Genomic DNA, 55343 nt, shown 5'->3' on the forward strand with positions numbered 1-55343 from the left:
ACCCGCCGAACACGAGACCAACTACTACCTCACCAGCAAAAAAAACCCAGGTCACAACCACAAGCTGAGATCTCTACCGAACCCGGAACGGCTCATCTCGATCCAGCCCGCCCGGCTGCGCATTGGCCGGTACAAGGGCCCTGTGGAGAGGTTCTTCCGCACCTTGCGCGAGGGTCTGCTGGAGGTGCTGCCCGGCTACAAGGGTCCTGACATCCACTCCCGCGGCGAGCACCCGGAGGGCGAGGCATTCTTCTTCCTCGACGAATTGGAAGCGATCATCCGGGAGTGGACGGCGACGGTCTACCACTGCCGCCCTCACGCCGGTCTGGTCGATCCGGGAGTGCCGGGGCTTCGGATGTCTCCGGCGCAGATGTTCGAGCACGGCATCGCCCGCGCCGGTTACATCGAGGTCCCCCGGGATCCGGACCTGGCCTTTGAGTTCCTGAAGACGAATTGGCGCACGGTCCAGCACTACGGAGTCGAGATCGGTCGCCGACGCTATCGCGGCCCCGGTCTGCCTGCTCCCGGGATCCGCAGCCCGTACGACGGCCCGGTCAAGAACAGCTGGCCGTTTCAGGTTGACCGGACGACTGCCCGCCGCCGCACCCTGTTCACCGACTGGCAACGCTTCATCGACCTGCGGGCCTGGCGAGAACTGCAGAAACGGCTGCGCTCAAATCCAGCCCCGGACGACCAGCACGCCCAGCGCTGGCTCTTCCACACCCTGACCGGCTCACCACCGCGCCTCGCACACCCCGACATCGCGCCCACTACCGCCTCCCAACGCGCGCAGTACCAGCGCTTCCGCTGGCGGATCCTGCCCGCCGAGCACGAACTGCTCCAGCACACCGCCCGCGCCCTGCTCGACGGGCACGGCATCGACGAACCCCTGCAATGGTCCCCATGCCCGGACGCCGCCGGTGTGCGCAACCTGGAACTGCCGGGCCCTGCCCCGGACAGCATCACGGTCGCCCGGCTCCATCAGGCCGTACCTGGCGGCGATTTCTCCATCGCTCGCCTCGCCCAGGCTCTGGACACCACCACGGCACATGTCATCTACCTGCTGTCCCGGTACCCGGTCGACTGGAGCCCGCCGCGGTTTCGCCGCACCCAGCACACCGCCACCCGTGTCCGGCAGTGGCGCACTTGGTACGAGCAAGACCATCTCTCGCTCCAGGACATCGCTGAGCGCGAAGGAACGAGCCTTGCCACCGTGCGCCTGGCGCTGCTTAAGAACGAGATCCCGCTCCGCCCGGCTGGCTCCTATCCGGGCCGCCCAAGAAGACGATGACCCGCACGCGACACGCCCGCCGCACTCTCAGCGCAGGACGTCTAAAGCCGGGTGCATCCACCACGGACACCCGGCGGTGGTGGATGCTGCCGAGGCCGGCACTCCGCCCCCAAGGCGCTCCCCCAGACCGAAGTCATGGGCAGAGCCCGATGTTTTGATGCCTGGCGTCACGCGCGGGTCGGCACTACTTGTCACGGAAAGAGCACGAGCTTGCCGCTGGTTGTCCGAGACTCGATGTCACGGTGAGCCTGGGCTGCATCCTTGAGCGGGTAGCGTCGGCCGATGTCCGGGATCAGGATGTTGCGCCGCGTCAGGTCGAAGAGGTCCGCGCTGTGGCGCAACAGCGCCTCGCGGGTGGGGATGTGGTCGCGGAAGACCGGGTAGGAGATTTTGATGCTGTTGGGCAGTTCGCGCATGTTCACCACGGGTACCGCGCCGATGACCGCGCCGTAGTACAGCAGCAGCCCATGCCGGCGCAGGACCTCCATCGAGGCTCGGAAGGTGGTCTCCCCTCCACCGTCGAAGACGACGTCTACACCCTCACCCTTGGTCTCCAGTACGGGGCCGACGAAGGCGTCGCCGGTGGACACTACGGTGTGGTCGGCGCCGCTGTTGCGGGCAGTCTCGGCCTTCTGCTCGCTGGAGACGATGCCGATGACCTTGCCGCCTCGCGCCTTGATGAGCTGGGTCAGCCTCTGGCCCAGTCCGCCGGCCGCGGCGTGCACCACGGCGACCTGGCCGGGCTGCACGTCGGCGGCCTCGGTGACGAAGTGGTGGGCGGTGATGCCTTGCATCATCAGGCTCGCGGCGACCTCGTCTGAGATGTCGTCCGGTACCGGCACCGCGTCGGTGGCGGACAGCACGATCTGTTCCGCGTACGAGCCGTAGGCGTACACCCAGGCGACCCGGTCACCGACGGCGAACTCGGTCACCCCCTCGCCCAGCGCACTCACCCGGCCGGCGCCCTCCACTCCGGGTACGAAGGGCAGGTCGCCGGTGGCGGCGCCGAGCCGACGCGCGCCGGTGTCCATGAAATTCACCCCGGCCGCGGCGATGTCCACACGGATCTGGCCTGGTCCGGGCTCGGGGACAGGCCGGTTGGTGATTCGCAGTTGTTCCGGTCCGCCCAGTTCTTCCACGAGGATCGCTTGCATCTCGCGCACCTTTCTCATCGTTCTGTTTCCTCGACTCTCTCTCGCATAAAATGGACCAGCAAGTCCATAAACTGTGGTGGAGGATCAATGTCCGTCGGAGGAACGAGTGCGCCACGACTGACCGCAAAGGGCCAGGCAACCCGGCGTCGCATCGTGGAAGGCGCAGCCGAGGAGATCCGCGAGCGGGGCATCGCGGGGACGACTCTCGACGACATCCGTGCACGCACCGCGACCAGCAAGAGCCAGATTTTCCACTACTTCCCCGGTGGGAAGGAGGAGTTGCTCCTCGCGGTGGCTGCCCGTGAGGCCGAGCGCGTCCTCGAGGACCAGGAACCGCACCTGAGCGACCTGGGCACGTGGTCGGCATGGCAGGGCTGGCGGGACGCGGTCGTGGCACGGTACGAGCGGCAGGGCGTCAACTGCCCGCTCGGCATGCTGATCACCGAGCTGGGCCGCGCCACGCCCGCCGCCCAGGCACTCACGAGCCAGCTGATCCGCCAGTGGCAGGCGGCCCTGCGCACCGGCATCCGGCGCCTGCAGGACAACGGCGAGGTCGACCGGCAACTGGACGCCGACCGCACCGCCGCTGCCCTCGTCGCCGCGGTCCAGGGCGGGGTGACCATCCTCATGTCCACCGGCGACCTCACACACCTGGAGGCGGCCCTCGACACGACCCTGGCACTCCTGCAGACCGCCGCCCCGGCCCCGCGGTGACACACGGGCCGACACTTACTTTTTTGTCCGTACTTACGAACCTGCAGACGCCGAACTAGCGTGAAGGACATGACACACCACGCACCCCCCGTCGCCGTCGGACACACCCCTGACCAGCGCCTGCAGTACCTCGCGGACCGAATTGAGATCCAGGACCTCATGGTGCGGTACGCACTCGGCCAGGACCTGCACGAAGACGGTGACAACGATGTCCTCGACCAGTGGGACACCGTTTTCGCCCCAGAGGCCACCGTCGACTACTCCGCGGCCGGCGGCGCCGCACTGAAGGACATTCCCTATCGCACGCTCGTGAACGTGATGCGCGGCACCGACGGGTCCATGAGCGGACTGCTGAAGTGGCAGCACTTTCAAGGGTTCTCGACCGTCGACATCGATGGCGACACCGCCCTCGCCCGCACTCAGCACCTGCACACGCACAAGGGCGGTGCCGACGGGCAAGGCTGGAATCTCATCCAGACCGGCTTCTTCGTCGACCGGCTCGTACGGCGCCCTGAGGGGTGGCGCATCGCCCACCGCACCTTGGAGATCATCTGGATGGACACCTTCCCGACCGCCTGACCGGCCCGCGGTCCTCGCGACCAGGCCCCGGGCTCCCGCTACGCGTCGATGTGGCGCGCCTGGACCGACCAGTCGTGCAGGGCGTCGAGCGCCGTCGCGAGCGCGCGTCCGGCCGCGGTCAGTTCGTACTCGACGTGCGGGGGCACCTCGGGATAGACGATGCGGCGCACGACTTTGTCGGCCTCCAGTGCGCGCAGCTGCTGGATCAGCATCTTCTGGGTCACCTGCCCGATCGCCCGTTCCAGGTCGGAGAACCGGCGCGGCTGGCGGACGAGGAGATGATGGATGATCAGCAGTTTCCACCGGCCCCGGAGGACGCCAAGGGCGTGCTCGACGCGGCTGATGGAGCAGTCCGGGGCCGATGTTCCGGTGGATGTCTCCCGTTGTTCCATGTCACTGACTTCCATCCTCAAAACGGCACGAGGGTGCCGGCCCGGCGGGGTGGGCGGTGAGTGCTGCCACCAGTCGGCGGTTGGCCTCCTGCGCCGTCATGCCCCAGTCCCACTCGGCCTTGTGCAGGCGCAGGGAGACCACTCCGTGCCAGGCCGACCACAGCAGGAGGGCTGCGGCGAAGGGGGCGTCAGGGTCGGCCCGCCGGGCCAGGTCCACGATCCGCCGCTGCAGACGCGGGCCGTGCTCGGCTCTGGTGGCCGGGAGTTCGTCGCCGCTCTCGAAGAGGAGCTGGTAGGCGCCGGGGTGCTCCAGTGCCCAGGCAATGTAGGCGTCACCGGCGACCACCAGCCGGTCGGCACCTTCCGCCGCGTCGTCCAGCGCCGCTTCAACGGCCTCGATCAGGGAGGTGTACTCGGCGTCGAGGACCGCGGATCGCAGGTCGGCCTCGGAGGGGAAGTGCCAGTAGACCGCCGACGGTGCGACCCGGCACGCCCGCGCGATGGAGCGCAGGGACGGCACCGCGACGGGCTGTGGCTGCGCCAGCATGGCCACAGCCGCGGCGACGAGTTCGGCACGAAGATCCCGGCCGCTCCTGACTTCTTCCGTACGCCCCATCCGATCATTGAACACCTGTTCATTGTAAGCTGCAATGAACAGGTGTTCAGCAGGCGATCGGAGACGGTGATGCTCACGCTCATGACGGTGATACGCAAGCGGCCCGAGGTGTCGACGGAGGACTTCCGCCACTTCATGGAGCACGAGTACGGCCCGACGTACGCGACGCTGCCCCAGGTGCGGGAGTACGTGCAGTACTACCTGTCGGACTCCGGACAGGACGACGCGGAGGAGCCCATCGACGCCATCGTCCGGATCGGCTTCGATTCGGAGGCGACGATGCGCGAGGCACTCGGCACGCAGGAGTACCGCCGGGCGCACGAGCTGCGGAAGGCGTACATGCGCGATACGTCCGTCGGTATTCACTCGGCCGTACTGGAGAGGCAGGTGCGGTTGGTCTAGGAACGCGGAGGAGGGGCGCTTCAGATCGCCTGGGCGAGCAGGCTCTCCGACAGATTCCACAGGCGCCGGGCATTGTCCGCGTCGACGGCGTACCGGGCGACGCCGTGCAGGGTGCCGGTGCGCCGGTCGACGACCTCGGTCTCGTTGCAGTCGACGAAGTAGCGGCCGCCGATGCCTTCGAGGAGGGGCGAGGTCGCGAGGAGGACGGAGGTCGCGGCGCCCTGTTCGACCGTCTTGATCAGCTCGGCGGGCACCCTGCCGCTGCCCCGGCCGCCGGTGTGGCGCTGCAGGTTGGTGTAAATGGCGCCGGGCATCAGGGCGTTGGCGGTGATGTTGTCGTTGGCCCAGCGGCGGGTGGCTTCCACCGCGAAGAGGACGTTAGCGGTCTTGGACTGCCCGTAGGCCAGCCAGGGATGGTAGGGGCGGAAGGCGAAGTTGACGTCGTCCCAGACGATGGGGGACTGCTGGTGGCCGGTGGAACTCACCGCGACGATGCGGGCGTTGCCGTCGGCGGCCAGCGCGTCGTGCAGCCCGGTGGTGAGCGCGAAGTGGCCCAGGTGGTTGGTGGCGAACTGCCACTCCCAGCCCTGTTCGGTGTACTGCTCCGGGCTGGCCATGACGCCGGCGTTGTTCACCAGGACGTGCAGTGGGCCCTGCCAGGCTGTGGTGAAGGCGGTGACGGACTGGGGATCGGCGAGGTCGAGGTGTGCGAGCTGAACGTCCTGGTTGCCGGTTGAGGCAGTGATGTCCATGGCGACGCGTTCTCCCGCCGCCATGTCCCGCACGGCGAGCGTGACGCTTGCTCCGGTGCCGGCCAGGACGCGGGCGGTCTCGGCGCCGAGGCCGGACGAGGCGCCGGTGACCACGGCGCGGCGGCCGGTGAGGTCGATCCCCTTCGCCACCTCGGCGGCTGTGCTGGAGAATCCGAAGGGAGTGGTGATGGTGCTCATGGGTGAGTCCTTGCTGTGTGCTGCATCGCGTACTGGGATGTGGGGCGTTCCTGTGGGGTCAGGGCGTGACCATGCGGTCCTGCTCCACCGGGGGCGTGCCGTCGTGCCAGTCCAGAGCCTTGCCGTAGCGGACCAGTTCGCCGTAGAGGGTGGGGTCGACGTGTTCGGTGAAGACCAGGTCGAGTACGGCTTCGGCGGCCTGGGCCGGCGTCTGGGCCTGGCTGTAGTCGCTGAACCAGGGGCGCGAGGTGGCGGTGTCCACCATGCCGGGGCACACCGACGCGATCAGCGTGCCCGCGGCGAGGTCATGGGCGCGGCGCTCGGCGGCGACCGCACGGACGGCCGCGACCTGAGCCACCTTCGAGGGCACGTTCAGCCAGAGGGGCCAGCCCGCCTCCTGCGTGGTCCGGTGGTGGATGGCACTGCGCCACGACTCCACGGCGTACTCGACCTGGTCCAGGTCCGCGCCGTCGAAGAGGTGGTGCAGGCGGGGGTCGAGATGGCCGAGAGTGCCCAGGCTGCTGGCCACAACGAGCAGTCGTCCACCCGGCCGCAGGATGGGGCCGAGGGCGCGCAGGATCGTGTGCGTGGCCGTGTTCGATACGTCGATGAACTCGTCGGCCCGCTCGGCCTGCGACTCCTCCGGCAGCAGGCGGGCGACGGCGTTGGAGATGACGACGTCGACTCCTCCGTGCCGGGCGCGGAGGTCATCGGCGAGGGCGGCGACGGCGTCGCTATCGGTGACGTCCAGGACACGGCCCTCGACGCGGGCCCGGGTGCCGGGCAGCAGGCTGACCTCGTGGGCGGCCTTCGTCACACGCTGGTGGTTCCGGCCGGTGAGCAGGACCAGGTCGTCCAGATGCATGCGGGCCGCCAGCCCTTCGGCAAGGGCGCGGCCGAGTCCTTGGTTGGCGCCCGTGACGAGGGCGATACGTGAACCGTTCATGCATCCCACGCTAGGAACGCCGTGTTCATGAGTCCAACGAAAGTTCAGCACGGCTAGTATGCGTAAACGTCATGGACTTCACTGATGTGTCGCTCACCGCGCTGCGCGTCTTCCGTGCCGTCGCCGAGCAGGGGACCTTCACCGCGGCCGCCGCGTCGCTGGGTTACACGCAGTCGGCGGTGTCCCGGCAGATCGCGGCGATCGAGCGGGCTGCGGGCGCGGAACTGATCGAGCGGCGGCGCGAGGGCGTACGGCTCACTGCGGCCGGGCAACTCGTCATGCGCCGCGCGACGGTCGTACTCGACGAGATCGACGCGACCGCACGCGAACTGTCCGGCCTACCCGGGCAGGCCGCGACGGTTCGGCTGGGCTGGCTGCCCAGCGCCGGTGCCGCCCTCGTGCCCCGCGCCCTGGCCGCCCTGCGCCACACGGACCCCGGCATTCAGGTCGTCGGCCGGGAGGGCGGCACTCCCGCGCTGGTGCGCGCCCTGCGCGCCGGCAGCCTCGACCTGGCCCTGCTCGCCTCGGCCCCGCCGTTCCGCCCGCCGGACGACGAGTCGCCCCCGCTCGCCCTGCAGACGCTCACCGAACGCGCCCTGTGTCTGGCGGTGCCCGCGGCGCATCCGCTGGCCCGCGGCGACTTCGTCGACGTGGCCGACCTGCGCGGGCAGCGCTGGATCGCGAGCTCCGCCTCGGGCGAGGACCGTCTGATGGGAGTGTGGCCGGGACTCGACGAACGGCCAGAGATTGTCCACACCGCCCGCGACTGGCTCGCCAAGCTCCAACTCGTCGCCGCGGGCTGCGGATTGACCACGGTGCCCGCAGCGCTGGTTTCCGCCGCACCGCCAGGCGTCCGCATCCTGCCGGTCCGCGGCGGCCCCCAGGAACAGCGACGCCTACTTCTCGCCCGCCCTCCTCAGGCGCCGAACGAGCCGGTGACTCGTGTGGCGACGGCCCTGCGTACGGCAGCCCTCAGCTCCGGTACGCCTGATTCCTCTTGATGCCGGTCAACCCTGTTCCGTTTCGATCAGCTCGAGGAGGTTGCCTTCCGGGTCAGCAACGTAGGCGTACCGCATCCCTTCGGTCGCTCCGGGTGCGGGCGGTGACACCGCCCCGGCACCGCACGCTGTGGTCAGGCGCGCAAACGCCGCGTCAAGGTCTGGCACTTGAAGCGCGAGGTGCGTGAAGGTCTGCGCGGAGGTGGCCGCGAACGGATCGGTGTGCGCGACCGGGCTCGAACCGGAACGTTCGACGAACTCCACACGCAGCCCGGCCCCGTCACTCAGCACGACGGTGCGGACACCCGCCTCCGGCATCTCGATTCGCTCCTCTGCTTCGGTGAGCCCGAAGGCATCGCCATACCAAGCTTCCTGAGCGGCGAGGTCGGCGACCGAGAGGCTGACGTGATGGAAACAAACAGCGGTCATGACAACTCCCACGGTTAATACCATTTACCTGGTAAGTGATGTTAACCTTAGCCCCATGAGCTCTCCTGTCAAGCGCCGCCCCACCGGCCATCACCACGGGGACCTGCGCAACGCCCTGCTGCGAGCAGCCCTGGAACTGGTCGCCGAACGAGGTCCGCACGGCTTCACCCTGGCCGAGACCAGCCGCCGCGCAGGGGTGAGTGTCGCGGCGCCGTACAAACACTTCGCCGACCGCGAAACGCTGCTTGCGGAACTCGCCACGCAGGGCTACCGCCAGCAACGGGATAGATTCGCTGCAGCCCTGGCCAGCAGCGAAGACCCGGTGGAGCAGCTCGCGGCCTTCGCGTCCGCCTACGTCCGCTTCGCCGCACAGGAACCGGCCCTGTTCGACATCACGTTCCACGCGGGTTTGGACAAGTCCCGGTTCAACGACCTGGCCGCCGCCGGCGACGAGGTTGCCAACCTCCTTCTCCCCACATCCCGCCGCCTTGCCCCCGACAAGGACCACGCATTCGACTTGCTGCTCCGCGTCGCCAGCGCCGCCCACGGGCTTGCCGTGTTCCTTCGTCAGGGCCTGTTCGGCATGGATGGCGAGGCTCTCGCCGCCACGGAGGAGAAGGCTGCCCGCACGGCCCGGGACATCGCGCGGCAGAACGACACCTGATCTCTTCCTACGCCGGCACTCTCCACGCCGATCATCCTGATCGCTGGCTGCGACGCGGAGGGTGCTTGCCGGCCGCGATGGCTGAACCCGCGTCAGGCCGCTGATCAGGTCGCCGTCACCTTGGTTGGGCGCCGATCCAAGGATTCGGACACTCCCGTGGAACTCCACGTCCGGGACACGGAGTGAGACATCAGCTCAGGCCGCAGGTCGCGGCGGCGCAGTGTGACACCACCGCTGAGATCCCACAATTCAGCCTACGAGCGACTCCGCGCACCGGCACGCGCACCGCCACCCCCTGCCGGGGGCGATCCCCGGCAGGTGCGGCTCTGTGCGTGACCGGCCAGGCGCTGGGGACGTTGCGCAGGCTATGGACGACGACTCGCTTGACCTTGATTCCGCCGGCTTTGCCCCCGGGGAGGACACCGCGGAGCGGCTGGCTCTGCTGACCCTGGATGAGTCGCACGACTTGCTCCGTCTGCTGCAGACGGTTGCCCAGGAGGAGGGGCCACTCTCGCTGGACGTGGACCGGTGGGCGCGGGAGATCGCCGGCCGTATTCCGTCGGAGAACTGAGCGCAGTCGCCTTCCCTGATGCCGATCCCCGAAGACGGCCACTTTGTAAGACGGCCACTCTGTACTCGGCGTTGGCCGGACCTGCTCACGTGGGCTCCTCGCCTGCGGGTCGTTGGGCGGGGGGATCCCTCGCCACCGGGGCCGTCCGGGCGATTGGGGCGGGCCTTTGCGGAGTCGGCGGCGTGTGGTTGATCTTGAACGGTGGAGGGCGTGGCTTGCTTCCTGGGGGCTGATCGCCCCCTTGACGAAGGAGCAGCATGTTGCCCAGGCCGTTCGCAGCCCCCGTCCGTGCGCGCTGATTCCGCCTCTTCTCCCTCCCGGCGCCGTGGTCTTCGGGCTGCTGCGGTGGCGCTGGCCCTGACCGGTTCGCTGATGCCGCTGGGCACGGGCACTCCGGCCCGGGCGGCGGAGAGCAAGAAGGAGTACCTGACCCCGGGTACGTACAACTGGCAGGTGCCGGGTGGGGTGACGAAGGTCGTCGTCAACATCTACGGGGCCGGTGGCGGTGGAGGCGGCGGTGGCGGTGGGGCCGCCGGAGCGGGCGGTGGCGGTGGCAGGTCTGCCCTGTTCAAGAACGCGGGCGGCGGCGGAGGCGGTGGCGGGGGCGGTGCGGGCGGCGGAGCAGGGGGTGGTGGCGGGGGCGGTGCCCACCTGGAGTGCCTGCTCCAGAAGGACGCCGCCTTCTTCCTGACCGTCGTCGTCGGGAAGGGCGGCGCCGGTGCGGCCGGAGGAGCAGGTGGCATGACGGGGGAGACCTGGGGCGAGGGCGGCAGCGGGAAGCCCCTGATTCCTGGTGGCGGCAGCAACGGGAAGAGCGGCGAAGCGGGACGGCCTGCCACCGACACGCAGTCCACCGGGGAGTCCTCCTTCGTGAACGGGCTTGAGGCCAGAGGTGGCTCGGTCGGCAAGCCCGGCACCGGTGGGCGCAGTGGCAGCGGTGGTGGAGGTGGCTACGGCGGAGAGAAAGAGCGGGGGCGCCGGCGGCGGTGGCGGCGGTGCGACCGGCACCGGGCAGGGCGGCGACGGCGGGAAGGGGCGCAACGCCAGCTACAACTACTTCGACTGCAAGAGCGCGTGGACGAACAAGAACGGCCCCAACGGCAGCACCGGTGGTGTGGGGAAGGCGGGGGAGGCCGGGGGTGCCGGGCAGCGGGGGCAGGGATCCAGAACGGTACGACGACTGGCGGCAAGGGCGGCGGCGGGGGTGCAGGCGGGGCGCCCGGCAAGGGCGCGGTGGCAGCGTACGGCGCGGGCGGTGCCGGTGGCGCCGGTGGCCGCGGCGGCTACGGCGGTTCTGGCGGAAAGGGCGGCTGCTTCGACAACAACCTGGGAACGGCGGCCGGTGACTGCGTGGGCGGCTCCACCGGCATCTACGGTGCTGCCGGCGACAAGGGCGGCACAGGTGCCCAGGGCGCCGGCGGAGCCGTCATCATCACCTGGTCCTGAAAACTGACCGGCACCATCGACCGGGGCCGGCCGGGCCGGACACTTCAACGGACCGGCGGCGCCGCGATCCTCGCTCGCTGAACCGCCCCACTCGCTTCAAGGCCCCATGACGCGCCGGCGCTCGCAGAAGTACTCCGCTCCGGGCCGCTTCACCCGACCGTGTGGAGGCCGGGCACGCAGGCCCCGCCGGTCACCCCGCCTGTGCGCGGGTGTTGTTGAAGCGGACGCCAGTACCCCAGCTCTCCCGGGCGGTGGCCATGCACCAGTGGCACAGGGGCAGGCCTCCGCCGCTGTATTTGTGGGTGCTGCGCTGGCAGCCGGAGCAGGGTCCGACCATGCTGCTGGAGCAGGTGAAGGTGGATGGGTCCGGCTCGCTGATCGGCGGCGGGAGAGTACTGGTCATCAGGGGCAGCCTGTTCTGGGGGAGGGGCGGGTGCAGTGCAGTGAACGGGACCGGAGGGGGCAGGGCCGGTCAGCGCGCTGTAGCGGCGAGGGCCGGGCGGGCGGGTAAGCCGAGGATGTCCAGAGCGGTGTCGGGCTGGCAATGGCTGCAGGCCCGCACTCCTGACGCGAGGAGCCGGCGGGCTTCGTCGCGGCCCACCGGGCGCCGTCGTTTGCCTGCGGCGTAGCAGCCGCCCATGTGGACCTCGGCGGGCGGCCGTCCGTCGCCGATGCCGAGTTCGACGATCCACTCCGGCTCCGCGGGCCGGACCCGCCGCCCGTGCTGCTGCTCGGCTTCCCGCTGCCGGAGAGCGGCGATCTTGTCGTCGATGCGCTGCAGCCACATGGCATGCCAGATCCTTAGTGCATGTAGTCGGCCCAGGTCAGGGGGCAGGTCGTCAAGCATGGTCCGTCCCGGGGATCTTCGGCTGCGGGGCTGCATCTCTCGCGTGTTCGAATGCCAGTTCTATATGGTGAGTGTAGTGGAGGTGGGTGCCATGGCGGTGGAAGCGGTGTCGGGAGATCAGCGGGTGTCGAGCGTGATGCATGTGCGCTGCCCCGACGGGCTGGCGGAAGAGACGTACCGGCAGGTCCTGGAACTGCTCGCGGACCTGTCCCCGGTCGTCCAGGCTCTGCCACCCTCCGCAGCTCTGGTGGAGCTGAAGGGTGGCCTGCGCTACCACGGCACCGATACCCGCCGGCTGGGAGAGGTACTGCGGGTAAGGACCCTCTCCCGCCTTGGCATCGACGTGCGAGTGGGCGTCGGGCCGACGATCACGGTCGCGGCCACCGCCTCCGGCCAGATCGACGCCCCCGGCGGCGTCCTCGCCATCGACCCCGACCACGTCGTCGACTGGCTCGGTCCGCTGCCCGTCGAAGCCCTGCACGGCATCGGCCCGAAACAGGCGGCGGCGCTGCACGACTACGGCGTGCACTGTGTCGGGCTGCTGGCCGCGGTCCCGCCGGCCACCGTGCAGCGCCTGCTCGGCGGCCGCGCCGGACGGATGGCCGCCGACCGGGCCCGCGGCATCGACCCCCGCCCCGTGGCCCCACGCGCCCTGCCCGCCACCCTGACCGTGCGCCACACCTTCGCCCAACACACCCTGGACGGCGCGCTGGTCCGTGCGGCCCTGCTGGACCTGGTCGTGCAGCTCGCCCACCAGCTGCGCGGCCGCGGGCAGGTGGCCCGCGGCCTGACGTTGGTACTGCGGTTCGCCGGCGGGACCTCGTGGGAGAAGACGCGCCGTCTGCCGGAGGCCTCCGCGCACGACGACGACCTGCGCACCCTGGCCTACCGGCTCATCGATGCCGCGGGCCTGCAGCGCGGCCGCCTGACCGGGCTGGTCCTCAAGGGCGAGGACCTGGTCGCTGCCGATCAGGTTGCCCAGCAGATCAGCCTCGATCAAGCGCGCGAGGTTCGGCTGGTCGCTGAGACGGTCAGCGATCGGATCCGCGCGAAGTTCGGGCCCGGCGCGATCGGCCCGGCCTCCACGTTCCTGCGCGTCTCATGACCGGGCATCCGGCCCGCAGGTGGAGGTGAGAGGGATGCTGCTGGATCCGCCCGGCTGGCCGGGCTGTGCTCAGGGCCTGCCGCACTGGCCCTACCTCCAGGCCGTCGACCAGGCGCTCACCGGCCGCGGGATCCCGCCCGGAGCGGTCTGCATCGATCGGGCCGGCCGCGCGCACGGTGACATCATGTCCATGGAGCTGAGCTGGGACGTCAGCCGCACCGCCGGTCCGGGAGGCGTCCGGTTCCACTGGGATGAGGACACCGGCTGGTCCTACGCCACGGTCCGCCTCATCCGCGACAGCGCGCTCCCACGCCGCCCTCTGGCCCTGCTCCACCGGGTGTTCGCGGTGCCTGAGGCGGTGGCGGAGGCTGCGGAGAGCCTGGTGCGGTCCTGGCGTACGCCCACCGGCGAGTACGGCGCTGAGTGGGACCAGGCCCGCGAGGTGCGCGCAGCGATCGACGCGTTTCGCCAGTCGGTCCGTTAGCCGGCGCCGCTGACGTCCTTCTACTCGCGGTGGTGTTTCAGGGCCCGCTTGTGAAGTCGCTGAGCGGATCTGTCAGCTGGTCCTAGCCGGGTGGCGTGGCCGCGATCCGCAGCGGCGCCGTTTCAGTCGTCAGCGGCTCGTCGCTTTGCGCTGCGAGGGCTGACCACCAGTCGGAGCCGTCTTCGATGGAGCGCAGGAGGATGCCTTCCCGGATGGCCCAGGGGCAGACCGTGGCGGTGTCGATTCCGGTCAGTTTCATGACGGTATGGCCGACGATTGCTCCGGCCAGGCTCTGGCCGGAGCGCGGCTCGGAGATCCCCGGGAGCTGCGCGCGTTCGGCGGCGGGCAGCGTCGCGAGGGTGTCGATGCAGCCGCGCAGGTCGGAGCACGTCACGTGGCGGGGCACGAAGGGGCCCTGGCGTCCGGGGGCGGCGCCGGCCAGTCGCGCCAGCTGCTGGATGGTACGCGAGGTGGCCACTGCCGTGCGCGGGCCTTCCCAGCGGATCCGCGCGGCGACATCGCGCAGCTGGTGGCGGACCGTGCGGCGCAGCGCCTTCATGCTCCGCGCATTGGGCGGGTCCTCGGATTTGAAGAATTCCCGGGTCAGCCGGTTCGCACCGAGCGGCAGCGAGGCCACGAAGTCCGGCAGCCGGCCGCGCCCGAAGGCCACCTCCAGCGAGCCGCCGCCGATGTCGAAGAGCGCGAGCGGGCCCGCCTGCCAGCCCATCCAGCGCCGCGCTCCGAGGAAGGTCAGTTCGGCTTCCACCTCGCCCGGCAGGGTGCAGATCTGCACACCGGTCTTACTGCTGATGGTGCGCAGCACCTCCAGACGGTTCGGCGCGTTGCGCACCACGGCTGTGGCGAAGGCCAGTGGCGCGATGGCACCCCACTGCTGCGCAGTCCTGTCCGCCGCGGCGACCGCCGTGACCAGCTGTTTCACGGACTCATCGGGGAGGTGTCCGTCTGCGGCGACCAGTTGCGAAAGACGCAGCTTCCACTTGGTGGTGTGCACGGGTAGCGGCACCCCGCCGTCCGCGTCCGCAATCACCAGCCGGACCGTGTTCGAGCCCACATCCACCACGCTCATCCGCATGGCGTGAAGGTACCTGCCCAAGACACGGCCAGTCGATGAGCCCTCCTGGCCAGTGCCCCCGCACCCCGGTCCCGCGAAAGGCGGACCAGGTGCCGTACGTTCATGCTCGTCGCCCGGCGGCCAGTGCTGTTGCCAGATGCTGCTGGAACTTCTTGGGCAGCGGTTCCTGCCGGGCCGTCGTGGCGACCACCGCTTCGGCCACCTCGTGCAGTTTGGTGTTGCTGTTCTGCGAGACCGCCACCAAGAGCTCCCACGCGTCGTCGGGACCGCAGGAACAGGCCGTCATCAGGATGCCGCGCGCCATGTCGATGGTCGGACGGCTCTCCATGGCCCTTCTGAGCTGCTGGGCTTCCCTGCGCCACAGCTCCACGCTCTCGCCCGCAGCAAAGTCGGCGTCATCGTCCAGGTGTGAGTGCTGGAAGCCGTGACAGGCACTGGCATTCACCGGAGCGCCTACGCCGGATCGACCACGCGGGGGACCGGCGCGTCGGGGGGATCGCATAATCCACGCCTGCCCTTCTTCCGGCCCGCAACACCCCATCGCAGATGACCTCGACAGGCTGGGGAGCCAGCCATGGCGCAGGGCTCCGGCCGCATCAGAACGCAGCGCGATCAACGCGTTCCGGCAGTCGGTCCGATAGCCAGTCCTCCGGAGCGCCTGCGGCGTTCGTCCCGGAAGCGGGAAAATCGGGCCGGGTGTCCGGCCGTCTGACGTCGTCTTTACTTGGTACGGAGGAGTCCGCTAGCCAGTCGGACGCTGGGGCCTGTGCAGGAATCCGGGATTGTTGCCTTGAGCACGCAAGAGAGCTTCTTATTCGGTCTGTGGCCCTGTCGGTCGGCCGCCCGTACCAACAGGCGGAAGGGAGACGAGCATGGATCTGCTGCCCGAGCGGTGCGGCGGCGGGGACTTGGGCCGACGCGACTGCAAGGTGTGCATCCGAGTGCCGGGACGGGGAACACGGCGCCATCAGGAGGTGCGCACGTTCGCCACGACCACCGGCGGGCTGCTGGAGCTGCGGGACTGGCTGCTGGCCAAGCAGATCACGGTCTTCGGGATGGAAGCCACCGGCTCGTACTGGAAGGCGCTGTATTACCTGCTGGAGGCCACCGAAGGGATCGAGCCTTGGCTGCTGAACGCTCAGCGCATGAAGGCAGTTCCGGGCCGCAAGACCGATGTGACCGACGCACAGTGGATCTGCCGTCTGGTCGAGCACGGCCTGGTCCGCCCCTCGTTCGTGCCCCCGGCGAAGATCCGGCGTTTACGGGATCTGACCCGCTACCGCACCGAGACCTGCCAGGAACACGCCCGGGAGATCAACCGGCTGGCCAACTTGCTGGAAGACGCCGGGATCAAGCTCGCGTCGGTGGTCTCCGACCTCAACGGGGTCTCCTCCACGGCCATGTTGGAAGCGATGGCTGCCGGGGAACGCGACCCCGAGTTGCTGGCCGGCATGGCCCGTGGCGCCATGCGCCGGAAGCACGATGCCCTCGTCGAGGCGCTGCAGGGGAACTTCACCGACCATCACGGCTTCATGGTCACGGTGCTGCTGCGTGCGATCCACGATGCCGAGGCTCGTGTCGCGCTGCTGGAGGAGGAGATCGAGCGCCAGATCGCCCCGTTCCGCCGCCAGGTCCAGCTGCTGATCACGATTCCCGGGATCTCCACCACGGTGGCCCACGTGATGATCGCGGAGATCGGGGTGGACATGAGTCGCTTCCCCACCGCCGGGCATCTGGCCGCCTGGGCCGGGCTGGCCCCGGGAAACCGTGAGTCTGCGGGCAAGCACAAACGCGCCCCGACCCGGCACGGCGACGTCTGGCTCAAGGGCGCCTTGGGCATCGCCGCGCTGAACATCGGTCACCGCAAGGGCGGCTACATCTCCGCGCGGTATCAGCGGTTGCGCGCCAGGCGCGGTGACAAACGTGCCGCCGTCGCGATCGCCCACACCATGCTCGTGGCCGCCTACCACATGCTGTCCCACGACGAGCCCTACCACGACCTCGGTCCCGACCATGCCGCCCGCCGTCTGAGCGAAGAAAGCCGACGCCGACGGCTGGTCACCCAGCTCGACGCCCTCGGCTACGACGTCGAACTCCACCGCCGGGAGGCCGCCTGAGGGGATTTTCAAGAGAGCTGCGGCAGCCGCATCAAGGCCGGGCGGTCGTACCCCGACCATGAGCCCGACCACGGTCGTGGGCTGGATCCGGTTTGCCCCGTCCATGGCTGGTCAAATGCTTGCCCAAGAGCCAGAGCAGGCCCTCCGCCGGACGCCTGCCCGACAGGGGCAGCGGGGCGTTCCGGATCGCGCAGACGGTGCCTACGACCCGTGATGCCAGTCGCCAGACACTGACGGGTGGTTTCGCGGCGAACGCCGCTATGCGTTCCGGGCGTTGGCCTAGCCTGCGGTGCCATGGACATCGAGCTGACCACCGATGAGCACCTGCGGGCACTGGCCGCGCTCGAGGCCGTCGTCGGAAACAACGACGATGCCCTGGCAGTCCTGGCGGGCGGTTCTGGCGAGCGCCCGCTGCCGGAACTGCTGGCCGCATACGGGCAGCACACACTCCACCGCATCCTGATCGCCGCATTCGGCATCGACGCCACCATGGACCACGACGAAACGGGCCGCCTGGTCGCGGAGATCAACAGTGATCCGATGGCCCGCATGGTTTTCGTCCTGACCGACGCCCTGCACAACCAGGCCGCACCCGCAGGCGACGACCCCGCCACCGCCAAGCTGATCGGCGGGTCGATCCTCCTGGCGATCCACGCGTTCACCGACGCCGACAACCAGGACGCCCTGACCCTGCTGCGCGCACTGCGCAACGAGGCCCTCCAGGCCGGCTGAACGACACCGGCCTGCCGCTGCCGGTCAGCGCCGGATCCTGTTCCAGGCGACCCGCTGGCGGTCAGGGTTTTGGATGAGGCGCCATACGGGTGCGTAGGGCCCGTCGCGGAGCAGGCCGACCAGCGTGGCCGCCAGGATCGGCACGTCCCGCCGGAAGTCGGCCAGGGCCAGGTCTGCGGCGGCGGCCTGGAGGGCGTCGATACGGGTCTGCACACCGGCGGGTCCGGTGCCGTCCAGGACGAACAGCAGCCGCGAGAAGAGCGGGTAGCGCTTGCGCCAGTCCTCCAGCGCCGGCTCCTGGTTGAAGACCGGCCGACGGCTCCCCGGAATTGTGGGCACGTAGGCGTGCAGGCGGGCGTAGGCGGCGAGTTTGGCGGCCAGCCGTTCGGGGCCCATGGTGGCCCGGTCGACCTCCACGAACGCCCGCAGCATCGAACCCTCACCTCCCTCCGGGCCGCGCCGGTAGTACAGGAGCGCGTCGGGTATGACGGCCTCGCCCTTGCCGATCGGGTGGTGGACCTCCGGGATCCAGTCCAGCGGCCGGCACACCTCGCCACGGCGCCGCGCGTCCTGGAGGAAGGCGAGTGCGGTCTCGGTCACCGTCAGCCCGTGCCCGGCCCGCAGCCGCACCGCGGTCCCATCGGACACCTTCCTCGGCGGCCGCCGCCCCCGCAGCTCCGGCCACTCACCGGCGACCTGCACCCCGTACCCGGTCGGGAACCACACTCGCATCCGTCCGGCCTGCGGCAGGGTGATCCGGTCGACCAGACCCTCAGCGCGCAGTTTGGCCAGCCGCCGCCGCGTCTGCTCGATCCGCACCCCGGGGGCAAGGATCAGGTGCAGCTGCTCCGTGGTGGCCATCCGGTACTGGACCAGCACCGCCAGCGCCAGCCGGTCCCCGCCACCCGCGTCCGGGTTCACTCTCGTCATCGCGCCTGCCCGCCCTGACCCGTACGGTGTGGCACCCCTTCCGGTGCCACGCGTACGAGTCAGGGCAGCAGCCGATCCCGACCAGACCACCGACCACGAAGGCCCGACCACGGACACGATCCGATAACCCCGCCCCCGACCGACCTGGTGACCGGGCCGACAACTGTCCCCGCCCACCCCGGCCGGAAACGGCATACCAGCAGGTCACCACGCCTGCCTGGTCGTGGTCGGGAGGCCGACATCCCCTCTACGCCCCCGAGTCCACGCCCCACAGCAGGAAGAAAAGAGAAGTGGGTGGGTGGGACAGGCCCCGGGCGGCGGGCGAGGGGATCGGGCGCCGCCGGTGTTGCTCGCGCGCGACGGCGGGGCCGCGCGCGACGCCCGGGCAGAGCAAGCCGCCCGGCACGTGTGCCAGCGCGCCCCATCGGCGAGGACGGCTCCGCTGTGCAGGCCCGCCTGACCAAACGCCGCGTTTCCGATCACCCAACGGTGCTTACTACCCTTCAAGCAGAACACGTTGGGCCACGGGAACCAGCTGGAGCCGCATCGCCGACAACACGGCCCCAGCCCCTGCCCACCGGCGACCGGGTACCTCCCGCCCCGCTGGCGCCGGCGGGCACCCACGCGCGAGGACCTAAGCCAGGGGGAGCAGGTCCTCGCGCCCTGGCCGCCGCCGCGCGAGCGGCGGCGGCCAGCTACTGGAAGCCTCCCACCATGATCACCCCGTGTCCTGCATGACGACGAACCCCGTTACGGAAATGGGCAGTTACCGCGATTCCAACGGACGGGGGTCATGTCCCGCTGGGTGGTGTAGTCAGGGCAGCTGTTTCGATTCCGGTTGTGCGGTGATCTGCGGTTCGCGTTCGGTTGGCTTGGTGGTGCAGAGGTCGACCATGGAGGCTTCGGACAGGTAGCGGCGGTCGAAGACCTGCCATTCGTCGTGGAGTTCGCAGAGACCGCGGCAGCGAGTCGGTCCAGGGCGGCGGGGTTGGGGAAGACCTGGACGACGTCGGCCCGCCGTTTGATCTCCCGGTTCAGCCGTTCCAGCGGGTTTGTCGACCAGATCTTCTTCCAGTGCGCCGACGGGAAGTCCGCGAACGCGGTGATGTCGACCGCGGCGTCCAGCAGCATCTTCTTGACCTTCGGAAACTGCCGTCCGAGCATGTCGGCGACCACGTTCAGCTGGGTGCGGACCTGCTCGCCGGTGGTCTGCGCGAAGATCGTGCGAATGGTGGCGGCGACCATCTCCCCAGAACTCCTCTCGATCACCGAGAACACGTCCCGGACGAAGTGAACCCGGCACCTTTGCCAGGCCGCGCCCAGGAAGACGGTGCGGATCGCGGCCACCAGTCCGCTGTGGCTGTCGGAGATGACCAGCTGGACGTTCTCCAGGCCGCGGGCCCGCAAGCTGCGCAGGAACGTGGTCCAGAACGGCTTCGATTCGCTGTCACCGACCATCACACCGAGGATCTCGCGGTGCCCGGCGGCGGAGATCCCGGTGGCGATGACCACGGCCTGCGAGGTGATCCGGTGGTTCACGCGGGCCTTGCAGTAGGTGGCGTCCAGGAAGACGTAGGGAAAGACGGTGTGATCCAGCGGCCGTTCCTTGAACGCCGCGAGTTCGGCGTCGAGTTCGCCGCAGATCCTGGAGACCTCGGACTTGGAGATCCCGCTGTCCGCACCGAGGGCTTTGACCAGGTCATCGACGTTGCGGGTGGAGACGCCGTGCACGTATGCCTCCATCACCACGGCGAACAGCGCCCGGTCGATCCGCCGTCGGCGTTCCAGCAGGGAGGGGAAGAACGATCCGGTCCGCACCTTCGGGATCTTCAGGTCCAGGTCGCCGGCCTGCGTGGTCAGCAGGCGTTCGCGGTGTCCGTTGCGCCAGGTCGTGCGCGTCTCGGAGCGTTCGCCCGGGGCGGCACCGATCGTCTCGGTGGCTTCGGCTTCGATGAGCTCCTGCAGGATGCGCTCGCACACCACCCTGATTGCTTCAACTCCATCGGCCCGACGTAGACACCTCACAGCTCAGACTGGGACAAGGCCATCGCGTGCTCCTCCGGTTGAACTGCCCATTCACCAGGGAGACTTGCGCGATGGCCTGCCCTTGTTCAGGGATCGTGCACCGTCAGCGGATGCACGCCCGGGGCAGACACCCGCGCGTTCCGGACCGCGGCCCGGCTACACCACTTCACGGGACACGATCTCAATCGATGCCGGTTCCCCCCTCGTCCGCCCGTCGTCCGGGTGCGATCCCTCCAGGGCTTTCGTGGGGCCGTGGTGGCTGTCGAGCACGAGCGCTGCCCCCACGTCGTCCGACTGCGTAGCGCAGCCACTGTTCCGCGGCGGAGGCGAGCCGGATCGTCCAATCCCTTGGGGAGGCGTCGGCGATGTGACGCCTTTGTCGGGCATGGGCCTGAGCGTGGATCGCGACGGTGCTGGCGGGAGCAGCTCGCCAGGACGGGAACTGAGCCGCCCAAGCGTCGGCCGAGGCCGGAGTGTGACCGGCGTCGACCAATCTCATGGCTAGGAAGGCGAGGTCGACCCACGGCGCTCCTCGGCCCGGCGATGCCCAGTCGACGATGCGCGCCCTGCCGTCCGAAATCCTGAAGTTGTCGGGGTTGGGATCGGTGTGCAGGAGTGCCGGGCCGACGAGAACCTCCAGGTCCGCCGGGTCCGCGTACCCGGCGAAGTAGCGCTGGACCGGCCGGAGCAGATCGGTCGGCGCCTGTAGACGGCCGAGCTGGACCATCGCCTCCGCGACCTTGGGCAGGTCTGCGGATCCTGGGCTGAGGTCAGCAGGGCGGCCTAGGAGGTATTCGAAGCCAATGACGTCCCACCCGGACTGCTCCACCCGCCACAGGAACCTCGGGGAGAGCGGCACGACATAAGGGTTGATGGCGGCCTCGGTCCGCTGGTCGGCATACGGATGATCATGTTCGACGGCTTTGACGAACACCGGGCCCGACTTCGTGCGGAGCGTGCATGCCACCCTCGAGTTCATCCCGCCGGTGGCGTTCTCCGTGTCGGTCACGAGTCCGGTGCGCTGCTCGACCGCAGCCCGGACCGGTAGGGGCAGGTCATCCCAATCAAGACGTCTCACCATGGCTGATCGGCTGGCGCTCTCGGCTATGAGCCGGTGGTTGCCGGCCGCTCGCCAATCAGGAGGTGAGCGTGGCTCCCCTCCCGGAACAGGCCGGACGGCTCCCTGGCCCGCAGCGCGGCGCGGAGATCTTCCTCGTACGCCTCGCGCTGGTCACCGAGAACCGGAAGGGAGGTCTGCGCGTGAGAGAATTGCCAGTTGACGAGCTGGTCGAGTGTCACGCTGAGCTCGTAGCCGGTGACGATCTTCGTGAGGCGGCAGAAGGGCGAGTTGCGGAAGATGTCCGTATGGGTGCCGGGCTCCACGCGGCTGTCCTCGCCGGTGTTCCCGGCCCGGTGCCGGGTCCCGACGTGGCGCTCGCGCACGTGTCGCAGCACCGGCTCCCACGACGGCTTGGGATACCCCTCCCACCGGTGTGAGAGCAGTGCCACGGCTCCGCCAGTGACGACCAAGTCGTCGAGCGACGCCAGGGTTTCGGCACGCGGGATCATCCAGTGGAAGGCGTCCCCGATGGTCACCAGACAGATGTCGTGCAGGGCGGGAAGGGCGTACGAGCTTCCTTCCAGCCACTCGATCCCGTGGACGCCGTGCCGCTCGGCCTGGCGTCGGCCTTCCCCGAGCATTTCGCCGGACGGGTCTACGGCCACCACGTCCGTACCGCGGGAGGCCAGTGCGATGGCCACTGCGCCTGGGCCACAGCCCAGGTCGAGAACGCGTCCCCCTGGGAACTGGGCTGCGAGGCGCGCCACATGGTCGATGAGGTGGTCGGGGTATCCGGGGCGGGAGGCCGCGTAGTAGGCCGCCGTTCCCTCGAACACCTGGCCGGGATCACCGTAGGGAGTACTACCGAGGTCGCGGCCACTGTCGGGTGCCGCGCGTCCTGCGTACATCTGGAAACTCCTCATATCTGAAGCGATGGCGGATGGAACACGTCGCGCGGCAACGGCCGGGGCTGCCACCAGGGCGCCGTCTTGGATCGTCAGCACGCGCATGCCGGCCGTGCGCGCGGCGGCGATGCCTTCGGGGGCGTCGTCAACGGCGAGGCACGCGTGCGGGGAGAGCCCAAGGCGCCGGGCCGCTTCGAGGTAGCAGTCCGGCGCCGGCTTGCCGTGAGCCACGCACTCCGCGGTGACGACAGCCGCAAAGGCGGCGCCGAGTCCGAGATGTCGGATACCGGAATCAACGAGCACTTTGTCGGCGCTGGAAGCCACCGCGCACGGGATGCCGAGCTCCTGCGCCCGGGCCAGCAGATCCAGCGTGGCCGGGATCGGGCGGGGCGGCGGGCCGCCGAGCATGTACGTGCGGCTCGCTCGCACGACGTCCTCGATCGGCAGGGGCCGGGGCGCCGGGAGGATAGCGAGGGCAGCACGGACCGGCAGGCCCGCGTGCTGTGCGTACCAGTCGGCGGTGATGGTCACGTCGTACGGGCCGAGTGCGTGGATCAGGGACTGGAGTCGTCCTTCTTCGTTGTCGGCGCAGGTGCCGTCCCAGTCCAGGACCAGTCCCTGGACCCGGTCCAGGTGTGCGGTCACCGCTCCCGCTCCTCGATGGCAAGGGCCCGTTCGAACAGGATCTGGCCGTCCGGGCCCAGCACGGCCAGCCGCGACGGCTGGGCTTCGGCGTTCTCGGGCCACAGCAGTTGGCCGATTCCGGTGACGGGCAACGAGGCCCAACCCGGGGGAGCCGCGGGCTGTTCCCCGAACAGCAGGATGCCGGAGGGCGGGAGCGTGCCCGGTGCGCGCTCGTCGGATGGGAGAAGGGACGGGTCGGTGCCCCGCGGGTCGTGCAGCAGGATGGTCGCGGCCCGGCCGTCCGCCGGTGGCGCGGGTTCGGGGCGGCGGACCAGGACCGCTGTGCCGGCCGCTACCGGTCCGGGGGCGGATCGGGGTGCCGGCAGCGCGGCGGCGAGACGCACGGTTCCCTCGGCACCGTCGACCTCCAGCAGAGTGCCGGGGGCGATCTCGCGAGCGGCCCCGGTGACGTTGGTGACGCAGGTGACGCCGAGTTCGCGGGCGAGGATCGCGGTGTGCGACAGGGGGCCGCCGGTTGTCGACACGATTGCGGCGGGCCCTTGGAGCAGGGCGGCGGCGGCCTCCGGACCCAGCGTGCCGCAGATCAGGACGGCGTCCTTGACCGGTGTTCCATCCGTGAGGAGGACGGTGGGTCCGGTCGCGGTCCCCGGGACGGCGGGAAGCCCCCTCCAGCCGTCAGTCGCGTCGGCGGCGGGCAGGAGGTCCGGCATAAGCGGGCGGGTGAGCGGGCGGGCCTGGAGCACGGTCACGTCGGCCGCGCTGAAGGACAGTGCCCATTCGACGTCGATACGGTCGACGCCCAGGGCGGCAGCGGCTTCGACCGCGCGGTCGAGCAGGGTGTCGCGTTCGCGCGGTCCGAGGATGCGGCTGCCCGCCCACTGCCGGGGAAGGTGCAGTTGGACGATGCCCTCGCTCGACGTCGCGATCTTCGCCGGTGCGTGGCCGGCAGCGCCCGGTGTGGTCGCCCACTCGCCGGGCGGCAGCAGCAGCTCCTCCCGGGTGCCCGGTAGGTGGATCAACGACTGGTTGGCGGGCACCACCGGCTCGGCGTCGTGACCCTGGCCGGTGTGGATCTCACCGGCCAGGCTTCCGTTCACCAACGGCTCGGCCAGGCCACGTACGGCCTCGATGCGCCATCGGGCGCACCGCCCGTCGGCGATCTCGGCGGCCAGGACTCCAGCGGCGGCCGGGCGAAGGGCGGGCTGTACGAGAACGGCCATTCCGCCCTCAAACTCGGTCCCCCGCGCCTGGGCATAGGCCCGGACGACGGGGGTGTCGGCGGAGTCGCGCACGGCGCGGACGGCATCCAGCAGATGGTCGGCGTCGGCCGGAGTGAAGCGTGAGGTGAACAGGCCGGCGAACGAGGCGTCCGTGCCGTCCTCGGCGACGGCGGAGGAACGGGCGATGAGCCCGTACGGCGCCTGCCGCGCCGCCCACGCCAGGATTTCCTCGACGAGTTGCGGCAGCAGCTCGTCTTCGGAGGCGACCGGGATGACGAGACCGCCGGGGACGGGCAGGTCGGCCCGATGCAACCGGGCGAGCGCGGCGGCCTTGCCGCCGCACCGTTCGCGGTCGGTGGCCTGGTGGAGCGAAAGCACCGTCGTGGTCATTCATGCCCCCAGGACAGGAGTTCGGTGGTGGTGATGCGGCCCGCGCCGGCACCAGTGGTCTCGCACCAGAGTCGTACGGCGGCCAGGTAGCGGTGGCGGGTCTCTTTGCGCCGTTCCTCGCTCTCGGCCGCCCACCCCAGGACTGTGGTCATCGCCCGGACGCGGGCGAGGGCGCCCCGGTCGCCTGCGGCGGCGAGCAGGGCGGCGCTCTCCCATGCCTCGCGCGTGGCGGCGGCGCGGATCCGGGCGTGGTCGATCGCGGCGAACTGGGCCACGGGATCGAGGCTTTCGGCAACCGCACGCACCAACTCGGCGGCCTGCTCGGGGGCTTCGAGGGGCATGGCGCTCGCTGCGGGTGAGCCGTGGCCGTAGAGCGTGCCGGCCCGGGCGGTGACGAGGGCGGCGGCCTGCTCCAGCGGTGCGCCGTCGCGGACGTCGGCCGCGGCCTGCAGGACGAGGCGGTGCGCGTCGAGCAGGTGGCCGTGGGCGGGGGTGGACAGGGCGAGCAAGCAGGTACGGGCGCGGGTGCGGTCGGCGAAGAGCCGGGCCAGGAGGTCCTCCCACTGCTGTTCGGGCAGCAGCCAGTTGACGATGTGGGTGGACATCACCTTCAGAAAGGCGGAGGTGGCCGTGGCGAGCGCGCGCCCCGCGTCCGGGAGGGCATCGCCGACGAGGGCGTCCTCGGCTTCGGCCACCGCGCGCGCCGTACGCTCCTGGTGGCCGATCGCGCGCTCGACCACCGTCAGGGCCCGGCCGGGACCGGCCAGATGCTCCTCCAGCTGCGCGACCAGCCGGGCGTGCACGTCGCGGTCGATGTCCACGATGCCGGGCCGCCGCAGACGCCCGTACGGGACGGGTTCGTCCATCCACACCTGCGGCCAGGTGATGAGCGAGGTGGTGTACAGGTCCCACTCCAGCAGGGTGCTGTCGGGGCGGGAGAGCTCGTAGTCCTGGACCACGAGGCCTTTCCAGATGGTGTGCATGCGTCCTTCTCATCCAAGGAGGGCAGCGGGGCCACGCACATCGGCGGACGTGCCGTGGCGGTGGCGGGGGGATACGTGGCGGAAACGGCATGTCGCGTGGGGCGGGTGTGGAAGGCTCGCCCGTGCGCGGCCGGGCTCTCGGCCGCAGCCAACCGAGCGAGACGGGACTGTTCGACGACGATGCGTACGATCAAGGAGCCGACGGCCAGCACCTTCGTGTTCAGGACGTTCCCCGACGGGTGGCGGCTGGGCCTGGTCTGGCATCCGCGGCTGGAGTGCTTCATGCTGGCGGGCGGGCACGTCGAGGAGGACGAGAACACGGCGGAGGCGGCCCTGCGGGAGATCACCGAGGAGACCGGCTGGAGGACCCGGCTGGTGCCGGGGCCGTCCGCCGCGCTGCCGGCGGGCTCGCCGCATCCGCAGGTTCCTGCCCCGTGGTGGGTGCAGGAACTTCCGGTGTCCCCGGACAACCACACGTCCGAGCCGCACGTCCACACCGACCACCTGTTTCTCGCCCTGGCTGAGGGCGAGGGGCCCGTGGCCACGGCGGCGCACGAGGTCCGCTGGTTCACCGTCGCTGAGGTGGCCGAGCATCCGGAGATCGCCGAGGACCTGCGGGTGACGGCCAAGGAGGCGTTCGTACAGATCGAGCAGCTCGCCCTCTGATGCGGCGTCATGCGCTCGCCTCGGTGGTGTAGTCGAGCGGCACCTGGGCCGCACGCTCCAGGGCGTGCGGGCGGCTCTCCGCCGCGCCAGCCGTGGTCTGCCGGACGAACGTGGCGCGCTGGCGCATCTGCTCCAGCGTGGCCGCGCCCGAGTAGGACATGCCGGAGCGCAGCCCCGCCACATAGGGGTGCAGGGTCCGTGGCAGCGGGCCGGTGGCCTCGTAGGTGGCCTCGACGCCCTCGGGCAGGTACTCCTGCACTTCCGCGCGGCTGACCTGCTCGCCGCGGGCCTTCCTCAGGGTGAGCTGCATCCCAAAGGTCGTGTAGCCGGTGCTGATCTTCACGCGGCGTCCGTCGTGCAGGGTGACCGGAGCCGCGGAGCTCTCGTCGGCACCGGCCAGGGCGCTGCCCAGCATGACCGTGTGCGCGCCGGCGGCGAGTGCCTTGACGAGGTCGCCGGGCTGTTTGATGCCGCCGTCGGCGATGACGGGAACGCCATGTTCGGCCGCGACTTGGGCGCAGGTGCGCACGGCCGTGAACTGGGGAACGCCGCTGCCCGCGATGGTGCGGGTGGTGCAGATGCCGCCGGGCCCGATGCCGACCTTGACGACGTCGGCGCCCGCGTTGATCAGGTCGCGGGTCCCGGCGAGGGTGGCGACGTTGCCGCCGACGACGGGTGTGTCCGGGTGTGCCTTCTTCAGATGCTCGATCACGGTGAGTACGGAGTCGGCGTGGCCGTGCGCGACGTCGACGACGAGGACGTCGACGCCGTGGTCGACGAGGATCGCGGCGCGGTGCGCCCAGTCGTCGCGTATCCCCACGGCGGCGCCGGCGCGCAGCCGCCCCTCCGCGTCCACAGTCGCCGTCGGCTCGTCCCCGAGGACGGGGGCTGTCTTAACCTCCTTCAGAGCGGCGACCTCCTGTTCGGGGGTGCACGCGCGGTGCAGGATGCCGAGGCCGCCCGCGCGCGCCATGGCGATCGCCATCTCGGCGCCGGTGCACCAGGGGGTGTTCGCCGACATCACCGGGATCGCCATCGGGATGCCGGGCACCAGGTGCGTGGTCGTGTCGGCCAGGGAGCGGCTGGTCAGGGAGGTGCGCTGGGGGACCAGCAGGACGTCGTCGTAGCCGAGGGCGAGGGGGATGTCGTCGGTCATCGTCATGGTCATGTGGGAACTCCCTGGGCGGGCCGGGGGCGGGGTGGGGTCTGGCGGATCCAGGCGGCCATCAGGTCGACGGCGTCGTTGGCGTCCGGTGTCCGGCGCCGGTCGATCTGGCGGACGCGCTCGGGGTCGGCGGCGGCCAGTTCCTCGAACAGCGCCGCGCAGCGCTCGTGCACGGTGTGCTCGTCGGGGGTGAAATGCCGCTGGTCGCGCTGTTCGGCGCGGGCCAGGGCCGTGGCGGGGTGGTCGGTGAGCAGCAGGACGAGGTCCGGGAGCGGGCGCCACGCGGCGGCCTCGTCCAGAATCCGGGTGGCGCACCGCAGCGCGGCCGTGTCGTCGTGCGGGTGCAGGGCTGCGGCCTGGTACACGGCGACTGAGTGGACGCTGCGTCCTTCGAGGACGGTGCGGCCCGCGGCCAGGGCAGGCCGGACGGTCTCCCAGGTGTGCATCTGCACGGCCAGCAGGAGCAGGGTCTCGCTGTGGGGCCGTCCGGCGCGCAGGAAGTGGTCGCCGTCGGCGACGTCGGTCAGGGCGGTGATGATGCGGCTGCCCAGGTCCTCGCGTCGGTGCCGACGGCGTGAGAACTCCTCGACGAGTAGCGGGTTGTCGAGCCGCTCGGCAAGCCGGCGGGCCAGGTAGCTTTTGCCGGTGCCGCTGAGCCCTTCCACCGACACCAGCAGCCCACCGACAGCGGCGGCACCAGGGGCGGAATGTAAGGCATGGCCGTCGTGCTGTCGCCTGGTCAGAACAGCTCCTCCTGCTGAGGCTTGGCCGCTTCCTGGTCCTCCGTCACGGCCTTGGGCACGATCCCGGCGACCTGGTAGAGCTGATCCAGCGTGGTCCACAGGCCGGCGGCGGCGCCGTCGGCCAGCAGCCGGGCGAAGACCGCACTGGTGGCCTCCACATCCGGCATCGCCCGGTGACGGTCGGCCGGCACCGGCAGCTTCATGTACCGCAGCAGGTCATCCAGCCGGCGGCTGGGCAGATCGGGGTAGGCCCTGCGGGCCAGCCGCACGGTGTCGAGCAGCGGGATCCGCGCCAGCGTCGGGCAGGCGGCGTCCCGGTCGTGCAGGAGCCCGGCCTCGTAGGGGGCGTTCTGGGCGATAAGGACATAGGGCGGGTGCGCGAGGAACTGGTCGAGGTCGCCGAGGACGGCCTCGGCGGGACGGGCGTCGCGGAGCATGGCGCCGGTGATGCCGGTCTGCTCCGTGTCGGCCCCGGTGACCGGCACGTCGAGGGGCGGGCGGATCAGCTCTTCGAAGCGGCCGATGTCCGTCCAGGTTCCGTCGGCGGTGAGGGTGCGGGCCTGGGCGGCCACCTCGATCGGTTCCGGGCGGCGGCCCGCAGGGTTGAGGGTCTCGAAGTCGATGGTGACGAACGTGGTCTGAAGCAGTTCGGGATCGGTCAGGGTCACGCCCACGAGCGGGCCTCCTCGGTGATGATCTGCGCCATCTGGTGAAGGCGCGCATCGGAGTCGGTCTCATTGACAACGACCGCGAGCGTCACATCGAGCGAGGCGCGGGCGACCGGGCAGGCACCCAGGCGGAAGTCCTTCAGCGATCGCAGCCGGTCGGCCGTGGTCAGACCGTACGTGCCGACGCTGTTGGGCACGCCGCTCTCGGCCAGGCTGCGGCAGAACTCCCGCGGCCGGGGCAGATCGATGTGCAGTAGCGGCGCGTAGCCGTTCCACTCGTGCCGTTCATCCGGTTCGTCGACCCGCAGGCCGGGAACGTCGGCCAGGAGCGTGGTGAGCAGTCCACTCTGGCGGCGGCGGTGGGCGAGCAGCCGGTCGAAGTGAGTGAGGTTGGTGTGGGCGATGACCGCGAGGGGCTCGGCCAGCCGGTAGTTGCGGCCCAGCCGCGAGGCGGGCGGCTGGTCCGGGGCCGGCAGGAATCCGTGGGTGGCGAACGAGCGGGCCCGGGCGGCGAAGTCGGCGTCGTCGGTGAGGATGTAGCCGCCTTCCCCAGACCAGAGGATCTTGCCGTTCTTCAGGGAGAAGCAGCCGGCGTGCCCGAACGTCCCCGCCGGGCGCCCGTCGAAGACCGTGCCCTGGGCCTGGCAGGCATCCTCGATCAGCCGCAGACTGTGATCGGCGGCGTAGTCGGCAAGACGCGTGAGGTCGGCGCATCGGCCGGCCAGGTGCACGGGAAGGATTGCCCGCGTGCGGGAGGTCGTCTTCTTCTCCAGGTCGTCGAAGTCCACGTCCAGCGACGGTGTGGAATCGACCAGCACGGGGACGGCGCCCGCCTCCAGCACGGCGACGACGGTCATGACGACACACGCACCCGGGAGGAGCACCTCGTCGCCGGGGCCGATGTCGAAGCCGGCCAACGCGGTGTGCAGGGCAGCCGTGCCCGAGGAGACGGCCACGGCGTGCCGTACGCCGAAGGCGCGGGCGAGGTCCTGCTCCAGCTGCTGAGCGTGGCCGGTTCCTGCCGGGTCGGGAAGGTGCTTCAACAGCTCCGCGAGCTTGCGGGCGGAGCCGACGAGGTGCTCGTCGGACAGCGTCGCGGGGTGGCCGGTGGCGGTCATGCTGTGCTCCTCTCGGTGGAGATGATCCGGTGGAAGTCCATGAGCGGCCACATGTTGACGCACTCGTAGGAGAACAGGGGGCAGTCGGCGGCGCAGCCGCGCGGCGCCGCGAACAGCTCCGCCGCGTCGGCACCGAGAATGGTGCGGCGGGCGGTGGCGGGGGTGGCGTCGATACGCAACGAGGAGACGCAGTCCCACACGGCGCCATCGGGCTGGACGAAAAACAGGGTGTGCCCCCCGAAGCAGGACCCGGCTGTGGAGGTGGTCCGGTCCACGGTGGACACGACCTGCCCCGGGTAGGCAACGGCGGGCAGGACCAGCGGCAGCCGTGCCGCGTACAGCTCGGCGAACGCCGCCTCCAGGCGCGGCTTGTCCTCAGTGCGCAGGGACAGCTCGGCGTGCAGCTGGTGGTCGTCTTCCAGGGCGATGGGCTGCGGGACGTAGTAGTCGGCGCCCAGTTCGGCGGCAAGACGTCCCATGAGGACGACCTGGTCGATGCGTTGGCGGGTCACGACGCTGTACAGGCCGACCTTTGGGAACTCGGCGTCGCCGCGGGCTGCGAGGAGCGCCGTGGTGCCGGCGACGACGTCGCGCCAGCCGCTCCCGTCCCGGGTGGGGCGCAGGGCGTCGTTGTCGTCCGCGTCGGTGGAGTCCAACGAGACCGAGACTGCGTCGACGCCCAGGTCGAGCAGCTGCTCAACGATCCTGGGCCGGTTGAGCGGAAGGCCGTTGGTGCACACGACGACCTCGATCCCGGCCTGCCTGATCAAGGCGATCAGTTCGAGGATGCCGGGCCAGTTCAGCGCCTCCCCGCCGGCGATGATGATCCGGCCGACGGCCGATCCGGCGAGCGTTGCGGCGAAGGCCAGGACCTCACGGCGCTTGAGATCGTCCGGCGAGATGTGCGAGAGCTGGCCCGCCTTCGTGGGCGGGGCGATGCGGTGCACGTCGGGCAGGCCGTAGTAGCAGTACGTGCAGCCCATCGGCTCGCACTTGCTGCGCAACGCCCACAGCAGCGTGATGGGACGGTCGGTTGTCACAGCGGGCCTCCTTGCGGACAGGCGGCACGGCACGCACGGGTGAGCGCGGCGAGCGTCTGCGCGGGCGTCATGTGCGAGCGGTCCAGGACGGCATACCGGCCGGGCTCGTCCTCGGCGAGACGGTCATACAGATCGCTCGCGTGTTCCAGGTAGGTGCGCTCGGTGTCGGCGAGGTCCCGGCCCAGCCTCGCGGTCCACCGTGCCCGGCAGGCGGCGGGGGTGTCCTTGAGGAGCACGGTGAGCGTGTTCGCCGGGCGCCAGGCCTCGCCGAGGGCGAGCAGGCGCCGCGTCAACGGGTAGGCGTCCTGGCCGGTGTGGCCGGCCAGGGTGATCGCCTGGTAGACGGCGACGCTGTCGATGCCGCGGTCCTCCACGACCAGCGCCGTGCCGGGGGGTGCTTCCTCGCGGCGGCGTACGGCCAGGGCGAGGAGCGCGAAAGTCTCGGCGAGCGGGTAACCGGTGCGCAAGAACGCGTCCTGGCAGGCGCTGAGCGCGGCGATGACCTGGCCGGGCAGCTGATCGCGGGGAGCGTCGGGGAGTTCGCCGAGCAGGACGCAGCCGCCGCCAAACTCCTGTACGAGCAGGCGGGCGAGGTGCGTCTTGCCGACGCCGTTGGTCCCCTCGATCGCGATCCACACGGGCGTCGGCGCAGCCGGCTCCGTCACCGCCCGCTCGCGCGGTGACGTACGGACGGGGAGGGCCGTCATCGCGGGAGTTCCTCTCGTCCGTCGTCGCTGCGGAGCCACTGCGCGAGCACGGCGTCCTCGGCGAGGCGGCCGTGGAGGCGCAGGGTGGTGGTGCGCGCACTGTCGGTCTTCACGCCCCGCATGCTCATGCACAGGTGCTCGCCGGTGGCGAGGACGCCGACGTCCTTGGTTCCGGCGGCTTCGATCACGGCGGCGGCGATGCCGTCCACGATCCGCTCCTGGAGCTGAAGTTGGTGGGCGTGCGCGGAGGCGATCCGTGCGAACTTCGACAGGCCCAGCACCTGCCCGGCGGGCCGGTATCCGACGGTGGCGGTCAGCCTCATGGGCAGCAGATGATGTTCGCACAGCGACCACAGGCCGATCCCGGAGACGATGACGAGTTCTTCGCCGCCGGCATCGACCTGCTGGTGCTCGAAGCTGGTCGCGGTGCGGCCCGGATCGTGGTTGAGGAACTCCGACCACCAGGCGGCCACCCGCCGCGGCGTGTCCTTCAGTCCGTCCCGGTCAGGATCCTCGCCCAGGGCCGTAAGGAGCTCGCGGTAGAGGACCTCCACGCGCGCGACATCGACGCGCCCGGGGGTCAGTCCCGCCTGGGGACCGAGATCGACGCTCATGCACCCACCGCCTTCAACTCGGCTGTCCAGCAGGCGGTTTGGGCGCCGCGTTCCAGGACGGCGCGGGCGGCGGGGCCCTCGTGCAGCAGCAGGTCGAGAGCGGACAGCCCCGCCTCCCACCGCGGGCTCGGCGCTCCGTAACCCGGGTGGGTGTAGGAGGCGACCTCGACCGTGATGCCGTGCCGTCGTAGCGTCTGCGTGTCGAGGTACGCGGTCGCGCCCGAGCCCACGCGCAGGACGTGGGCGCCGCGTTGTCGGCACAGGTCCACGAGCATCTCGGTGTTCTCGCCCTGCGGCGCGAGCGTGCTGGAGCGTACGAGCGCGACGTCCAACGCGAAGGCCCGGAGCATCAGTTCGGTCAGGGCCAGGGTCAGCGGCACGAGGCGCTCCCACCGGCGGTGGTAGAGGTCCTCGAGTTCGTCGGCGTACCGCGGCCAGTGCGGGGCGCGGCGGTAGGTCTCGGTGAGCGTGCGCCAGTGGCGCACGGCCCAGGGCCCGTCAGCCAGCCGTACGGCGTGCAGGGGCTGTCCGAAGCGGCGGCGGACCGGGACGGTCAGCCGGACACGGCCGGAAGGGCCGCGCACGAAGTTGCGGTTCTGCCACCCGCGTTCGCCAAACTGCACATGGTCGAGGACCACGAGTTCGTCCACGTCCAGCAGGCGCGAGAAGTAGCCGCTCCACGGCAGATACGCGGGCTGATGGGCGACCAGCACATCGCCGCCCGCCATCAGACGGCCAACCGGTAGGGAACGAACATCTCGGCGGCAGCGGTACCGATGGCCGCTCCCGCGCGGACGTCCAGGGCGTGGATGACCTCGATGCTGCGCGGGTGCGGTGCCGCGCGCAGCTGGGTGCCGTAGCACTCCAGGGCCTTGTCCTTGATTTCCGTGTACGGCGAGGTGTCGACCACGACAGACCTGGTTTCTGCACTGCGGCCCCAGACCGCGTCCTCCGGACCGGAGTAGCCCAGGACGATGCGAGGGGTGGGTCGCCCGCTCCCGCCGGGGCGGGCGGCGGCGATGCCGGCCTCGTGGACGGCGCGATGGTCCTGGTGGAACGAGCCGGCGGCCGGGATCAGCAGCGCGGCGGGTTCCAGCGCGGCGAGCGAGAGATCCGGCCCGGTCTCGATCAGCTGAATCAGGTCGTACAGGTAGCTGCCCGGGTCACGCGCCTGGTTGGTGTCGACCCATGCGACACGGTGCCCGGCGATGCCCAGTACCGCGCAGGCCTCGGTGAACTCGCGGGTCCGCTCGGTGGGGTCGCTGCTGGGGTGGGTGCAGCAGGTGACCGCGAGGACGTGCACCTCGATTCCGGACGTGACCATGCGGGCGATGGTGCCGCCGGCGCCCAACACGTCGTCATCGGGATGCGTGGCGACGGCCAAGGCCCGGTCGCCGGGTTGTAGTGCGAAGACCATCGAAGGCCCTCCTCTTTCCGTGGGAAGGAAACGGGGCCACGCCCATCGGGCGCGGCTGCACTGCCGGATCAGGGCGCAGGGGGCACGCCCGCAGCGGCGAGGAGCCCCCGTACGACGTCGGCGGGAGCGTGCGAGGCCGTCCGCAGCGGCGCGTTGTGCGAGATCGCGTGGTACCGCTCCGAGTCGGCCAGGAGGGCGGTGAGCTCGGCCCACAGGCCCGGGCAGCTGGCGTCCAGCGGTACCATGACGCCTCCCTCCGACACGAGGAAGGGCAGGTTCCCGATGCCGAATCCGACCACCGGCGCCCCGGTGGACATCGCCTCGGCGGCCGCGTTGCAGAACGTCTCGGGCTCGTAGGAGGCGATGACAGTCGCGGCGGCACCGGAGAAGAAGTCCTGCACCTCGTCCCACGGCAGGGCATCCAGGACACGGACCACGTCCGGACGCTTGGCCGCCGCCGCGTGCACGGCGTCGAAGACCTCCTGCTGCATGCCTGGCCAGTACTCGAACCCGGCCTTCGCCAGCACCAGTTCCACCGGCCGGTCCCAGTCCTCGGGCAGCGCCTTCAGTAACTCGGCCAGGCCCTTGTACGGTTCGGCGCGCGAGACGATCCGGATCGGCCCTCCTGTACGCAGCCGCTCCCGCTCGGCGGCCGGGACCGGCTGTGCGGTCGACAGCAGCGCGTTGGGGATCACCTCCCAGGTCGACGTGTCGTAGCCCTCCCGCTGTGCCTCCAGCTCCATGAACGGGCTGATGGGCGCGACGCCGCCGGCGGCGTCGACGGCCTGGTCGAAGTAGGCGTCGGCGCGGACCTTGTGGACCTGGAGCACGCTCGGCACGCCGGGAGGTGCCGCGTCCAGGTAGCCGAGCCCGTACAGGGCGTCCACCCACACCACGAGCCGTACGTCGTCCTCGGACAGCAGCTGACGCAGCTCGGCCCGGACCGGCTCGGGGTCCTCCAGCGCGGCCAGGATCGCGGGCTTGAGGATGGGACGCGGCAGCGTCAGCGACCGCAGCCGCACCATCTCCGGATACCGCTCGTCCCCCGTCTCGGCCGGGCCCGAGGTGACGATCAGCGGGGTGATGCCCAGTTCGCGGCACCCTTGGGCGAGCGCGCCGACGCTGCGCTCGTAGCCGGCCGGCTCGTTGGGGCCGTACGAGAACAGGACAAAGGCGATCTTGCTCATCGGTCCTCCATGGAAGTCGGCAGCTGGTACGGCAGGGGCAACGGCGTGCTATCCGCGGGCGCGGCGGTGTCTTCCCAGGGGAAGCAGACCCAGTCCGCGACGTCCCAGACCCAGGTGTTGACGGGGAACGCCGCGCCGGCGTTGCGGCACAGCACGGCGGTACGCACGGCTGCGCCCGTGTTGTGCCGGAGAACGTCGGTCACCGCGCGCAGGGTCGCGCCGGAGCCGCAGATGTCGTCGATGACCAGCACGGACCGGGCCCGGCCGACGGCTTGGACGAGCCGTGCTTCGTCGAGTTCGACGGTGCCGGTGACCTGGACGCCGATGGCGTCCGAGGTGTTGTGCCGGGCGGTGACCTCGGCGACCGGCAGGCCGAGTTGGTCCCCGATCCGGCGGGCGAGCGGCACGCCGCCACGGGCCAGTCCGATCACGAGATCCGGTTGAAAGGTGTACTCGTACCAGGCCAGCAGCGCCGCGGCGGCGGCGAAGGCGTCCTCATCGAGGTGCCAGACGCGCTTGCCCCGGAAGATCCGTCCCGTGGCGGAGGCCATCTCGCGCGGCCACCCCCAGCCGTCCAGCACAGCGGCGGCGGCATCCCAGTAGCCGACCGGGTCGGTGATCGTGTGCACCACCGGCACCGGCACGAGCCCCATCAGGTCCAGGTAGGCGGGTTCCAGCAGCAGAAGTGCCTGCTCGGCGGGGTACGCCTCCAGGTGCTCACGCAACGTCGCGCGCACAGGCTCGCGTAACTCCGCCGCGCGCCGCGGCGTCAGCGGCTGTTCGTACGGAGTGAGCGGTGTGTCCGCGCCCACCAAACCGTGGCGGGCGGAAAGGACCAGGCTGCGCGCCCGGGAGTCCGGGTCCGCGCCGACCCGCTGCCGCAGCTGGGGCACGCACCAGCCCTGGTAGAGATCCAGGGCCGGCACAGGATTCACCGTGTCCAGCTTCCGGCGCGAGCAGCCGACGATCACCAGCCCCCGGGCCCTACCCGTCGCCGCGGCGGGCGGCGGTCCGACGCTCAGCGCGCCGTGCAGCTGAACGGAGGACGCGGTGTCACTTGCCACGCCCGTCCCCCCAAAGGAAGACGTGCAGGCGGGTGCCCAGCCGCCATCCCCGGGCGACGACCTCGTCGACGACGGCGCGCATCCCCGCCAGGACGACCTCCTTCGTCGTGCCCTCCGGCATGACCCAGATCGGGGCCAGCCCGTACTCCCGTTCCAGGACACGGATCTCTTCGAGATCGGCGACGTCCTGGACGACGAACTTGAACCGGGCCCGCCCGCTGGCGGCGAAGGCCCGCAGCGCCTCCGGTACGATCCGCTTGTCCTCGGCCACGCCGGAGTTGCTGAGCTTCGGCGACACGTTGAAGTCCGCGCCGGCCGCGACGAGTTCGGCGGCCGGGGCGATGGTGCCGTTGGTCTCGATCTCCACCCGCTTGCCGCCCTGACGCAGAAGCTGGACCAGCGGCACCACGACGGCCTGCAGCAGGGGCTCCCCGCCGGTGATGACGATCAGCTCCTCGGGACGAGCCAACGCCCACGTCACCAGGTCCTCGACCTCCTCCCGACGCGACTCCTCGGTGAGGTCGAACTGGGTGGTGTCCCAGGTGTAGGGGGTGTCGCAGTTCCAGGGCGTCTTGCTGCTCGGACCGGCTTCCGGGCCCCGGCCGCAGGTCAGGTTGCAGCCGGAGAACCGGATGAAGGCGGCGGGGTGCCCGGTGCTCGGCCCTTCGCCCTGCACGGTGCCGGAGAACGTCTCGGCGACCTTCACAGGACGGGAAGCGGGTGCGATCGGCAGGAGGGTGGGGGTCATATCGTCCTCACGTGGAATTCGGCCCAGGTCGTCTCGGTCTCGGACACGCGCACCGCCATGTGCCCCGGTGAACTGGGCAGTTGACGGTCGCGGAGCCGACTCCCGAGGTGTTGGGCGAGCAACTCGGAAGTGGGATTGAACGGCAGGACGTCGTTGAGGAACGCCCCGTCCAGCGAGGACCGGATGTAGTCGCCGAGGTCGTCGGGCACCGCGGCCCCTTCGGACTCGGCGGCGCCGGTCACCGTGTAGGAGTGGCCGTGCTCCCGCCCGCAGGGGTGGCCGTCCTCCAGACCGTCCAGTCTGTGGGTGGCCTCGAACCTCACTTCGGCGGAGCTGTCCGCTGCCGTGGCGCGGCCGGTGCGGACTCGGATCTCGATCAAGCAGGCGCGCGCTCGATCCGGCAGGTGAGCGGCACTCCACTGGTAGAGGTGGCTGGCGATCGCCGCGTCGCTCGCGTCGTCGAGGACGCTGCTGAGCTCCCGGTGGTCCAGGGCCGTGCCGATGTACTTCTTGAGAGCATCCAGGTCGCGAAAGTCGGCCACGAACCCCACCGGGGTGAGCTCCTCGGCCGCCAGCACGGCCTCCGCGACGAAGGAATGGCCGTCGTACGCGCCGTCGACGATCCGCGTGGCGTCGAAGCGGAACATCTTGCCGATGAGGAAGGGCGCGGCAGAGGTCACTGGCCCGCCCCCATCTGCTCGCGGGACGCGTACACGGTGGGATCAGGGGCTCCGGCGAGGGTGAACGCTTCGATCCGCTCCGTGCAGGTGCCACAGGTGCCGCAGTGGAGCTCATTGCCCTTGTAGCAGGACCACGTCCGCTCGAACGGGACGTTCAGCGCGGCTGCCGTCGCCACGATGTCCGCCTTCGTGGCGTGAAGGAACGGTGCCAGGAGCTGGAAGCCGTTGGCCAGGAATCCCTCGTTGGCGGTCAGCACCGATGCGGTGAGCCGGGCGACGAACTCCGGGCGGCAGTCGGGGTAGATGACGTGGTCCCCGGCGTGCGCTCCGAAGACGACCGCGTCCGCTCCCGCCGCAACAGCGGCGCCGACACCGATTTCCAGCATGATCGCGTTCCGGTTGGCCACCACGGTCGAGCGCATGGACTCATCGCTGTAGTGGCCGTCCGGGACGGCCACTGTGGAATCGGTGAGCGCCGATCCGCCCAGCAGCCGGCCGACGCTGGTGAGGTCGACGATGTCGTGGGACGCGCCGAGGAGGCGGGCGATGTCTGCGGCGCTCTCCAGTTCCTTGCGGTGGCGCTGGCCGTAGTCGAAGGACAGCAGGCTGACGCGGGCGCCTTGGGACGCCATGAGGTACGCCGCGGCGGTGCTGTCCAGCCCGCCGGAGACGATCACCACGGCATGACGTGGTGTATGTCCAGTCTTCATCCATGAACCCTTCGGATACCGGGCCAATGAGCCTGATGAGGCGGTTCGGCCTCACGGTGATAAGCCGCCAATCGGGTCAGGGCGCCATAGAGGCAGGTGTAGGGCGGCGGGCGCGGTGACCGTCGCGACCGCGACCGCCGCCTGGCACCATTGAGCTCCCGCCGGGCAGGATGAGGCGATGGTGAGAGGCACTCACTCACGATCTTGCCGAACTCCCGGAAAGGACCGGCGTCTTGGAGAGCGATGAGCGCGGAACGTTTGCCGCGGCACTCACGCATTGGCGTACCGTGCGCAGTCTGTCCAAGCGAGCTCTGGCGGAGCGACTCCACGTCGACCCCTCGTACATCAGCCACCTCGAATCCGGTCGCGAGCACGGAAGCGCGACCCTGGCACGCCGTGTTGACAAGGAACTCGACGCTGGCGGCGCCCTGTGGAAGGCATGGCAGGAAAACGACGCGCCACCACCAATGGCTGAGCCGACCGAGTCCTCTTCCAGCACAGGGCTGCTGGTCCTGGAGGACGATGCGGCCCTGGATTTCGACGGCAGCACCTTCCACCTGAAGATGTGGCGGCTGCTGCGCAACGACGGCACCGAGCCGATCACCAGCTACCTCGTGCGCATCGCCGTGGACCGCTATCCCTCCGAACCGGAGCGCTCCAACGTCCTCTACCGGCGCAATCCGCTGACCTGGGACGAACTCGGTCTTGAAGCCCACTGCGGCGACGAGCCCATGGGGTGGACCGTCAAACACGACAAAGACGCGTTCAAAGAGGTCTGGATTCAGTTCCGCAACTCCACCAGCCGCTTCCCCCTCTACCCAGGCCAGGAAGCGGAGATCACCTACTCCTACAGCGTCAGCGCCGACAAATGGGGTCCTTGGTTCCAGCGGGCCGTCCGTCTGCCGACCCGGCGCCTGTCGGTGGAAGTCGCCTTCCCTACTGCGACCGAGCCGGCGGTCTGGGGGACGGAGACGTCCCTGAGCGCGGACTTCGCGCCGCTGCGCACGCCGCCCGAGCGCACTGTGCGAGGGGATCGGACGGTCTTCAGCTGGGCCACGATGGATCCACCCCTGCACGCCCGCTTCCGTCTGGAGTGGCGTCTCAAGGCCGACCCCGACACGAAAGAGAACGTCCCTGTGAACACCCTCTCCGCGAGCCAGGCCATGGCGAACGCCGGCATCGTCCAGGAAGGCGCCCCCGGACTCGTCCGCCCCGTCCGCCCGTTCGACCTGCCGTCCGAGGCCGACGAAGCCCAGCGCATCGTCGGTGAACTCCTCGAAGCCATCGGCCGGGTACGGGAGTTGCACACGTTCGGCAAGGGCATGGGCATTGCCGCCCCTCAGGTGGGCATCGACCGTTCTGCTGCAGTGGTCGTCCCGCCGGAGCCCGACGCCGAGCCGGTGGTGCTGTTGAACGCCACCATCGAGGAGGCCTCCGCCGACCAGGACGAGCAGTTCGAGGGCTGCCTCAGCTTCTTCGACGTCCGAGGCCGCGTGCCCCGTCCCCTCAGCATCGTCGTCGCCCACTGCGACCTCGACGGCAGCACGAGGCTGTCCCGCTTCACTCTGGGAATGGCCCGCCTCGTCGGACACGAGGTTGACCACCTTGCCGGTGTGCTCTACCGCGAGCGCATGCGCCCCGGCGTCGTCCCGATCCCGGTCCAGGAGTACCGAGGGACCGGGACACAGTGGAAGTACGACTGAGCCGTGCTTCGCAGGAGGCGCGGGCGCCGTCGGACGGCGAAGGAGCAACGTCACTGGTCCTGGGTTCACGAGGCCAGCGCCCAGCGGTCCAGCGAGGGGAACTCGCGCAGGAGAGCCTCGATGAGTTTGGAGCGCGACAGGACGATGAGTACGACGTGGTGATCGCTGATCCCTGTCATGTCCAGCACGTGCACGTGCCTGACGGCCTGGACCGACCAGCCGTCGAAGTAGCCCCGGTCGATCCGGCACAGTCCACCCTGGCCGCGGGCGCTGGGGGCGAATCCGGCCGTCGGGTCCAGTGCGTCGGGCTGGTCGTGGCGCAGCGCGGCGAACCGGGCGGCATCGTGCATGCCGCAGTCCATCATCAGCTCGTCGACGGACATGTCGCTCACCCATGAGCCATGAGGTCCGCTCGACTGCTTGCGGGCCCGGTGACAGCGGTGCACGACGTCCGTGACGTCGGGGGAGTTCCAGCGGATGCCGGGTGTCGGCCCCCAGGGGGCTTGGTTCAAGTCGCCGAACAGCCACGTTGCGGCCCATGCAGGGTCGGGATCATCGCCGTGGTGGCCCTTGACTTTGTCCACGACGGACGTGAGTTCGTACCCCTCGATGAGCTGCTGGGGCGGGTTGCAGTACGGCGCGTGGTGGGACACCGCGTTGATCCGCATGTGGGGCACCTCGGGCAGGCGCATCACGACGTGCGTGGGCGGTGTCCGGTACACCTTGGTGTAGTGGCGCTGAGGCTCCGGGTCGAGGATGAAGGAGCCCTTGCGTACGAACATGCCGGTCGAGTTGCGTCCTTGGCCCTTCTCGGCCCGGAATCCGTGGCTCTTGAGGACGTGTTGGGCCGCCTTGAACCTTCGGTTGGCGGCCCGCTTCTCGGCCCAGGTGGCACCGACCCGGGTCTGGGAGTGGGTGAACTCGGTCACGGCGACGAGGTCAGGGTCCAAAGGCGCCAGAATGCCCTCGTACGCCCGGTGCCACCGCTCGGGCAGGCGCCGGCGCTTGATGTTGGGGCCGCCGTCGTTCTTGAGGTTCATGACGACGAGGTGCATGTCATCCGCGTGCTTCTGCACTCTGCCCTCCGTGTGGTGATGCGGAGCCCGGGCTGACACCGGGCACACCCCGGAGGTCCGGCTGGCCGCCGAGGTCTGCGGACCGCGGGCGAATGCCCTGCCTCGCACCAGTGCGATGAGCGCACTCACGTACTCCAGAAGGCCTTCGCGCAGATCAATCCGCTTGCCCGTGACGACATCTCCAAGGACGAAGCGAGGTGCGTTGCACTCACCGGGACCGCCCCAGTCGAGGACCGCGCCGTGCGCATGGGGGCAGGAAGGCTCTGAAGCTGGTCCGCTGGGCGCGGGCTGTCGGTGGAGTGTCGTACGCCTCGCTACCGAACCGGAGGTTGCCGCACTTGTGTCCGGGGGGAGCTCCACGGAGGGTGGAGAGGTATGTAGATATCCCCTATGTTCGGTGCATCGGTGGTGCCAGCTCCACGTGAGAAGTGGAGAGAGGTAGAGAGGCAACCGCGAACAGGACGCTCCAGGGCGTCCCGCGCGGTGCACCGTCATCTTACTGTTCTGCGGGCAGGTTGGTGTGGGTTAGCACGAGTCCACATCCGTAGGATTTACCTTGCCCGAGCCCGTCGCGGAGAAGATCGTGAACCAGGGCGGCGTCAAGGACGGTCGCACCGGCCTGGAGAGTCCTGGTCACGAGCTGGAAGCGGTCGCCGGACCCCTTGGTGCCGACGATCCAGCGGGGCGGCCCAACAGCAATGTCGTCGACATCCGTGGACAGGCCGTGCTCTAGGAGCCGCCGGTGCAGCCAGGCTCTGACCTGGGCGGGGTCCGTGAGACTGACTCGCCGTGTCGGGGACCGGAGTTTGCGGCTCGGATTGGCGATGACGCGCAACTGGAGTGACTGTCCTGCACGGTAGGTGTACTCCGTGGTGAACGCGTAGGCGTCGCTGAGGCGGCCGTCGTCCAGGAGGGGTTGCCAGTTCGGCTGTTGAGGGGACTGCACGAGGACCTTCACGGGGCGCCCGGCGTCGGGCCGTTCATTCCCGCCCGCAGCTGGAGGTTCTTCACGAGCGGGTGCGAACAGGACGTGAGCCGGCCGACCGGTGGACCCCAGGCCCGTGGGCGTAGCGCCCCCGAAGCCGCTCAGGACAAGGCCGTACAGGTGGTGAGCGTCGCGGGAGCGGTCGCTCTCGGCGGGTGCCAGGGTCAGGGCGGTGCGCCAGGTGCGTAGGCCCGGCACGGTCGGTGTACGGAGGTCTGCGGTCACGGGGTGCTCTCAGCAGGCGTGGTCGGAGTCGGAGGGGTGACGAGGTAGGAGTGGACGTGCAGGAGGCGGTAGTCCTGGCCGTCCCTGGCGATGGCGGACTGCTCGGGGACGGCGTGCGTGCCCGGCCCGGGCGGCCCTTGTCTCCAAACCTGGGGAGTTGCGGTGGTGGCCTCCGGGACGAGGGGAACGCGCTCGGGCCAGGTGTCGGCTCCGTTCGCGGTCGTGCCGTAGAGGATCGGCCGTGATGGCGGGCAGGAGCGGCGCCCCAGGTAGAGCAGTCCGTACGGTTGGGCGAGCGCCGTCGTGATGAGGTCGGTCTGCTGGGGCGTGCACTCGCTGAATCCGACCAGGAAGCTCGCATCGACGACGTACTGCTTGATCGTCATCACGGTCCCCCGGTCGGCGGGCTTCCACGACGCAGCTCTCGGGGCAAGGGGCGCGGTGCACGGGTAGCGAGGGGCGCCGTACCAGGAGTCGGTGGGTATGACGCCCGCCGCGGCGGCCTGCGAGGTCGGCTGGCCGAAGTGTCCGCCGCCGGCAGTCTGGACGTCCTCCTCCAGGTGTCCTGGCCGGTCGCACCGCACGGTGAAGACGAGGTCGGCGAACAGGGACGGGCCGTGGCCGGGGCCGAGGGCGTTGGCGAGCAGGCCGAGGACCGCGCTCTTGGTCGGCCGGGGCAGGGTGGCGCGCTCTTCCCAGCGCGAGGTGGTGCCGTAGGACTGGAGCGGACCGGACATACGCAGCAGCACGGTGGTCACGGTCGTCGGTCCTCCCACGTGATGCCCTGCGGGAGCCGGGGGGCCGGTTCGCCGGCGGGGGGCAGCCATCGGCCTATCCCTGAGTGCAGACCGACTCGGCCGAGGAAGTCGGTCAGCCGGGTGGCGGCGGCGATGCCGGCGGGAGGGGGGATGGGCGTTTCGAAGGCGCCTGCGGCTGTGTACGGGGCGCGCGTGGTGGCCGCGACGACGAGGGTCGGCGGGGCCCACGAGCCGGTGCGGGTTCTCCTGGCCTCCGGCAGGGCATAGGCGACCGCCGTGGTCCAGTCCCGCTCGGTCTGCTGCGCGATGCGCTCCACGGTCTCGGTGTCGGCGCTGGCGGCGGCCAGATTGGCGCGCAGCTGTCTGCGGTCGAGGGCCGCGTAGCGGTAGAGAGTGCCGGAGTTGAGGTACTGCTCGCCCAGATTGCTGAAGACGCCGCCGCTGCCCCACTCGTCGGCGGTGACGAAGTCGTCGGTGACGAGTTCTTTCGCGTCGACTGTGAAGGCGTGGGCCATCATCGCGGCGGAGCGTACATTGCCTTTGCCCTCGGGCAGTTCGGGGAGCATGCGTCCGAAGAGGGCGATATCGGTGGCGAGTCCGGGGGCGAGGGTCTGCTGTGCTGCGGACCTGATCTCGACAGGAACGGTGTCCGCCTGTCCCTTGGACGTGGCTTTGCCGGCGGTGCGCGCGCGTTTCCGCCCGGGCTCGGCGACCGTCGCCGCAGCTGCGGCGACGGCCTTCTCCATAGCCAGGCGCGGGTCCTCCAGGTCGTCCCAGTGGTCCAGAACCAGTTCTGCCAAGGTCGCAGGAGCCGAGGAGGAGACGTAGAGGGATGTCAGGGTCCGGTCGGGGTGTGTGAGGTCGATCGAGGGGCCGGCGGCGGTGACGATCAGAGCGGCCGCGGGGAGGGCGTCGGCGCCGTCGATGCCGCACTCACGCAGGTGCTCGGCCGTCTTGCCAGGAAGGAGGCGGGTGTTGAAGCCGTGCACACCGGTCTGGCTGCGGTCACGAGTGAAGCCGCGCGCGGCACGGGTGAGGGACTGCGCGGACACGCGCATGCGCTCGACGCCGCCGAGCGTCGTGGACTTTGGCAGGCCCATCATGTCGCGGTTGAGGCACACGTCGACCAACGTGGTCAGGGAGTGCACGACCACGAACGGCCCGGGCAGGGCGCTGAGATCGATCGGCGCGTAGGCGGACTCGGGCAGGGACAGATCGGTTGCTGTAACGGTCATGAGGCAGCGGAATCCTGGGGGAGGTTGGCGGTAACAACGGTGGCGGGGAGGCTGCTCGCGGGCCGGGCGGTGTAGAACTGGTCGGCCCACTTCTGGCGTACGTCGGGCCCCCACTCGGCGAGATCGGTGAAGAGCTGGCCCCAGTGGGGTGTCAGATCCTGTTGGGCGGCCTTGCGGATGATCCTGGCCAGCGGGACGCGCAGGGCGTGCGCGTCGGGCGCGCGCAGGAGATTGAGGACCGCGGCCCGGGTGGGCAGGTCGGCGGGGCCGCGCAGAGGGGATCCGTCGGATCCGAAGGCCCGCATCAGCCGTGCAAGAGGCGCGCCGCCGTAGCGTTCAGCACGGCTGTTCTTGCGCCGGTGCATCGCGAAGAGACCGGCAGTAAGCAGGGCGGCGTGCTGGAGATGGTCGGGCATCAGGCGCGTCACCAGCCGGTAGGCCTGTGCGTCCGGCGAGGGGCGGACGGCCCAGGTGCCCAGTTGGGCCAGGAGGTACCGGCTGCGAGGGTGTGCGTCCCAGCGCCCCAGCTGCCGCGTCAGCGTGAAGGCGAGTTCCCCCGTCTCCCCGTCGCTGACCAGAGGATGATCGCCGCGGCGCCTCGACCGGATCGGGGGTGCCGCAGTCGTGCTGGCGGCGGTGACGAACAGGAAGCTGTCGTCGTCGGCGTCCACGTCGGCGCGGGCACTTTCGCCAGCCGGACTGCCCGGGACGTCGGGTTCGAGAGAGAACAGCTCCATCTGACTGGACGGCGCTGTCGGAGGCTCGGTCGTCGCGGGCTTCTCCGGCACTGCCTCGGAGTCGCCGGTTATCAGGTGGGAGACGGCGCCGGCCAGCAGCGTCCGGCGTCGGCCCTGTGCCCCGGTCGTGGAGCAGGCCGCCGCGAACAGCAGCGCAACCTGCTCGTGGGGCTTGGCGTCGAGGAACTGCTGATCGTCCAGAAGGCCAGACCCGAATCCGGGGGGCAGGACCGTGCCGACGGCCCGGCCCGCGAGGCGGTCGGGGGCGACGGTCCGCGCCTGGCGCCGGAAGTGCATCACCGTGTGGGCCGCGGCCGCACTGCGCGTGTCGGCCAGCAGAGTCGCCGGCAGCGTGATCCGCCGCTGGTGGGCGATCACCGAGTGGTCCCGGACGGCCAGGCCGACCGCGACGACGTCCGGCGTTCGCCCGGTCCGGACGGCGGCTTGGCGTACGGCGTGGGCCCAACTGCCCTCGGGGGCACGCCACCAGCGTTCCAGCAGGGGGGCCTGGTCCTGGTCGCTGGTGAGTTGGTGGCTGGTGAATTTCTGGCCCTCCTTCACATCGACCAGGTCACGGTTGCCCGGGAGCGTCGCTACCGAACTGCCTTTCAGCTCGGGGTGCTTCATGCGCCACCCCTGGGTCAAGAGCACCTGGCGGACGGTGCCGTCGGCCTCGGGCAGCAGCAGCATCCGGCGCGGCTGCCAGGTCATCCCATCCAGTTCACTGCCCACCGGGATCTCCTCGGTTCCGGCGCTCGGCGTGTGCGTGAAGGACGCGCGTCCCAGAGCGCCGGGCACCGGAATGAGCCGCCAGGTCAGCTGCTCGGCGACCGTTCCTGCGGGATGCCACACCACGCCGCCTGTCGGGGCGGCGGCTCGGCCCAACGCCGCCCCTATGCCGTACACGGCCTGCTTCGAGCGGATTTTTCCTCCCGTGGCCCACATCTGCTGGACCAGCAGCAGGTGCGCGGCGCGGCGCGCGCTGACCGGGACCGAGGCATGCAGCGGGCGGTGGTCGACCAGGAGCGGTCGACTGATCGCCGCGGCCGGATCCAGATACAGCACCGGCAGCCGCGCCTCGGGCCTATCGGCCAGGTGCTGGAGAGTCCCGTCCTGGAACAGCGGCCAGCGCGGATGGAAGAGATCCAGATCCTCCTCGTGTTCGCGCACCCATCGCCGCGCCGACTCCAGATCGATGCCGTTGCGCACCTGACGCACGTAGGCGTCGTGATCCCTTGGTCCGCACTGGGCGTGATAGGCGATGACCGTCAGCAGTCGGACGGTCGCCGACCAGACCAGCGGATCCGCAGCCGCCAGGTACAGCCGGTCCGCCCGTTCGAGCACCTGCCGGATGCCCATCGTGTCGGGTCGCCCCGCGTCGTCGACGACGTCGATCCACGGCCGGGTCGCCAGGCTGAAACTGCCGGACTGGAGCGTGCTCACGTCGCGATCGCCTCGTCGTCCAGTTGGTCGGCCAGGGCGTGCAGGGCGGCGGCGTCGCCCGGAGCATGGGTCAGTTCCTGAGTGCCGGCCACGGCCCTCAGCGCATTGGCCAACCAGATCGTCTCGGTAGTCCCCTCGGCAACGAGGTAGTGGGCAGGCGCCTCCTGACCGTCCCGCTGGCCCCGTCCCTCGCCCTGAAGCAGCTTCTTTCCGCCGGTCAGGACGTCCGCGAACACGGTGACCCTCGGCGTCTCGGTGGCCGTCTGTCCGGTTCCGGCCACATTGGCCTCGGACGCCTGGAGGTTCATGCCCTGGACCACGTTCGTGACGCACACCAGCGCGCGGCCGTCCTGGAACGCTGTGCGCTTCAGCTCGCGCAGGCCCGGTGCCTCCCCGGTGATCGCCACCACCTTGTCGGGAAGTCCGCGGGAGTAGAGCTCGCCGGCGATGGTCTCGGTCAGAAGTTCCACGTTCTCCAGGAACCATGCGGGGACGATGACTTGGCAGCCGCGCCCGACCAGCTCGGCGACATGACGGGCGACGTAGGGGGCTTTGAGCAGTGACGCCTTCTGGATCCGCCTGAGCGCGCTCGCCTGGTGGTCGGTCTCCACATCGAGGTCTTCGCTCACTTCCAGGCCGTGGCGGCGGCGGAATTCCTCCCACGTCGCCTCGTAGTGGGCGTGATCCTCCGCGGTGAGACGGATCCTGTGGATCTCACGGTGCTGTGGTGGCAGCCCCAGCTCCTCCTGGGATGCGCTCGCGCCGACACCGCCGCGGTACAGCAGCGCCTTGACCTTTTCCGTGGGGTCGGCAACAGCTCTGCCCTTGCCCGGGGTGAGGCGAAGGCCGTGCAGCCAGTCGAGGTACTCCGTGCCGGCCAGGGTCTGCGGCGGGGCGGTTCGGGCGGCGTGGGCGATCAAGTCCGCCGCGTACGCGGTTTCCGCGAGCTTGGAGAACGGGGTGGCGCTCGTCGGAATGAAGAACGGCTTCTTTCCGGCCTGGGGATGGGTGAGCCGGTACAGCAGACGCGACCGGATGGACTGCGGATCTGCGGCCATCTGTGACTCATCGAGGACCACCGCGTCCCAGGACAGCCGTGAGTCCCCCCACTGCGCGGCGAACCGGCCTGCCTCGTCCGAAGGGAGGTCATGCAGGCGCAGTTGCGGATGCTCGAACAACCGCACGAGCTTCTCTGGGTTGGTCACCACCCAGCGGCGTTTGGGGTCGGCCTCGCAGAAGTAGTCGATGGCCAGCTGCCATACCGGGACCATGGACAAGGTGGTGATCACCAGGACCAGTTCCACGGGTAGGCGGCTCAACGCGGTGAGAACCATCGCCGTCTTGCCCGACCCGGTCGGGGACACGAGCAGGAACCCCGGGGCCTTGGCAACCTGGGCGTCCTGGATCGCCTTCACGCGCGGTATCTGATGAGGTCTCAGTTGAGGGCGCAGGCCACCGGCGGCAGATGCTGCGGCAGGGGCTTCGTTGAGAAGGTCCTCGACGAGTCGCTCAAGCGAGTGCGGCGCCGCCGCGTAACGGGCTAGAGCCGACGGCAGTCGCCGACCGTAGTACACCGGCAGGCCCCAGTCCGGGTGTCGGCTGACGTCCGGGTACTGCAGGGCGTCAGGGAGCAGGACATGGACCCGCGACCGGGAAACGGGCCCTGCTGCACGGGTCGTTCTCCCGGTGCCTGGCCGGGACGGTGAATGAGCGGTGGGCAAAGCGGTCATACGTGTTCGGGACTCTCCGTCTGGTGCTGCGGTTCGGTGGATACTGAGGCTGGCGCTGAGCGTGCTGATCGAGACGTGGCTGGGGCGACGGCCGGACGCCACTGGCGTTCAGTCACCTTCTGGGCGATTCCCGTCCTTGGGACGACGCCCGAAATGCGGGCCGCCACCAGGCGCCCGGGACGCGACCATCGCGGTGGGTAGGCGATCATGAGAGCTCCTGCAGGTGCCGACGGACGCGTTCCTCATCACGGCGGCTCACGGCCGCGTAGATGCCGAGGGCCTCTTCGTAGAGACCTCGTGCCAGGCCGGGTTGGCCGCTGTCGCGGTGGGTGTGGCCGAGCAGCACCCTGCTCTGAGCACTCCAGCGGGCCGAACCAGCAGCGTCGCACTCGGCCACGGCGCGGCGACCGTCGGCCTCGCCCGTGGCCGGATCGCCCCCGGCGGCGTGGGCTCGGGCGAGCCAAGCGAGCGCCCGGGCGGCATCGAAGGGGTCTGGGACGTCCAGCAGCGTCGTACGGGCGGCGGTCAGTGTCTCGATCGCCTCGGTAGGCCGCCCGAGTTCGAGTTGAGCCTGACCCAGGCAGATGTCGGTGATCGCTACGGCCCGCGTGTACGTGCGCCGATCCTGCTCAGATTCGCTAGTGCGGCCCAGCTTCGTGCGCTGCTCACGTGCCTGGTGCAGGAAGGACTCCGCCTCCGAGGGACGTCCGCCGTGCAGGTTCACGGCTCCGAGCTCGTGGAGAGCCTGGGACTCGGCACGCCGGTCCTGCTCCTCTCGGGCGAGCTGCAGGACGGCTGTGAATGTCCGGGCCGCGTCCTCGAACTTGCCGGCGCCGCGTAGCCCGACGCCCCACGTACTGAGAATCTCGACTTCCGCCTCACGGTCCCCGCAGCGGCGCGCGGCCTGGAGACCGAGTTCGTGGCTCTCGGACCACAGCTCGTAATCGTGGGACGAGCGAAGCAGCGGCCAGATGGCGTGAGCCAGTTGCCACGTGGATCTGTCGAGGCCGGCGGCGGCCGCGGCGCGGATCGCAGGCAGCAGGTTGTGCCGGTGGGCGTAGAGCCAGGTCAGGGCGGCGGTGTCGTCGACGAACACGATCGGCTCTGTGGGCGAGTAGAGGTAGTCGCGGCGCAGCGGGCGGTGGGTGGGCGTCAGAACTCGCTCGGCCTCGCTCAGGTTTGCGAGGTAGAAGTCGACAGCCCGTTGCAGGATCTCCTCCGGTTCCCCGAAGGTTGCTTCCCTCGTGGCCCGGGCGCGGGCGTGCGCGCGGGCGATGTCGTGGAACCGGTAGACGCGCCCGCGGGAGCTGTCATCGCCGGCATGCTCGATGAGGTGCAGCGCGTGCAGTGTTTCCAGGGCGCCTTCGGCGTCCGGTCCTGTCAGGTTGCAGACGGCGGCAGTCAGCGGCACATCGAAGTCGAGGGCGAACGTCGACGCCATGCGGCTGTAGATAGCCGGGGCGGCGGCGTCGCGGGGCAGCGACCAGTAGGTGCGGTCGAGGGCCTCGGTCACGGCCACCTCCTGATGATGGGTGAGCTGGCGATGTGGTCGGTCTGCTGGAGCACGGTCGGCGGTCATGGACGTCACCTCAGCGAGGGTTCGGGCAGGATCAGCAGCGAGTTGGGTCACGGTCAGCGCGATTGCCATGGGGGAGCCGGCGGAGAGGCGGGTGATTTGGGCGGCAGCACCGGGTTCACGCGCTACGCGCTGTTCACCGAGGCAGCGGGTGAGGTACTGCTGCGCGGCGACCTGGTCGAAGGGCCCCAACCTGTGCAGTACGGCGCCGTCGGGTGCCAGTTCGGGCAGCAGGTCGCGGCTGGTCGCCACGACGAGGTGACCGGACCCGCCCGGGAGGAGGGCCCGGAGCTGGGTGGCGTTGCGGGCGTTGTCGAGGAGGATGCTCGCCGGCCGCTCGTGTGAGGCGGTGGCCGACCGCCACCAGGCGGCCAGTTCCTCCGTGCTGGCCGGCTGCGCTCCTGGTCGCAGGCAGCGGAGGAACCGGGAGAGGACCTCGCTGGTGCGTGCTGGACCCTCGGGGGCGTAACCGCGTAGGTCGGCGTAGAGCTGGCCACCGCCGTACTCGGTGGCCAGCAGGTGGAGCAGCCGGTTCGCCAGTGTGGTCTTGCCGACGCCGCCGGGCCCGCTGACCACCACGATGCGCACGGCGTAGTCGGGTAGCGCCCTGAGCCCGGTGATTATGGAGTTGAGGTCCTCGTCCCGGTCAGTGAACGTGGCGGGCACCGCCAACAACTGCCGAGGAGTGGGCGGGAGCACGGCAGCCTCATAAACGTGGACGCCGCCGTGGACGGCACCTGCCTGCACGACTGGCCCATTGAAGGTGCCGTCCGAGATCGTGTTACTGGTGTTCGCACCGAGCGGGAGTGAAAGCCTCGTTCGGCGCGCAGGCCCGTCACCGGCCGCTGGGTGGTCTGCGGTCACAGGCCACCCGCCAAGGCCTGCACCCGCTCGGCGTCGGCAGGGCGGATCGATGCGTACTGGTCCGCGGCCAGCTGGGAGCACTCGCGCGCGGCATCGGGCTTGCCGCGGTCGCGGTGCGCGTGGCCGACCCACAGACTCGGCTGGCGTTGCAGGGCGTTGCGTACCAGCTCCGTGACCCCGCCGTCGCCCGGGGGTGCCGTGACGCAGGACAGGGCGAGCCGGACGACCAGTTCGCAGGAGCGGGCCGCCTCCACCGTGTCGGACGTGGGCGTGCCGGGGGTGGAGAGGACGGCCACCGCAAGGTGGCGGACTAGAGCCACGAAGTCGATGGGTGAGGGCATGAGGTCGTCGGCGCGGCGCTGCGCGGGCAACGCGGAGGACGAGGGCACCGCCGAGAGCGTCGGCGAGGGCAGCCGCTCGCTCCAGCAGCCGGTGAGCATGGCGCGAACCAGTGCGTTGCCCCGCGCCGACGACACCGTCCACTCGACGGTCGCGGTCAGCCGCTCGATTTCGCCGCTGTGCGCGGCCAGGGCGCGGTCGACGCCCGCGAGATAGGCGTCGGCCTCCCGACGAACCAGGGCCCGAGCGAGCCCCCACTTGCTGCCGAACTCGTTGTACAGCGTCTGCCGTGACACCCCGGCCTTGGCGGCCACGTTCACCATGCGCACGGCGGACCACAGACGGCGTGCGAGCGCCAAGTAAGCGGCGTCCAGAAGGGATTCCAGCGCGCCGGCCTGCACCATCGTCCCGGGCACGGTGCTGTCGGCCATCCGGGCGGAGTGCCCAGCCTCGGCCTCGGGGCCGGGCGCCGGGCGTGGGGCTGGTTCGTCGGCGGAGAGGTGAGATGGTTGGTCTTGAGAGGCCGTGGCCGGCCGGAGGCCGCTGCGGTTCGGTGGCGGGAGCGTCACAGTGCGGCCTCCAGCTCCCGGACGCGTGCTGCGTCAACGGGACGGTTCACCGCGTACAGCTCCCTGGCCTGGACGAAGCTGCGGCGGGCGGCTTCACGGTCTCCGTGCAACTGGTACGCCATACCCAGCAGTTCAAGGGCACGGGCTCGCCATCGGGTGCTGCCCGCACCGGCGAGCACCATCAGGGCGTCCTCCAGTTCGCGGATGCCAGCAGCGGTGTCTCCGGTGAGCGTGAGCGCCTGGCCGTGCAGCGCCATGGCCCGTGCGGCGTCGTAGGGGTCGTCCACCGCCAACAGGGCGTCCCGCGCGTGTACGAACAGCTCCATGGCCCGATGGGGCTGATCCGCTGCGAGAGCGATCTCGCCGCGTACGGTGACGGCCAGGGCGATGCCGCGGGAGTAGCAGCAGTCGTCCCACCGCGCGATGGCCTCGTCGAGGTGAGGTTCGGCCTCCTGAGGGCGTCCGGCATCCAGATGACAGGCAGCAATACCGAGGAGCGCCTGCCCCTCGTCGCGCACGTCCCCTTCTGCACGCGCTGTCTCGCGGGCGTCGGCGTACCAGCTGATGGCGTCGTCCCAGCGGCCCGCCGCGTTGAAACCGATCGCGCCGGAGATGAGCATCTGCCGTACGGCCGCGCGGTTGCCTGCCAGGCGTGCCGCTGCGACACCGATCCGATGGGCCTCGATCCACAGGCTGTAGGGGTGCGTACGGTGAAAGTGCGGCCAGTAGGCATCGACGAGTTCCCAGGCGAGCTCGTTCCACCCCATAGCCTCCGCGGCCCGCAGGACGCCGAGGAGGTTCCCTGCCTGGGACGCCAGCCAGGCCAACGCCCCCTTCTCTCCCTCGAAAGGCGGACGAGCGGTCGCCGGCGGCAGCCCCTGCGCCTTACGGAGCGTGGCCTGAGTGGGAGTGAGCTGGATCTGGGCGCGCGTGGCGATCTCCAGCATCCAATCGCTCAGCCGGCGCAGTACGCCCTCTCGGGTCGGCCCGTCGTCGTACCGCTCGGTCAGGCGGCGAGCGTGGTCGCCCACGACGGTGCCCATCCGGTAGCGCACCGGTCGAGCCTCAAGGGGTTCGATCGCCTCCAGCAGCTGCTCGTCGGCCAGGACTTCGAGCAGCCAGTCCGCGTCGCCCCACGGCAGGCGGCAGGCCGCGGCCACCATGTCGGGGTCGATGTCGTTGACAGGCAGCAAGCCGAGGAACCGGTAGACGCGCTGCGCGGGCGCCTCCAGGTTCGCGTAGCTCTTGTCCAGTGCAGCATTCATGGCCATGTGGGCGCGGTCCTTGTTGTGTGAGGCTTCGGCGGTGCGACGGGTGAGAGCGTCGGCAGCCGCCGACAGGCTGATGTGAGGGCGGGTGGCAAGGCGAGCGCCGGTCAGGACGATCGGGAGCGCCAGATGTGCGCAGGCCCGCGTCAGACGGGCGGCGGCATCGGGCTCTGCCGTGACCCGGGCCCGGCCCGCGAACCGGGCCAGGAGGTCGAGTGCTGCACTGGGCGTGAACGCGCCGACCTGGTGGAACTCGGCGCCGTCCACGGCCAGTTCCCACAGATGGGAACGGGAACGACTTGTCACGACGGTCATGCTGGAATCGCCGGACGGCAACAGGGGCCTGACCAGGGTGCCTCTACGGCGTTGTCGAGCAGGACCGCGACGGTCCGGCGGGCCGTTACCGAGCGCCAGAGCGTAGTCAGCTCCGGCAGATCCGCCGGCGGCTGCCCCAGACCGAACGCGTGGAGCCACTGCTGGAGAACCATCTCCGGTGGGGTCGGCCCCTTCGGAGTTTGCAGATCCGCGTACAACTGCCCGTCACCGTAGGAGCCGTGGGCGTGGAGCCAACGGGCGGCGAGCGCGCTCTTGCCGACCCCCGCGATCCCGCAGAGCACCATAAGGTTGGCCCCGCCGTCGCGGGTCACGTTCAGAGCACGGACCTCCTCCTTACGGTCGGTGAAGTGGCGAGGGACCCGCGGAAGCTGACACGGCGTCGGAACGGGGCGCGCCGATCGGTAGTAGTGGACGCCGCCGGACACGGTGCCCGCCTGCACGGTCAGCCCGTTCAGGTGAGCCGACCCGCCGATCTCATTCGCCGTCATGGCCGCTCCCGCTCGAGTTGGCATAGCCACAGGTCCTGAGGGTGGCGACATCGCCACCGGATGAGGGCGTACAGCCGTTCCGCAGCGTCGCTCCAACCAGAGGGCATCGAGGAAGCTCCGCCTCCGTGCTCCACTGGCCCGCTTCCCGGAGCCGTGTCCATTTCTTTGGAGTCCGAGGATGGAGGGAGAAGCGGTTGAAGGAGCGTCCCTATTTGGTCGATGTAGCAGGCCGTCGGACGCGGCACCGGCACGGGAGATGGGTCTGCGGATCGCTCCGCGCGGGCGGCCGGTTTCCCCACGGATCGCGCTGATGGAGAGGTCCGCGTACGCCGCGATGCCTCGACGGCAGAACTCGGTGCCTCGGGGGCCCCGTGAGCCGAGTCGGGCGCGGGATCCTCTGAGGGGCCCATTCTGAGCGGCGGACGGCGAGGTACGGGAAGTCCCGGAAGCAGCGTCAGCAGGAGGCAGCAGACATCCAGGTAGCGCAAGGTCATAGGAGAGCTCCGCCGGGTGCTGTGGTCCCACGCTGGATGTCCTGTCCTGTAGTGCTCTGAGCTGGGACTTCCCGGACTGTGTGTGCACCGGAGTACCGGCTCAGGGTCAGGGCGGCGTCGACGAGTCCACTGTGTGAGAAGGCCTGCGGGAAGTTGCCGGTCTGCCGTTGGAGTTGGGGGTCCCACTCTTCAGCCAGCAGGCCGACGTCGTTGCGCAGGCGGAGGAGACGGTCGAACAGCTCATGCGCCTCGTCGAGGCGGCCGATCTTCGCTAGGGCGTCGACGAGCCAGAAGGAACAGACGAGGAAGGCACCTTCGTCACCCGGCAGGCCGTCCTCGCCGGTACGTGATCCGGAGGTTGTATAGCGCAGCAGGAATCCGTCCCTGGTCGACAGCTCGCGCTGGATCGCCTCGACCGTCCCGATCACGCGCTTGTCGTCCGGAGGAAGGAAACCAACCTGCAGGATCACCAGGAGCGCCGCGTCCAGCCTCGTGGAGCCGTAGGACTGGGTGAACGTGTTGCGTTCACCATCGAAACCCTTCGCGCACACGTCCTTGTGGATCGCGGCGCGCAGCTTCCTCCACCGGGCGACTGGGCCGTGTGCGTGTCCGGCCTCGATGAGGCGGACGGCGCGGTCGACGGCGGTCCAGGCCATGACCTTCGAATGGACGAAGTGGCGGCGCGGGCCTCGAACTTCCCAGATCCCTTCGTCCGGCTGGTCCCACTGGATCTCCAGGGAGCGGACGAGGGTGATGAGCAGCTGGTTGGTGTGGTGGTCGTAGTCCAGGCCGGACTGGCCGGCGAGATACAAGGCGTCGGTCACCTCGCCGTACACATCCAGCTGGAGCTGATTCGCCGCGGCGTTGCCGACATGCACGGGCGCTGAGTTCTCGTAGCCCGGGAGCCAGCCGAGTTCGGCCTCGGCCAGGTCGCGCTCGCCCGCGACGCCGTACATGATCTGGAGGTTCTCCGGATCGCCGGCGACCGCGCGCAGCAGCCATTGGCGCCAGGCGCGAGCCTCCTCGCCGAAGCCGGTGCGTACGAGGGAAGAGACGCTGAGCGCGGCGTCGCGCAGCCACACGTACCGGTAGTCCCAGTTGCGTACGCCGCCGATCTCCTCAGGCAGTGAGGTGGTCGGCGCCGCGACGATGCCGCCGGTCGACGCGAAGGTCAGGGCCTTGAGCGTGATCAGAGAGCGGACCACCGCCTCGCGGTAGGGCCCGTCGTACGTACAGTGCTCGATCCACGCGAGCCAGAAGTCCTCCGTCGACTCCAGCGAGGCCTCCGGCACCGGCACGGTC

The 55343-nt window shown here is 70.1% G+C and carries 52 protein-coding genes and 3 pseudogenes (1 of these 55 running past the window's edge); 14 read left to right on the forward strand and 41 right to left on the reverse strand.

Features of this window, described 5'->3' with window-relative positions:
- Positions 1-1291: pseudogene (locus ACZ5VQ_RS38410) on the forward strand (hypothetical protein); the annotation flags it as partial.
- A gap of 191 nt (positions 1292-1482) precedes the next feature.
- On the opposite strand, the gene ACZ5VQ_RS38415 reads toward ACZ5VQ_RS38410, so the two are convergent.
- Complete coding sequence (locus tag ACZ5VQ_RS38415; RefSeq protein ID WP_469109030.1) at positions 1483-2463, reverse strand: quinone oxidoreductase family protein; 981 nt, start codon at positions 2461-2463, stop codon at positions 1483-1485.
- Between the two features lie 69 nt (positions 2464-2532).
- Here ACZ5VQ_RS38415 and ACZ5VQ_RS38420 point away from each other — a divergent pair, with 69 nt between their 5' ends.
- Both ACZ5VQ_RS38420 and ACZ5VQ_RS38425 read left to right on the forward strand, forming a co-directional pair.
- On the forward strand, positions 2533-3159 hold the full coding sequence (locus ACZ5VQ_RS38420) for a TetR/AcrR family transcriptional regulator (protein ID WP_469109031.1): 627 nt from the start codon (positions 2533-2535) through the stop codon (positions 3157-3159).
- Positions 3160-3228: 69 nt separating this feature from the next.
- On the forward strand, positions 3229-3738 hold the full coding sequence (locus ACZ5VQ_RS38425) for a nuclear transport factor 2 family protein (RefSeq protein WP_469109032.1): 510 nt from the start codon (positions 3229-3231) through the stop codon (positions 3736-3738).
- Positions 3739-3776: 38 nt separating this feature from the next.
- Here the strand turns inward: ACZ5VQ_RS38425 and ACZ5VQ_RS38430 are convergent, their stop codons facing one another.
- Both ACZ5VQ_RS38430 and ACZ5VQ_RS38435 read right to left on the reverse strand, forming a co-directional pair.
- Complete coding sequence (locus tag ACZ5VQ_RS38430; RefSeq protein WP_469109033.1) at positions 3777-4130, reverse strand: winged helix-turn-helix transcriptional regulator; 354 nt, start codon at positions 4128-4130, stop codon at positions 3777-3779.
- Between the two features lies 1 nt (position 4131).
- Positions 4132-4761 carry a TetR/AcrR family transcriptional regulator gene (locus tag ACZ5VQ_RS38435; protein ID WP_469109034.1) on the reverse strand — a complete coding sequence of 210 codons (630 nt, stop codon included), beginning with the start codon at positions 4759-4761 and terminating at the stop codon, positions 4132-4134.
- A 66-nt stretch (positions 4762-4827) separates the two neighbouring features.
- On the opposite strand from ACZ5VQ_RS38435, the gene ACZ5VQ_RS38440 reads away from it, so the two are divergent.
- On the forward strand, positions 4828-5148 hold the full coding sequence (locus ACZ5VQ_RS38440; RefSeq protein ID WP_469109035.1) for an EthD domain-containing protein: 321 nt from the start codon (positions 4828-4830) through the stop codon (positions 5146-5148).
- 20 nt (positions 5149-5168) lie between these two features.
- On the opposite strand, the gene ACZ5VQ_RS38445 is transcribed toward ACZ5VQ_RS38440, so the two are convergent.
- Both ACZ5VQ_RS38445 and ACZ5VQ_RS38450 read right to left on the reverse strand, forming a co-directional pair.
- Positions 5169-6098, reverse strand: a complete 930-nt coding sequence (locus ACZ5VQ_RS38445; RefSeq protein ID WP_469109036.1) for an SDR family NAD(P)-dependent oxidoreductase — start codon at positions 6096-6098, stop codon at positions 5169-5171.
- A 58-nt stretch (positions 6099-6156) separates the two neighbouring features.
- Positions 6157-7044: an SDR family NAD(P)-dependent oxidoreductase gene (locus ACZ5VQ_RS38450; RefSeq protein WP_469109037.1), complete on the reverse strand. Its 888-nt coding sequence runs from the start codon at positions 7042-7044 to the stop codon at positions 6157-6159.
- A 71-nt stretch (positions 7045-7115) separates the two neighbouring features.
- On the opposite strand from ACZ5VQ_RS38450, the gene ACZ5VQ_RS38455 reads away from it, so the two are divergent.
- The gene (locus ACZ5VQ_RS38455) at positions 7116-8045 is read left to right on the forward strand and encodes a LysR family transcriptional regulator (RefSeq protein ID WP_469109038.1); all 930 of its coding nucleotides are present in this window, start codon (positions 7116-7118) and stop codon (positions 8043-8045) included.
- Between the two features lie 6 nt (positions 8046-8051).
- Here ACZ5VQ_RS38455 and ACZ5VQ_RS38460 read toward each other — a convergent pair whose 3' ends face one another.
- Positions 8052-8471, reverse strand: a complete 420-nt coding sequence (locus ACZ5VQ_RS38460) for a VOC family protein (protein ID WP_469109039.1) — start codon at positions 8469-8471, stop codon at positions 8052-8054.
- 55 nt (positions 8472-8526) lie between these two features.
- Between ACZ5VQ_RS38460 and ACZ5VQ_RS38465 the strand changes: the two genes are divergently transcribed.
- The 3 genes from ACZ5VQ_RS38465 (at position 8527) to ACZ5VQ_RS38475 (ending at position 11152) form a co-directional block, all read left to right on the forward strand.
- The gene (locus tag ACZ5VQ_RS38465; RefSeq protein WP_469109040.1) at positions 8527-9135 is read left to right on the forward strand and encodes a TetR/AcrR family transcriptional regulator; all 609 of its coding nucleotides are present in this window, start codon (positions 8527-8529) and stop codon (positions 9133-9135) included.
- 367 nt (positions 9136-9502) lie between these two features.
- Positions 9503-9706: a DUF6417 family protein gene (locus ACZ5VQ_RS38470; protein ID WP_469109041.1), complete on the forward strand. Its 204-nt coding sequence runs from the start codon at positions 9503-9505 to the stop codon at positions 9704-9706.
- A gap of 345 nt (positions 9707-10051) precedes the next feature.
- On the forward strand, positions 10052-11152 hold the full coding sequence (locus tag ACZ5VQ_RS38475) for a hypothetical protein (protein ID WP_469109042.1): 1101 nt from the start codon (positions 10052-10054) through the stop codon (positions 11150-11152).
- Positions 11153-11342: 190 nt separating this feature from the next.
- Here the strand turns inward: ACZ5VQ_RS38475 and ACZ5VQ_RS38480 are convergent, their stop codons facing one another.
- Positions 11343-11555: a hypothetical protein gene (locus tag ACZ5VQ_RS38480; RefSeq protein WP_469109043.1), complete on the reverse strand. Its 213-nt coding sequence runs from the start codon at positions 11553-11555 to the stop codon at positions 11343-11345.
- 69 nt (positions 11556-11624) lie between these two features.
- The gene (locus ACZ5VQ_RS38485) at positions 11625-11939 is read right to left on the reverse strand and encodes a DUF6233 domain-containing protein (protein ID WP_469109044.1); all 315 of its coding nucleotides are present in this window, start codon (positions 11937-11939) and stop codon (positions 11625-11627) included.
- A 151-nt stretch (positions 11940-12090) separates the two neighbouring features.
- Here ACZ5VQ_RS38485 and ACZ5VQ_RS38490 point away from each other — a divergent pair, with 151 nt between their 5' ends.
- On the forward strand, positions 12091-13104 hold the full coding sequence (locus ACZ5VQ_RS38490; RefSeq protein ID WP_469109045.1) for a DNA polymerase Y family protein: 1014 nt from the start codon (positions 12091-12093) through the stop codon (positions 13102-13104).
- A gap of 34 nt (positions 13105-13138) precedes the next feature.
- Positions 13139-13588: a hypothetical protein gene (locus tag ACZ5VQ_RS38495; RefSeq protein ID WP_469109046.1), complete on the forward strand. Its 450-nt coding sequence runs from the start codon at positions 13139-13141 to the stop codon at positions 13586-13588.
- Positions 13589-13670: 82 nt separating this feature from the next.
- On the opposite strand, the gene ACZ5VQ_RS38500 is transcribed toward ACZ5VQ_RS38495, so the two are convergent.
- Both ACZ5VQ_RS38500 and ACZ5VQ_RS38505 read right to left on the reverse strand, forming a co-directional pair.
- Entirely contained in the window at positions 13671-14681 is a 1011-nt protein-coding gene (locus tag ACZ5VQ_RS38500) for a Ppx/GppA family phosphatase (protein WP_469109047.1), read from the reverse strand.
- 100 nt (positions 14682-14781) lie between these two features.
- Positions 14782-15126 carry an ANTAR domain-containing protein gene (locus ACZ5VQ_RS38505; RefSeq protein WP_469109048.1) on the reverse strand — a complete coding sequence of 115 codons (345 nt, stop codon included), beginning with the start codon at positions 15124-15126 and terminating at the stop codon, positions 14782-14784.
- Positions 15127-15553: 427 nt separating this feature from the next.
- Here ACZ5VQ_RS38505 and ACZ5VQ_RS38510 point away from each other — a divergent pair, with 427 nt between their 5' ends.
- Together ACZ5VQ_RS38510 and ACZ5VQ_RS38515 are read left to right on the forward strand one after the other, a co-directional pair.
- Complete coding sequence (locus ACZ5VQ_RS38510; RefSeq protein WP_469109049.1) at positions 15554-16798, forward strand: IS110 family RNA-guided transposase; 1245 nt, start codon at positions 15554-15556, stop codon at positions 16796-16798.
- A gap of 294 nt (positions 16799-17092) precedes the next feature.
- Complete coding sequence (locus ACZ5VQ_RS38515; RefSeq protein WP_469109050.1) at positions 17093-17530, forward strand: hypothetical protein; 438 nt, start codon at positions 17093-17095, stop codon at positions 17528-17530.
- Between the two features lie 24 nt (positions 17531-17554).
- Here the strand turns inward: ACZ5VQ_RS38515 and ACZ5VQ_RS38520 are convergent, their stop codons facing one another.
- From ACZ5VQ_RS38520 to ACZ5VQ_RS38545, 6 genes and pseudogenes are all read right to left on the reverse strand, one after another.
- The gene (locus tag ACZ5VQ_RS38520; protein ID WP_469109051.1) at positions 17555-18460 is read right to left on the reverse strand and encodes a replication-relaxation family protein; all 906 of its coding nucleotides are present in this window, start codon (positions 18458-18460) and stop codon (positions 17555-17557) included.
- 814 nt (positions 18461-19274) lie between these two features.
- Positions 19275-20508 (reverse strand): annotated as a pseudogene (locus ACZ5VQ_RS38525) (IS256 family transposase).
- 158 nt (positions 20509-20666) lie between these two features.
- Positions 20667-21494 (reverse strand): phosphotransferase family protein, encoded by an 828-nt coding sequence (locus ACZ5VQ_RS38530; protein ID WP_469109052.1) that lies wholly within the window; start codon positions 21492-21494, stop codon positions 20667-20669.
- Positions 21495-21589: 95 nt separating this feature from the next.
- Positions 21590-23095, reverse strand: a complete 1506-nt coding sequence (locus ACZ5VQ_RS38535; RefSeq protein WP_469109053.1) for an HAD-IA family hydrolase — start codon at positions 23093-23095, stop codon at positions 21590-21592.
- Entirely contained in the window at positions 23092-24705 is a 1614-nt protein-coding gene (locus ACZ5VQ_RS38540) for a PEP/pyruvate-binding domain-containing protein (RefSeq protein ID WP_469109054.1), read from the reverse strand. Before ACZ5VQ_RS38540 ends, ACZ5VQ_RS38535 begins: the two co-directional genes overlap by 4 nt.
- Positions 24702-25688 carry a hypothetical protein gene (locus ACZ5VQ_RS38545; protein ID WP_469109055.1) on the reverse strand — a complete coding sequence of 329 codons (987 nt, stop codon included), beginning with the start codon at positions 25686-25688 and terminating at the stop codon, positions 24702-24704. The genes ACZ5VQ_RS38540 and ACZ5VQ_RS38545 overlap by 4 nt, the downstream gene beginning before the upstream one ends.
- A gap of 180 nt (positions 25689-25868) precedes the next feature.
- On the opposite strand from ACZ5VQ_RS38545, the gene ACZ5VQ_RS38550 reads away from it, so the two are divergent.
- Complete coding sequence (locus ACZ5VQ_RS38550; protein WP_469109056.1) at positions 25869-26354, forward strand: NUDIX hydrolase; 486 nt, start codon at positions 25869-25871, stop codon at positions 26352-26354.
- Between the two features lie 7 nt (positions 26355-26361).
- On the opposite strand, the gene guaB is transcribed toward ACZ5VQ_RS38550, so the two are convergent.
- From guaB to queC, 14 genes are all read right to left on the reverse strand, one after another.
- A complete protein-coding gene (gene guaB, locus ACZ5VQ_RS38555) occupies positions 26362-27522 on the reverse strand; it encodes an IMP dehydrogenase (protein ID WP_469109057.1) in 1161 nt (386 codons plus the stop codon).
- Positions 27519-28190 (reverse strand): dTMP kinase, encoded by a 672-nt coding sequence (locus tag ACZ5VQ_RS38560; RefSeq protein WP_469109058.1) that lies wholly within the window; start codon positions 28188-28190, stop codon positions 27519-27521. The genes guaB and ACZ5VQ_RS38560 overlap by 4 nt, the downstream gene beginning before the upstream one ends.
- A 68-nt stretch (positions 28191-28258) precedes the next feature.
- A complete protein-coding gene (locus ACZ5VQ_RS38565) occupies positions 28259-28936 on the reverse strand; it encodes a 3'-5' exonuclease (protein WP_469109059.1) in 678 nt (225 codons plus the stop codon).
- Complete coding sequence (locus ACZ5VQ_RS38570) at positions 28927-30048, reverse strand: DegT/DnrJ/EryC1/StrS family aminotransferase (protein ID WP_469109060.1); 1122 nt, start codon at positions 30046-30048, stop codon at positions 28927-28929. Before ACZ5VQ_RS38570 ends, ACZ5VQ_RS38565 begins: the two co-directional genes overlap by 10 nt.
- Positions 30045-31088, reverse strand: coding sequence for a radical SAM protein (locus ACZ5VQ_RS38575; protein ID WP_469109061.1), 1044 nt, complete (start codon positions 31086-31088; stop codon positions 30045-30047). Before ACZ5VQ_RS38575 ends, ACZ5VQ_RS38570 begins: the two co-directional genes overlap by 4 nt.
- The gene (locus tag ACZ5VQ_RS38580; protein WP_469109062.1) at positions 31085-31795 is read right to left on the reverse strand and encodes a nucleoside/nucleotide kinase family protein; all 711 of its coding nucleotides are present in this window, start codon (positions 31793-31795) and stop codon (positions 31085-31087) included. Before ACZ5VQ_RS38580 ends, ACZ5VQ_RS38575 begins: the two co-directional genes overlap by 4 nt.
- The gene (gene folE, locus ACZ5VQ_RS38585) at positions 31792-32409 is read right to left on the reverse strand and encodes a GTP cyclohydrolase I (protein WP_469109063.1); all 618 of its coding nucleotides are present in this window, start codon (positions 32407-32409) and stop codon (positions 31792-31794) included. Before folE ends, ACZ5VQ_RS38580 begins: the two co-directional genes overlap by 4 nt.
- Positions 32406-33137 (reverse strand): WbqC family protein, encoded by a 732-nt coding sequence (locus ACZ5VQ_RS38590; RefSeq protein ID WP_469109064.1) that lies wholly within the window; start codon positions 33135-33137, stop codon positions 32406-32408. Before ACZ5VQ_RS38590 ends, folE begins: the two co-directional genes overlap by 4 nt.
- Entirely contained in the window at positions 33137-33826 is a 690-nt protein-coding gene (locus ACZ5VQ_RS38595; RefSeq protein WP_469109065.1) for a PIG-L deacetylase family protein, read from the reverse strand. Before ACZ5VQ_RS38595 ends, ACZ5VQ_RS38590 begins: the two co-directional genes overlap by 1 nt.
- A 68-nt stretch (positions 33827-33894) precedes the next feature.
- Positions 33895-35013, reverse strand: coding sequence for a glycosyltransferase family 4 protein (locus tag ACZ5VQ_RS38600; protein ID WP_469109066.1), 1119 nt, complete (start codon positions 35011-35013; stop codon positions 33895-33897).
- Entirely contained in the window at positions 35010-36077 is a 1068-nt protein-coding gene (locus tag ACZ5VQ_RS38605) for a phosphoribosyltransferase (protein ID WP_469109067.1), read from the reverse strand. The genes ACZ5VQ_RS38600 and ACZ5VQ_RS38605 overlap by 4 nt, the downstream gene beginning before the upstream one ends.
- Positions 36067-36825, reverse strand: coding sequence for a 7-carboxy-7-deazaguanine synthase QueE (locus ACZ5VQ_RS38610; RefSeq protein ID WP_469109068.1), 759 nt, complete (start codon positions 36823-36825; stop codon positions 36067-36069). The genes ACZ5VQ_RS38605 and ACZ5VQ_RS38610 overlap by 11 nt, the downstream gene beginning before the upstream one ends.
- On the reverse strand, positions 36822-37505 hold the full coding sequence (locus tag ACZ5VQ_RS38615) for a 6-pyruvoyl trahydropterin synthase family protein (protein ID WP_469109069.1): 684 nt from the start codon (positions 37503-37505) through the stop codon (positions 36822-36824). Before ACZ5VQ_RS38615 ends, ACZ5VQ_RS38610 begins: the two co-directional genes overlap by 4 nt.
- Positions 37502-38215 (reverse strand): 7-cyano-7-deazaguanine synthase QueC, encoded by a 714-nt coding sequence (gene queC / locus ACZ5VQ_RS38620; protein WP_469109070.1) that lies wholly within the window; start codon positions 38213-38215, stop codon positions 37502-37504. Before queC ends, ACZ5VQ_RS38615 begins: the two co-directional genes overlap by 4 nt.
- Before the next feature lie 233 nt (positions 38216-38448).
- Between queC and ACZ5VQ_RS38625 the strand changes: the two genes are divergently transcribed.
- The gene (locus ACZ5VQ_RS38625) at positions 38449-39918 is read left to right on the forward strand and encodes a peptide deformylase (RefSeq protein WP_469109071.1); all 1470 of its coding nucleotides are present in this window, start codon (positions 38449-38451) and stop codon (positions 39916-39918) included.
- Positions 39919-39983: 65 nt separating this feature from the next.
- On the opposite strand, the gene ACZ5VQ_RS38630 is transcribed toward ACZ5VQ_RS38625, so the two are convergent.
- The 11 genes and pseudogenes from ACZ5VQ_RS38630 to ACZ5VQ_RS38680 form a co-directional block, all read right to left on the reverse strand.
- On the reverse strand, positions 39984-40994 hold the full coding sequence (locus ACZ5VQ_RS38630) for an endonuclease/exonuclease/phosphatase family protein (RefSeq protein ID WP_469109072.1): 1011 nt from the start codon (positions 40992-40994) through the stop codon (positions 39984-39986).
- A 496-nt stretch (positions 40995-41490) separates the two neighbouring features.
- The gene (locus ACZ5VQ_RS38635; protein WP_469109073.1) at positions 41491-42204 is read right to left on the reverse strand and encodes a type I-E CRISPR-associated protein Cas6/Cse3/CasE; all 714 of its coding nucleotides are present in this window, start codon (positions 42202-42204) and stop codon (positions 41491-41493) included.
- On the reverse strand, positions 42201-42962 hold the full coding sequence (gene cas5 / locus ACZ5VQ_RS38640; protein ID WP_469109074.1) for a CRISPR-associated protein Cas5: 762 nt from the start codon (positions 42960-42962) through the stop codon (positions 42201-42203). The genes ACZ5VQ_RS38635 and cas5 overlap by 4 nt, the downstream gene beginning before the upstream one ends.
- Entirely contained in the window at positions 42959-44197 is a 1239-nt protein-coding gene (locus tag ACZ5VQ_RS38645) for a type I-E CRISPR-associated protein Cas7/Cse4/CasC (protein WP_469109075.1), read from the reverse strand. Before ACZ5VQ_RS38645 ends, cas5 begins: the two co-directional genes overlap by 4 nt.
- Positions 44194-46377 carry a type I-E CRISPR-associated protein Cse1/CasA gene (locus ACZ5VQ_RS38650; RefSeq protein WP_469109076.1) on the reverse strand — a complete coding sequence of 728 codons (2184 nt, stop codon included), beginning with the start codon at positions 46375-46377 and terminating at the stop codon, positions 44194-44196. Before ACZ5VQ_RS38650 ends, ACZ5VQ_RS38645 begins: the two co-directional genes overlap by 4 nt.
- Complete coding sequence (locus ACZ5VQ_RS38655; RefSeq protein ID WP_469109077.1) at positions 46374-47792, reverse strand: DEAD/DEAH box helicase family protein; 1419 nt, start codon at positions 47790-47792, stop codon at positions 46374-46376. The genes ACZ5VQ_RS38650 and ACZ5VQ_RS38655 overlap by 4 nt, the downstream gene beginning before the upstream one ends.
- 520 nt (positions 47793-48312) lie before the next feature.
- Entirely contained in the window at positions 48313-50430 is a 2118-nt protein-coding gene (locus ACZ5VQ_RS38660; RefSeq protein ID WP_469109078.1) for a tetratricopeptide repeat protein, read from the reverse strand.
- 257 nt (positions 50431-50687) lie between these two features.
- A pseudogene (locus tag ACZ5VQ_RS38665) lies at positions 50688-51290 on the reverse strand (TetR/AcrR family transcriptional regulator); the annotation flags it as partial.
- A gap of 161 nt (positions 51291-51451) precedes the next feature.
- A complete protein-coding gene (locus ACZ5VQ_RS38670) occupies positions 51452-53029 on the reverse strand; it encodes a tetratricopeptide repeat protein (RefSeq protein WP_469109079.1) in 1578 nt (525 codons plus the stop codon).
- Between the two features lie 5 nt (positions 53030-53034).
- Entirely contained in the window at positions 53035-53547 is a 513-nt protein-coding gene (locus ACZ5VQ_RS38675; RefSeq protein ID WP_469109080.1) for an AAA family ATPase, read from the reverse strand.
- Positions 53548-54037: 490 nt separating this feature from the next.
- On the reverse strand, positions 54038-55343 hold the 3' portion of the coding sequence (locus tag ACZ5VQ_RS38680) for a glycoside hydrolase family 15 protein (RefSeq protein ID WP_469109232.1). Its footprint extends 563 nt past the window's final position; 1306 of the gene's 1869 nt are visible here — the last part of the coding sequence; its start codon lies off the right edge, out of view; the stop codon is at positions 54038-54040.

It is taken from the genome of Streptomyces sp. NPDC033178 (assembly GCF_055577685.1).

Excerpts from the sequence above, each read along its gene's own strand:
- ACZ5VQ_RS38415 (WP_469109030.1), bottom strand. The coding sequence starts at position 2,463 with ATGAGAAAGGTGCGCGAGATGCAAGCGATCCTCGTGGAAGAACTGGGC.
- ACZ5VQ_RS38420 (WP_469109031.1), top strand. The coding sequence starts at position 2,533 with ATGTCCGTCGGAGGAACGAGTGCGCCACGACTGACCGCAAAGGGCCAG.
- ACZ5VQ_RS38425 (WP_469109032.1), top strand. The coding sequence starts at position 3,229 with ATGACACACCACGCACCCCCCGTCGCCGTCGGACACACCCCTGACCAG.
- ACZ5VQ_RS38430 (WP_469109033.1), bottom strand. The coding sequence starts at position 4,130 with ATGGAACAACGGGAGACATCCACCGGAACATCGGCCCCGGACTGCTCC.
- ACZ5VQ_RS38440 (WP_469109035.1), top strand. The coding sequence starts at position 4,828 with ATGACGGTGATACGCAAGCGGCCCGAGGTGTCGACGGAGGACTTCCGC.
- ACZ5VQ_RS38445 (WP_469109036.1), bottom strand. The coding sequence starts at position 6,098 with ATGAGCACCATCACCACTCCCTTCGGATTCTCCAGCACAGCCGCCGAG.
- ACZ5VQ_RS38450 (WP_469109037.1), bottom strand. The coding sequence starts at position 7,044 with ATGAACGGTTCACGTATCGCCCTCGTCACGGGCGCCAACCAAGGACTC.
- ACZ5VQ_RS38455 (WP_469109038.1), top strand. The coding sequence starts at position 7,116 with ATGGACTTCACTGATGTGTCGCTCACCGCGCTGCGCGTCTTCCGTGCC.
- ACZ5VQ_RS38460 (WP_469109039.1), bottom strand. The coding sequence starts at position 8,471 with ATGACCGCTGTTTGTTTCCATCACGTCAGCCTCTCGGTCGCCGACCTC.
- ACZ5VQ_RS38465 (WP_469109040.1), top strand. The coding sequence starts at position 8,527 with ATGAGCTCTCCTGTCAAGCGCCGCCCCACCGGCCATCACCACGGGGAC.
- ACZ5VQ_RS38470 (WP_469109041.1), top strand. The coding sequence starts at position 9,503 with ATGGACGACGACTCGCTTGACCTTGATTCCGCCGGCTTTGCCCCCGGG.
- ACZ5VQ_RS38480 (WP_469109043.1), bottom strand. The coding sequence starts at position 11,555 with ATGACCAGTACTCTCCCGCCGCCGATCAGCGAGCCGGACCCATCCACC.
- ACZ5VQ_RS38485 (WP_469109044.1), bottom strand. The coding sequence starts at position 11,939 with ATGTGGCTGCAGCGCATCGACGACAAGATCGCCGCTCTCCGGCAGCGG.
- ACZ5VQ_RS38490 (WP_469109045.1), top strand. The coding sequence starts at position 12,091 with ATGGCGGTGGAAGCGGTGTCGGGAGATCAGCGGGTGTCGAGCGTGATG.
- ACZ5VQ_RS38495 (WP_469109046.1), top strand. The coding sequence starts at position 13,139 with ATGCTGCTGGATCCGCCCGGCTGGCCGGGCTGTGCTCAGGGCCTGCCG.
- ACZ5VQ_RS38500 (WP_469109047.1), bottom strand. The coding sequence starts at position 14,681 with ATGCGGATGAGCGTGGTGGATGTGGGCTCGAACACGGTCCGGCTGGTG.
- ACZ5VQ_RS38510 (WP_469109049.1), top strand. The coding sequence starts at position 15,554 with ATGGATCTGCTGCCCGAGCGGTGCGGCGGCGGGGACTTGGGCCGACGC.
- ACZ5VQ_RS38515 (WP_469109050.1), top strand. The coding sequence starts at position 17,093 with ATGGACATCGAGCTGACCACCGATGAGCACCTGCGGGCACTGGCCGCG.
- ACZ5VQ_RS38520 (WP_469109051.1), bottom strand. The coding sequence starts at position 18,460 with ATGACGAGAGTGAACCCGGACGCGGGTGGCGGGGACCGGCTGGCGCTG.
- ACZ5VQ_RS38540 (WP_469109054.1), bottom strand. The coding sequence starts at position 24,705 with ATGACCACGACGGTGCTTTCGCTCCACCAGGCCACCGACCGCGAACGG.
- ACZ5VQ_RS38545 (WP_469109055.1), bottom strand. The coding sequence starts at position 25,688 with ATGCACACCATCTGGAAAGGCCTCGTGGTCCAGGACTACGAGCTCTCC.
- ACZ5VQ_RS38550 (WP_469109056.1), top strand. The coding sequence starts at position 25,869 with ATGCGTACGATCAAGGAGCCGACGGCCAGCACCTTCGTGTTCAGGACG.
- guaB (WP_469109057.1), bottom strand. The coding sequence starts at position 27,522 with ATGACCATGACGATGACCGACGACATCCCCCTCGCCCTCGGCTACGAC.
- ACZ5VQ_RS38570 (WP_469109060.1), bottom strand. The coding sequence starts at position 30,048 with ATGACCGCCACCGGCCACCCCGCGACGCTGTCCGACGAGCACCTCGTC.
- ACZ5VQ_RS38580 (WP_469109062.1), bottom strand. The coding sequence starts at position 31,795 with ATGACGGCCCTCCCCGTCCGTACGTCACCGCGCGAGCGGGCGGTGACG.
- folE (WP_469109063.1), bottom strand. The coding sequence starts at position 32,409 with ATGAGCGTCGATCTCGGTCCCCAGGCGGGACTGACCCCCGGGCGCGTC.
- ACZ5VQ_RS38590 (WP_469109064.1), bottom strand. The coding sequence starts at position 33,137 with ATGGCGGGCGGCGATGTGCTGGTCGCCCATCAGCCCGCGTATCTGCCG.
- ACZ5VQ_RS38595 (WP_469109065.1), bottom strand. The coding sequence starts at position 33,826 with ATGGTCTTCGCACTACAACCCGGCGACCGGGCCTTGGCCGTCGCCACG.
- ACZ5VQ_RS38600 (WP_469109066.1), bottom strand. The coding sequence starts at position 35,013 with ATGAGCAAGATCGCCTTTGTCCTGTTCTCGTACGGCCCCAACGAGCCG.
- ACZ5VQ_RS38610 (WP_469109068.1), bottom strand. The coding sequence starts at position 36,825 with ATGACCCCCACCCTCCTGCCGATCGCACCCGCTTCCCGTCCTGTGAAG.
- queC (WP_469109070.1), bottom strand. The coding sequence starts at position 38,215 with ATGAAGACTGGACATACACCACGTCATGCCGTGGTGATCGTCTCCGGC.
- ACZ5VQ_RS38645 (WP_469109075.1), bottom strand. The coding sequence starts at position 44,197 with ATGACCGTTACAGCAACCGATCTGTCCCTGCCCGAGTCCGCCTACGCG.
- ACZ5VQ_RS38675 (WP_469109080.1), bottom strand. The coding sequence starts at position 53,547 with ATGACGGCGAATGAGATCGGCGGGTCGGCTCACCTGAACGGGCTGACC.